Origin of the sequence: Microbacterium sp. NPDC087665 (assembly GCF_044743285.1) — a bacterium.
Taxonomy (GTDB): domain Bacteria; phylum Actinomycetota; class Actinomycetes; order Actinomycetales; family Microbacteriaceae; genus Microbacterium.
In genome coordinates, this window is the sequence record NZ_JBIUWD010000011.1 from 1 (window position 1) to 57671 (window position 57671).

The 57671-nt window shown below is 69.2% G+C and carries 39 protein-coding genes, 1 rRNA gene and 1 pseudogene (1 of these 41 running past the window's edge); 30 read left to right on the top strand and 11 right to left on the bottom strand.

The genetic code is table 11. The features are described 5' to 3' along the window. Nucleotides 1–92, top strand: a 5S ribosomal RNA gene (rrf, locus tag ACIOSY_RS17480); the annotation flags it as partial. Nucleotides 93–204: 112 nt separating this feature from the next. On the opposite strand, the gene ACIOSY_RS17485 is transcribed toward rrf, so the two are convergent. From ACIOSY_RS17485 to ACIOSY_RS17515, 7 genes are all read right to left on the bottom strand, one after another. Continuing rightward, on the bottom strand, nucleotides 205–603 hold the full coding sequence (locus ACIOSY_RS17485; RefSeq protein ID WP_400855520.1) for a sensor histidine kinase: 399 nt from the start codon (nucleotides 601–603) through the stop codon (nucleotides 205–207). 146 nt (nucleotides 604–749) lie between these two features. Next, nucleotides 750–1331 carry an ECF transporter S component gene (locus ACIOSY_RS17490; RefSeq protein WP_400855464.1) on the bottom strand — a complete coding sequence of 194 codons (582 nt, stop codon included), beginning with the start codon at nucleotides 1329–1331 and terminating at the stop codon, nucleotides 750–752. After that, a complete protein-coding gene (locus ACIOSY_RS17495) occupies nucleotides 1328–2203 on the bottom strand; it encodes a siderophore-interacting protein (protein WP_400855466.1) in 876 nt (291 codons plus the stop codon). Before ACIOSY_RS17495 ends, ACIOSY_RS17490 begins: the two co-directional genes overlap by 4 nt. Nucleotides 2204–2237: 34 nt before the next feature. After that, nucleotides 2238–3053 (bottom strand): energy-coupling factor transporter transmembrane component T family protein, encoded by an 816-nt coding sequence (locus ACIOSY_RS17500; protein WP_400855467.1) that lies wholly within the window; start codon nucleotides 3051–3053, stop codon nucleotides 2238–2240. Next, nucleotides 3050–4720, bottom strand: coding sequence for an ABC transporter ATP-binding protein (locus ACIOSY_RS17505; RefSeq protein ID WP_400855469.1), 1671 nt, complete (start codon nucleotides 4718–4720; stop codon nucleotides 3050–3052). The genes ACIOSY_RS17500 and ACIOSY_RS17505 overlap by 4 nt, the downstream gene beginning before the upstream one ends. 80 nt (nucleotides 4721–4800) lie before the next feature. Further along, on the bottom strand, nucleotides 4801–5154 hold the full coding sequence (locus ACIOSY_RS17510) for a hypothetical protein (RefSeq protein ID WP_400855471.1): 354 nt from the start codon (nucleotides 5152–5154) through the stop codon (nucleotides 4801–4803). A gap of 39 nt (nucleotides 5155–5193) precedes the next feature. After that, nucleotides 5194–5739, bottom strand: a complete 546-nt coding sequence (locus ACIOSY_RS17515; protein ID WP_400855472.1) for an ECF transporter S component — start codon at nucleotides 5737–5739, stop codon at nucleotides 5194–5196. 187 nt (nucleotides 5740–5926) lie between these two features. On the opposite strand from ACIOSY_RS17515, the gene ACIOSY_RS17520 reads away from it, so the two are divergent. The 6 genes and pseudogenes from ACIOSY_RS17520 (at nucleotide 5927) to ACIOSY_RS17545 (ending at nucleotide 12256) form a co-directional block, all read left to right on the top strand. Then, nucleotides 5927–8212: a carbon starvation CstA family protein gene (locus tag ACIOSY_RS17520; protein WP_400855473.1), complete on the top strand. Its 2286-nt coding sequence runs from the start codon at nucleotides 5927–5929 to the stop codon at nucleotides 8210–8212. Between the two features lies 1 nt (nucleotide 8213). Beyond that, nucleotides 8214–8453, top strand: a pseudogene (locus ACIOSY_RS17525) (YbdD/YjiX family protein). Nucleotides 8454–8521: 68 nt separating this feature from the next. Beyond that, nucleotides 8522–9715 (top strand): sensor histidine kinase, encoded by a 1194-nt coding sequence (locus tag ACIOSY_RS17530; RefSeq protein WP_400855474.1) that lies wholly within the window; start codon nucleotides 8522–8524, stop codon nucleotides 9713–9715. Next, entirely contained in the window at nucleotides 9712–10431 is a 720-nt protein-coding gene (locus ACIOSY_RS17535) for a LytR/AlgR family response regulator transcription factor (protein WP_400855476.1), read from the top strand. The genes ACIOSY_RS17530 and ACIOSY_RS17535 overlap by 4 nt, the downstream gene beginning before the upstream one ends. Next, nucleotides 10428–10802: a heavy metal transporter gene (locus ACIOSY_RS17540; RefSeq protein WP_400855477.1), complete on the top strand. Its 375-nt coding sequence runs from the start codon at nucleotides 10428–10430 to the stop codon at nucleotides 10800–10802. The genes ACIOSY_RS17535 and ACIOSY_RS17540 overlap by 4 nt, the downstream gene beginning before the upstream one ends. Then, nucleotides 10799–12256: a cation acetate symporter gene (locus ACIOSY_RS17545; protein WP_400855478.1), complete on the top strand. Its 1458-nt coding sequence runs from the start codon at nucleotides 10799–10801 to the stop codon at nucleotides 12254–12256. Before ACIOSY_RS17540 ends, ACIOSY_RS17545 begins: the two co-directional genes overlap by 4 nt. A 137-nt stretch (nucleotides 12257–12393) precedes the next feature. Here the strand turns inward: ACIOSY_RS17545 and ACIOSY_RS17550 are convergent, their stop codons facing one another. Genes ACIOSY_RS17550 through ACIOSY_RS17560 form a run of 3 tightly spaced genes read right to left on the bottom strand, consistent with a single transcriptional unit; the run spans nucleotide 12394 to nucleotide 13916 of the window. Beyond that, a complete protein-coding gene (locus ACIOSY_RS17550; protein ID WP_400855522.1) occupies nucleotides 12394–13311 on the bottom strand; it encodes a pirin family protein in 918 nt (305 codons plus the stop codon). Further along, nucleotides 13308–13604 carry a GNAT family N-acetyltransferase gene (locus ACIOSY_RS17555; protein ID WP_400855480.1) on the bottom strand — a complete coding sequence of 99 codons (297 nt, stop codon included), beginning with the start codon at nucleotides 13602–13604 and terminating at the stop codon, nucleotides 13308–13310. The genes ACIOSY_RS17550 and ACIOSY_RS17555 overlap by 4 nt, the downstream gene beginning before the upstream one ends. Before the next feature lie 60 nt (nucleotides 13605–13664). Next, nucleotides 13665–13916: a hypothetical protein gene (locus ACIOSY_RS17560; RefSeq protein ID WP_400855481.1), complete on the bottom strand. Its 252-nt coding sequence runs from the start codon at nucleotides 13914–13916 to the stop codon at nucleotides 13665–13667. A 32-nt stretch (nucleotides 13917–13948) separates the two neighbouring features. Between ACIOSY_RS17560 and ACIOSY_RS17565 the strand changes: the two genes are divergently transcribed. From ACIOSY_RS17565 to ACIOSY_RS17590, 6 genes are all read left to right on the top strand, one after another. After that, nucleotides 13949–14986: a YhcG family protein gene (locus ACIOSY_RS17565; protein ID WP_400855524.1), complete on the top strand. Its 1038-nt coding sequence runs from the start codon at nucleotides 13949–13951 to the stop codon at nucleotides 14984–14986. A gap of 54 nt (nucleotides 14987–15040) precedes the next feature. Continuing rightward, a complete protein-coding gene (gene recQ, locus ACIOSY_RS17570; RefSeq protein ID WP_400855483.1) occupies nucleotides 15041–17086 on the top strand; it encodes a DNA helicase RecQ in 2046 nt (681 codons plus the stop codon). Nucleotides 17087–17407: 321 nt separating this feature from the next. After that, nucleotides 17408–21619: a choice-of-anchor G family protein gene (locus ACIOSY_RS17575; RefSeq protein WP_400855485.1), complete on the top strand. Its 4212-nt coding sequence runs from the start codon at nucleotides 17408–17410 to the stop codon at nucleotides 21617–21619. Between the two features lie 81 nt (nucleotides 21620–21700). Continuing rightward, nucleotides 21701–22513, top strand: a complete 813-nt coding sequence (locus tag ACIOSY_RS17580) for a DUF5819 family protein (RefSeq protein WP_400855486.1) — start codon at nucleotides 21701–21703, stop codon at nucleotides 22511–22513. After that, entirely contained in the window at nucleotides 22510–23580 is a 1071-nt protein-coding gene (locus ACIOSY_RS17585; RefSeq protein ID WP_400855487.1) for an HTTM domain-containing protein, read from the top strand. The genes ACIOSY_RS17580 and ACIOSY_RS17585 overlap by 4 nt, the downstream gene beginning before the upstream one ends. Nucleotides 23581–23614: 34 nt before the next feature. Beyond that, a complete protein-coding gene (locus tag ACIOSY_RS17590) occupies nucleotides 23615–25672 on the top strand; it encodes an acyl-CoA dehydrogenase (protein ID WP_400855488.1) in 2058 nt (685 codons plus the stop codon). Between the two features lie 88 nt (nucleotides 25673–25760). Here the strand turns inward: ACIOSY_RS17590 and ACIOSY_RS17595 are convergent, their stop codons facing one another. Then, on the bottom strand, nucleotides 25761–26783 hold the full coding sequence (locus ACIOSY_RS17595) for a hypothetical protein (RefSeq protein ID WP_400855489.1): 1023 nt from the start codon (nucleotides 26781–26783) through the stop codon (nucleotides 25761–25763). A gap of 183 nt (nucleotides 26784–26966) precedes the next feature. Between ACIOSY_RS17595 and ACIOSY_RS17600 the strand changes: the two genes are divergently transcribed. The 17 genes from ACIOSY_RS17600 to ACIOSY_RS17680 form a co-directional block, all read left to right on the top strand. After that, a complete protein-coding gene (locus ACIOSY_RS17600; protein ID WP_400855490.1) occupies nucleotides 26967–27188 on the top strand; it encodes a hypothetical protein in 222 nt (73 codons plus the stop codon). Nucleotides 27189–27224: 36 nt separating this feature from the next. Next, nucleotides 27225–28271 carry an NAD(P)-dependent alcohol dehydrogenase gene (locus ACIOSY_RS17605; protein WP_400855492.1) on the top strand — a complete coding sequence of 349 codons (1047 nt, stop codon included), beginning with the start codon at nucleotides 27225–27227 and terminating at the stop codon, nucleotides 28269–28271. Nucleotides 28272–28375: 104 nt separating this feature from the next. Next, complete coding sequence (locus ACIOSY_RS17610; protein ID WP_400855494.1) at nucleotides 28376–28945, top strand: DNA-3-methyladenine glycosylase I; 570 nt, start codon at nucleotides 28376–28378, stop codon at nucleotides 28943–28945. A 108-nt stretch (nucleotides 28946–29053) separates the two neighbouring features. Continuing rightward, nucleotides 29054–30181, top strand: coding sequence for a serine/threonine-protein kinase (locus tag ACIOSY_RS17615; protein ID WP_400855495.1), 1128 nt, complete (start codon nucleotides 29054–29056; stop codon nucleotides 30179–30181). Next, complete coding sequence (locus tag ACIOSY_RS17620; RefSeq protein ID WP_400855496.1) at nucleotides 30181–36123, top strand: Ig-like domain-containing protein; 5943 nt, start codon at nucleotides 30181–30183, stop codon at nucleotides 36121–36123. The genes ACIOSY_RS17615 and ACIOSY_RS17620 overlap by 1 nt, the downstream gene beginning before the upstream one ends. A gap of 24 nt (nucleotides 36124–36147) precedes the next feature. Continuing rightward, a complete protein-coding gene (locus tag ACIOSY_RS17625; protein ID WP_400855497.1) occupies nucleotides 36148–37134 on the top strand; it encodes an AAA family ATPase in 987 nt (328 codons plus the stop codon). Beyond that, on the top strand, nucleotides 37131–38501 hold the full coding sequence (locus ACIOSY_RS17630; RefSeq protein WP_400855499.1) for a DUF58 domain-containing protein: 1371 nt from the start codon (nucleotides 37131–37133) through the stop codon (nucleotides 38499–38501). Before ACIOSY_RS17625 ends, ACIOSY_RS17630 begins: the two co-directional genes overlap by 4 nt. Then, nucleotides 38498–41050 (top strand): transglutaminase-like domain-containing protein, encoded by a 2553-nt coding sequence (locus ACIOSY_RS17635; RefSeq protein WP_400855501.1) that lies wholly within the window; start codon nucleotides 38498–38500, stop codon nucleotides 41048–41050. The genes ACIOSY_RS17630 and ACIOSY_RS17635 overlap by 4 nt, the downstream gene beginning before the upstream one ends. Beyond that, nucleotides 41047–42603: a DUF5684 domain-containing protein gene (locus ACIOSY_RS17640; protein ID WP_400855502.1), complete on the top strand. Its 1557-nt coding sequence runs from the start codon at nucleotides 41047–41049 to the stop codon at nucleotides 42601–42603. Before ACIOSY_RS17635 ends, ACIOSY_RS17640 begins: the two co-directional genes overlap by 4 nt. Next, entirely contained in the window at nucleotides 42600–43427 is an 828-nt protein-coding gene (locus ACIOSY_RS17645) for a PP2C family protein-serine/threonine phosphatase (RefSeq protein ID WP_400855503.1), read from the top strand. The genes ACIOSY_RS17640 and ACIOSY_RS17645 overlap by 4 nt, the downstream gene beginning before the upstream one ends. Beyond that, the gene (locus ACIOSY_RS17650; RefSeq protein ID WP_400855504.1) at nucleotides 43424–44200 is read left to right on the top strand and encodes a hypothetical protein; all 777 of its coding nucleotides are present in this window, start codon (nucleotides 43424–43426) and stop codon (nucleotides 44198–44200) included. The genes ACIOSY_RS17645 and ACIOSY_RS17650 overlap by 4 nt, the downstream gene beginning before the upstream one ends. A 32-nt stretch (nucleotides 44201–44232) precedes the next feature. Further along, nucleotides 44233–45492 carry a hypothetical protein gene (locus tag ACIOSY_RS17655; RefSeq protein ID WP_400855505.1) on the top strand — a complete coding sequence of 420 codons (1260 nt, stop codon included), beginning with the start codon at nucleotides 44233–44235 and terminating at the stop codon, nucleotides 45490–45492. Between the two features lie 181 nt (nucleotides 45493–45673). After that, the gene (locus tag ACIOSY_RS17660; RefSeq protein ID WP_400855507.1) at nucleotides 45674–51763 is read left to right on the top strand and encodes an Ig-like domain-containing protein; all 6090 of its coding nucleotides are present in this window, start codon (nucleotides 45674–45676) and stop codon (nucleotides 51761–51763) included. A 47-nt stretch (nucleotides 51764–51810) separates the two neighbouring features. Next, entirely contained in the window at nucleotides 51811–52782 is a 972-nt protein-coding gene (locus ACIOSY_RS17665) for an AAA family ATPase (protein WP_400855508.1), read from the top strand. Next, nucleotides 52782–54044, top strand: coding sequence for a DUF58 domain-containing protein (locus ACIOSY_RS17670; RefSeq protein WP_400855509.1), 1263 nt, complete (start codon nucleotides 52782–52784; stop codon nucleotides 54042–54044). Before ACIOSY_RS17665 ends, ACIOSY_RS17670 begins: the two co-directional genes overlap by 1 nt. Next, nucleotides 54041–56443 (top strand): transglutaminaseTgpA domain-containing protein, encoded by a 2403-nt coding sequence (locus ACIOSY_RS17675; protein WP_400855511.1) that lies wholly within the window; start codon nucleotides 54041–54043, stop codon nucleotides 56441–56443. Before ACIOSY_RS17670 ends, ACIOSY_RS17675 begins: the two co-directional genes overlap by 4 nt. Continuing rightward, nucleotides 56440–57671, top strand: the 5' portion of a protein-coding gene (locus ACIOSY_RS17680; RefSeq protein WP_400855512.1) for an RDD family protein. 355 nt of this gene lie beyond the right edge of the window; only the first 1232 of its 1587 coding nucleotides appear in the window; the start codon lies at nucleotides 56440–56442; its stop codon lies off the right edge, out of view. Before ACIOSY_RS17675 ends, ACIOSY_RS17680 begins: the two co-directional genes overlap by 4 nt.

Below are 57671 nucleotides of genomic sequence, written 5' to 3' on the forward strand. Positions count from 1 at the left end.
CGCCCGGTTACATTCCGAACCCGGAAGCTAAGCCTCACAGCGCCGATGGTACTGCAGGGGGGACCCTGTGGGAGAGTAGGACACCGCCGGACTTCCTTTAAGATTAAGAGCCACCCAATGTTGGGTGGCTCTTTTTCGTTAACGCGCAATGCGTGCACCACGCGCGCGTGCCCCGAGCAACGAGCATGCGCTATCTTCCCGCGGTCAACGCAGTCGGATGGTCACCATCGTGCCGGCGCCTTCGACTGAGCGGATCGAGACGTCACCGCCATGGCGGCGCACGACAGTCGCGACCAAGGTCAGACCGATCCCGGAACCGCTGATGTCCCGTGCGTTCTGCGCTCTGGCCAACTCGTCGAATACCGTCGGCAGTTCGGCCGCGGGCACTCCGCGCCCGGAGTCGGCGACCTCGAGCACGGCGCCGCCGTTGTCCTCCCGAAGTCTGACTTCGATAGGACCCGCATCCGAGTACTTCGCGCGAACGGTACGCCAAGTGTCTTCGCCGAGAGGCTGCGCCGGCGCCGATGCGTTGGCTTTGCCGACTTGCGCCGCGCCCGCCGTCGCGCGGATCGCTGTGAGCGGGTTCTTCAGTTCATGGTCGATACGGGCGAGGAACCGCTGGTGATTCTCGCGTTCATGGTGTGCTGTGCTGTGCGGTGTGCGCGGAAGTCATGAGCTGAGCGTATCGAGCGGGTGTCGCAGTGGTGTGGCAACGATGTCGCAACCTTGCGACACGGATGCTTCGGCCGTCAGCCTCGCATGCCGACGCCCGCGCGACGCAGGCGATCGGCGATGAGGATGCCGAGAGCCGTGGCGCCGACGCAGCTGGCGAGCGTCAGAGCGAAGAATCCGATCTGGACCCAGAGCACCTGAGCGCCGAGCTGGAAGAACGCCCACGCGAACAGGGGGTAGACCAAGCCGAGCACGATCGCTCCGGCGTAGTGCTGCCAGGTGTGCCAGTACCGCCACAGCACGACCAGGAAGGGCAGCTCGGCGAACGCCGCCCACGACACGTTCGAGACGACGCTCATGTATCCAAAACCCGAGATCGGCATGAGCACCAGGCCGGAGAACAGTCCGACGAGGATGCCGACCAACGGCTTCTTCAACAGGCGCAGCGCGACGACCGAGGGCAGCAACCAGAGTCCCGCGATCGCGACGGAGAACAGCGGCTCCGCCGCCAGGATGCCGGTGGAGAGCCAGTTAGCCGGTGCGAGCAGCACGGCGCCGGCGACACCGAGCGCCGCGCAGGTCAGCAGCAGCGCCGTCGGGAAACGGGACCGCTTCTTCGTCGTCGGCTGCGGGGAGGCGACGGCATCCGTTCCGCTCATCGCAGCGGCTCCGCAGCCACGTCGCGCGCAGCTTTCGAGGCGGGTGATGCCGCGCCGATCTTCCAGTATCCGCAGAAGCTGACGGCGTTCTTGTCGACACCGCGCTCTCCGACGAGGTGCTTGCGCACGCCCGAGGCGAGTGACTGCTCACCGGCGGCGTAGGCGTGGAAGGGCGCGGCGGGCAGCTCGAGCTCGGCGAGACGCCGCAGGGCGAGGGCGCCCGGCTGCTCGTCGTGCGGGCGCACGATCCATTCGACCGTGAGCCCTTCCGGATGCGGGAAGGCGAGAGCATCCTCTTCGGACGGCACCTCGATGATCGCCGTTCCGGTCGCCGTCGAGGGAATGGATGCCGCGATCGACGAGATCGCCGGCAGCGCCGTCTCATCGCCGACGAGAAGAACCCGGTCGGTGCCGCGCTCGGGGTTGAAGGTCAGCCCTTCGTCGATGATGAGCACGTGTTCGCCCGGCGCGCACGTCTCGGCCCAGCGCGATGCCGGACCGGCGGTCCCGTCGGCGGCCGATCCGTGCAGCACGAAGTCGACGTCGATCTCCGCACCGCGCTCGCCCTCGGCCGACCGGTATGCCCGCACGCTGTAGTTGCGCATGACCGGCCGCTCGCCGTCGGGGATGCGCAGGAACTTGAGGTATCCGAACATCCTGTTCGCCTTCGCGGGCACCCGGTCGAGGCCGGCGTCACCGCCGATCGGCAGGAACAGGCGGAACCACTGATCGAACCCCATCGGGCGGAACTTCTCGACCTCGCCGCCGCCGAGAGTCACCCGGATCCAGTGGGCCGAGAGCTTCTCGGTGCGCAGCACCGTGAGGTGCAGGAGCTCTGCGGATTCGGGCTTGACGAGCTTGCTGAACGCCATGCGATCGCCTTTCGGAAACGGTTCGGGGAGAGGATCAGGGCAACTGCCAGGGGAAGAACGCCACGAGGATCGCTGCGGACGCCGCGAGGCTCAGAGCGATGAAGATCGTGTCGCGCGTGCGGAACGGCACGAGGTGCCGCTCGGTGCGGGTGGGGTGGGCGCCGAAGGCCCGGGAATCCATCGCGAGCGCCACGCGCTCGGCGTGGCGGATCGCGCCGGCGAGCAGCGGAACGATGTACCCCCAGCCGCGCGCGATGCGGGCGAACGGGCCGCGCCCACCGTGGTGCCCGCGCACGCGATGGGCGGCGCGGATGACCGAGAGCTCATGGCCGAACCGCGGCACGAATCGGAATGCCGCCAGGGCGGTGTAGCCGATGCGGTACGGCACGCGGAGTTGCTGGATGCTCGCACGCACCAGGTCGGGTCCGGTCGTGGTGAGGCCGCCGGTCAGCGCCAGCGCGATGATCGCTCCCAGACGCAGAGCGGTGGCGAAACCGAGCTGGAGGGCCCCGCTGTACAGGGTCCAGTCGCCGATCTGCACGACCGGCGCCGTGCCGTTCACGAGCGCGGTGTCGACCCAGAGCGAGAAGCTCACACCGATCACCGCCATCCCCAGCGGAAGCACGGCGAGCAGCACGAGCAGACGCCACGTGATGCGCGCGCCGATGAGCAGCAGCAGATAGGCGATCACCAGGAAGGCGGCGGGCGTCGCGAGATCGCGCACGAAAACGAGGAAGACCATCGCCGGCGCGAAACCGGCGATCTTCGCGAGCGGGTTCAGGGCGTAGAGGAACTGATGCCGTGAGGTCACCGTCATCGTGGCGTACGGATCGAAGGCGGTGGTGCTCATGCCTCGGCCCTCCGCTCGCGGGCGGAACCGTTCCCCGCGAGGATGCGCTGCAGAGCAGGCAGCCGCAGGCCGGCGTCGGTGAAGATGCGCTCCTCGCGGAACAGCTCGGCCGTCGGGCCGAACGCCCGCACGCGTCCGTCGGCGAGCACGACCGTGTGCGTCGTGTGCTCGGCGACGAGCTGCAGGTCGTGGGTGACGATGACGATCGTGGTGCCCTCTGCACGGAGTCCCTGCAGCAGCGCGAGCAGCTCGGTCGCCCGCGCGCGGTCCTGGCCGAAGGTGGGCTCGTCGAGCGCGAGCACGCGGGGCCGGGTGATCAGCGCCGTCCCCACCGAGAGGCGGCGCTTCTCGCCACCCGACAGCAGGAACGGATGCACGTCGGCCTTGTGCTCCAGCCCGAAGCGCTCGAGCATCTCGGTCACGCGCTCGGTGATCTCGGCATCCGCCACGTGTCGCAGGCGCAGGCCGTGCGCGAGCTCTTCGAAGACCGAGTGCGCGATGAACTGGTGCTCGGGATTCTGGAAGACGAACCCGATGCGCGCGGCGATGTCACGCGGAGACGCGCTGCCCGGATCGATGCCGTCGACGTCGACCCGGCGCTTGGGCGGCGCGACCACGCCCGCCAGCGCCTGGATCAGGGTCGTCTTGCCGGCACCGTTCGCGCCGACGATCGCGGTGAGGCTGCCCGGTTCGAGATCGAGGTCGATGCCGTGCAGGATCTCGGTGCGACCGCGTCGCACGGTCAGGCCGCGGGCGCGGATGATCGGGTCGACGGTCGTGGACGCCGCGGCGGGCGCATCGACCGAGGCGGATGCCGGTGGCAGCTGCGCGGCGAGCTCGTCAGGAGTCAGGGGGAGGGGATCGAAGCGGATGCCCTCGTCGCGCAGTCGCAATGCCGCCAGCGTCGCCGCGGGCAACCAGACGCCCATCGCGACGAGTTCGTCGGTGTGGGTGCGGATGATCTCGGCGACCGGTCCGTCGAAGGCGACGCGGCCCTCGCGGTCGAGCACGATGGTGCGCGTGACGAAACCCATCGCGGCATCGAGGTTGTGCTCGACGAGCAGGATCGCGCGGTCCCCCGCCGCGATCACATTGGTGAGTGCCGCGTAGACGTCGTCGATTCCCTGCGGGTCGAGGTTGGCGGTCGGTTCGTCGAGCACGATCAGCGGAGAGCCCATCGCGAGCGCGCACGCGATCGCGAGGCGCTGCCGTCCGCCGCCCGAGAGTCGGTCGGGGTTCTCGACTCGGCGCTCCCACAACCCCACGCGGCGCAGGGAGTCCTCGGTGCGGGCCCGCACCTCGTCGACCGGCAACCGCAGGTTCTCCGGACCGAAGGCGACCTCGTCGTACACGGTGCCGGTGACGATCTGCGCATCCGGATCCTGGAAGACCATGGCGACGCGCGTGCTGAGCTCGGCGGTCTGCGCGGATGCCGTATCGACGCCGCCCGCCTCGACCGTTCCCGTCATCGTGGCGGGCAGAGCGTGGGGGATGAGGCCGTTCAGCGCGAGCGTGAGCGTCGACTTGCCCGACCCCGAAGGCCCCAGCAGCAGCACGACCTCGCCCGGGTGGATGTCGAACGTGACATCGCGCGGCGAGGGGTGCGCGGCATCCGCGTGTGTGAGAGAGACATCACGCACGCGGAGAAGAGGCGTGGATGAGCGCACAGCGGAACCCCGGGTCGGTGGATCGTACTGTTCTAACTTAGCCGAGCCTTACCTTCGTCGGTAACGTGCGCCGGTAGTCGCTACCGGATGAGGCTGTTCAGGGCCTGTTCAAGGTCTTCGCCGACCTGGTGGCTGAGCTTTCCTTCTTCCAACGTCGTGCCTCCCTGGAAGTAGAACTTGTAGTTCTTCTCTGACGTGCGCAGCGAGAAGTACGCAACAGGCGCCCACTTATTCTCATATCCGGTGATCGATGAGAGCGGCAACGCGAACAGGGTCTCGCTGGTCTTGTGGATGACGAACCGAATACTTTTGGGGGTGAGGATGAGAGTGCCAGGCTTCGCTCCGACCGGCGTGAATGCGAGCTTGAGTAGTAGCGCCGGCACTTCGTAGATGGCATCGCCCGAGAGCGCAGCAGAATCCGGAATATTAGTCACATCCTCCAGCTTACGAGGGAGCCCGGCGATGACGGGGACTCAGCGGCGGGCGACGCCGGCGCGGGTGAGCGCGGTGCCGATCGCGAGACCGACGGCCGTCCAGGCGATGGGCCCGAGCACCGAGATCGCCAGGTACGTGATCTGCGCCCACAGCGGCATGGTGCCCAGGTGCGCGGCGAAGAACACGGCGACGGCCACGACGACGCCGATCAGCGCGGCCGAGATGAAGAACCGCCAGGCGCCCCAGGCGCGGTAGCGGGTCAATGCCGCGACGCCCTCCTGGATCGCTCCGAACAGCAGCGCCGTGCCGATGAATCGCAGCGCCCACGCCGGGTTGAACGCGCTCGCGACGAGCGCGGCGATCAGGTGCGTGATGAGCGCGACGAACGGCCGGCGCAGCACCTCCTGCGCGACGATCCCCGGCAGCACGTGCGACCCGAGTACAAGCCCGTAGAGGAACAGCAGCGGACTCGCGAGAAGCAGAGGAGTGACCCAGCCGGCGATGCCGCCGATCAGCCCCGTGGCGACACCGATCGCCGCGCAGATCAGCAGGACGCGCGTCGGCAGGACAGGGGTTCGGGCCACGGCTCCAGCCTACTTGCGCGGATGGGGCGGATGCCCCGCCCGGCGGCCGTGCAAAACCCTCGGCGCAGCATCCGTTCGTCGCATCGTCTGCGCCGCTCGTCGCACGGCATCCGCTCCCACCCTTCGACCCCCGCGCGTGCTTCCTAGCGTGGGAGGACGCAACGATGCGCACCCCGAGGAGAACCCCATGACCGCACCTTCGTCGCGCCGCCGCGACGGCGCTGGACTCGTCGACGACGAGCCCGTCATCGTCACCGACCCGGATCTTCCCCCGGTCGCCCTCGCCGAGGAGCACCACCGGAAATCGAGCCGCTGGACACTGCCGAAGATCCTCCTCTGGGTCGCGATCGCCCTGCTGGGCGGCGTCGCCTGGGTGATGCTCGCCGTCGTGCGGGGCGAGACCGTCAACGCGATCTGGTTCGTGTTCGCCGCGGTCTGCACCTACCTGATCGGCTATCGCTTCTACTCGAAGGTGATCGAGAAGTACATCACGCGACCCGACGACCGTCGGGCGACACCCGCCGAGGTGAAGCAGGACGGCAAGGACTACGTCCCCACCGATCGCCGGGTGCTCTACGGCCACCACTTCGCCGCCATCGCCGGCGCCGGTCCGCTCGTCGGCCCCGTGCTCGCCGCGCAGATGGGCTACCTGCCCGGAACGATCTGGATCATCGTGGGCGTCGTGCTCGCGGGTGCTGTGCAGGACTACACAGTGCTGTTCTTCTCGATGCGCCGCGGCGGCCGCACGATCGGTCAGATGGCGCGTCAGGAACTCGGCAAGATCGGCGGCACCGCGGCGATCATCGCCTCGCTGCTCATCATGCTGATCATCGTCGCGATCCTCGCGCTCGTCGTCGTCAACGCGCTGGGCGAAAGCCCCTGGGGCGTCTTCTCGGTCGCGATGACGATCCCGATCGCCATCTTCATGGGCATCTACCTGCGCTTCCTGCGCCCGGGCAAGGTCACCGAGGTCTCGATCATCGGGTTCGTGCTGCTGATGGCCGCGATCATCGGCGGCGGCTGGGTCGCCGGCACCGACTGGGGCCAGGCGATCTTCCACCTCGACCGCACCACGATCGCCTGGGGCATCATCATCTACGGCTTCATCGCCGCAGTTCTTCCCGTGTGGCTGCTGCTCGCCCCGCGCGACTACCTGTCGACGTTCATGAAGATCGGCGTGATCGTGATGCTCGCGGGCGCGATCATCCTCGTGCGCCCCGAGATCACCGTTCCCGCTGTCAGCGTGTTCGGCGAGAACGGGATGGGTCCCGTGTTCGCCGGACCCCTCTTCCCCTTCCTGTTCGTGACGATCGCCTGCGGAGCGCTCTCGGGCTTCCACGCCCTCATCGCCTCCGGCACGACGCCGAAGCTCGTCGAGAAGGAGCGCCAGACGCGCTTCATCGGCTACGGCGGGATGCTCATGGAATCGTTCGTCGCGATCATGGCGCTCGTCGCCGCGATCTCGATCGACCAGGGCATCTACTTCGCGATGAACGCGCCGTCGGCGGTGACGCAGGGCACCGTCGAAGGGGCGGTCGCCTTCGTGAACTCGCTGGGCCTGACCGGGGTGAACCTCACACCCGAGATGCTCACGAGCACGGCCGCCGCTGTCGGCGAGGAATCGATCGTGTCGCGCACCGGTGGCGCCCCGACGCTCGCCCTCGGACTGGCGCACATCATGCAGCAGGCCCTCGGCGGGCAGGCGCTCATGGCCTTCTGGTACCACTTCGCGATCATGTTCGAGGCGCTGTTCATCCTCACCGCGGTCGATGCCGGCACCCGCGTGGCCCGCTTCATGCTGCAGGACTCGATCGGCGCCTGGTTCCCGAAGTTCCGCGATGTCTCGTGGCGTCCCGGTGTGTGGATCTGCACCGCGATCATGGTGGCCGGGTGGGGAGCGATCCTCATCCTCGGCGTCACCGACCCGCTCGGCGGCATCAACACCTTCTTCCCGCTGTTCGGCATCGCGAACCAGCTGCTCGCCGCGATCGCGCTCGCCGTGATCATGGCGATCGTCGCCAAGCGCGGTCGCAGCTACATCAAGTGGCTGTGGATCATCGCTCTGCCCCTCGCGTTCACCGCCGTGGTCACCGTCACCGCGTCGCTGTACAAGATCTTCTCGCCGGTCCCGGCGATCGGATACTGGGCGAACCACTTCCGCTACCTCGAAGCGCTGAACACCGGCGACACCTCGCTCGGCGAACGTGACGTGCTCGAGGCGGTCATCCGCAACACGGCCGTGCAGGGAACGCTCTCGATCATCTTCGTGACCCTCGCGCTCGTCGTCATGATCGCGGCGGTCGTCGTCACGATCAAGGCGATCCGCAACGGCGGCGGCGAGAACACCGAAGAGCCGGTGGTCGCCTCGCGCCGCTTCGCCCCGGCCGGCTTCCTGCCGAACGCCGCGGAACGCGAGCTCGAGAAGGAGTGGGAGCCGATCCTGGCCGACGAGCGCAAGGCATCGAGCCACTGACATGGTGATCGATCGGACGGATGCCGCGCCCACGCCGCTGCGTGCACTGCTCAGTGCCGTGGCGCGGGTGGGACGCGGCATCCGCTGGTACATGACGACGCTGATGGGCGACACCGCCTAAGCGACCTACGTCGCCCATCACCGTCGCCACCACCCCGACGAGGAGCCCATGACGGAACGCCAGTTCTGGCGGCAGCGGATGGACGACCAGGATCGCAATCCCGGTGCCCGGTGCTGTTGACCCTTCGTCTCGCTTCGCTCGCTCAGGAACCACGCAGCGACGAGACGAAGGGTGCCTAGGCTGATCCCATGACCGACGTGGTTCTGGCGGCTGTGCTGGGAGTGGTGGGCGGCATCGTGCTGACGGTGCTGCTGCTGCTCGCGCGCCGTCTCGCCCGCGGCACGACCGATCTCGGCAGCGAGGCCGAGCAGGCGGCGCTACGGGCGCTGCACCATGCGAGCCTCGCCGCGCCGCATCTGCGAGCGGGTCTCTCGGCGCCGGAGGTCGTGAAGGCGGCCCGGCACCTGCGGGTGCTGCTGGGGAGCGCTGCCGTCGCGATCGTCAGTGACGACGACACCGTGTCGGACGACGGAGCGACCGACGGGCTCGAGGCGGCGGCGGTGCGCATCGCGGCGCAGGTCCGGGAGTCGGGGCGACGTCAGGTCTTCCCCTCGCCGGCACGCGACGACCATCTCGAAGGCGTCGGGGCTCCGATCCTCGTCGACGGTCGCGTGATCGGAGTGGTCGTGGCGTTCGCCGCCCCCGTGCGGGCGGGGCTCGTGCGGGCCGCCGAAGAGGTCGCCGACTGGTGCGCGGCACAGGTCGAGCTGGGCGGACTCGACGCCTCGAAGACCCAGCTCGCCGAGGCGGAGCTGCGGTCGCTGCGCGCGCAGATCTCTCCGCACTTCATCTACAACGCCCTCACGGCGATCGCCTCGTTCATCACGACCGACCCGGCCAGGGCGCGCGATCTCGTGCTCGAGTTCGCGGACTTCACGCGGTACTCGTTCCGGCGACAGGGCGAGTTCACGACCGTGGCGGAGGAGCTCGGCAGCATCCACTCCTACCTCGAACTCGAACGCGCACGGTTCGGTGAGCGACTGCGGGTGACTCTGCAGATCGCCCCGGAGACGCTGGCCACCGTGATCCCGTTCCTGTCGGTGCAGCCACTGGTCGAGAACGCGGTACGGCACGGTCTGGAACCGGGTGAGGGCGGCGGTGAGATCAGGATCGCCTCGCGCGACGACGGCACGCACACCGAGATCACCGTCGAAGACGACGGCATCGGAATGGATCCGGATGCTCTGCGCGCCACGCTCACCGCCGGCGACGACGGCGTGCACGTGGGCCTGCGCAACGTCGATACCCGGCTGCGCCAGCTGTACGGTGCCGACGGCGGTCTGGTCGTCGAGACGAACACGGGCGCGGGTACCCTGGTGCGCATGCGGGTGCCGAAGTCGCAGCCGCTCAACGATCCCGATACTGCTGAGGTGCGGTCATGATCGACGTGCTCGTCGCCGACGATGAGAGGCCAGCGCTCGACGAGCTCGTGCACCTGCTGCGCACCGACGACCGCATCGGCGACATCCTCACCGCGACGACCGGCGCCGATGCGCTGCGTCAGCTCTCCCAGCGCGCGGTGCGCATCGCCTTCCTCGACATCCACATGCCCGGCCTTCTGGGCACCGAGCTCGCGCGGGCGTTCCTCTCGCTCGCCGAACCGCCCGCCGTCGTCTTCGTCACGGCCGATGAGGCGCGCGCCGTCGAGGCGTTCGAGCTGCGCGCGGCCGACTACCTGCTCAAACCGGTGCGCACCGAACGCCTGCGGCGCGCCGTCGACCGGGTGCTCGAACTGGGCGACACGGGGACGGATGCCGACGACGAGGTGCTGCCGGTGTCGGTCGGATCGACCGTGCGGTTCGTGCATCGTCGCGACATCCGTTGGGTGCGGGCGCAGGGGGACTACTCGCGACTGCACGTCGACGACGGCACCGGCTACCTCGTGCGCATCCCGATCTCCGAACTCGAAGCGCGCTGGTCGGATGCCGGGTTCCTGCGCATCCACCGCTCCTCGCTCGTACGCACGGCAGCCGTCACCGAAGCTCGGCTGTCGGGTGGCGACCCGTCGGTGTCGGTCGGCGCGGTCGTGCTGCCGGTGAGTAGACGGCTCGTCGCCGCAGTACGAGAGGCACTCGTGCGCAGCGAGGGGGCGGGATGACCGAGGCGCCGAAGCGGGTGCGCGTGACGGCGGATGCTCCGCCGCGCCGACCGTCGACGTACACCCGCGGGATCGCCCTGCCGGGTTCGCCGGTCGACGAGGCCGATGCGGTCTACGCGCGCGCCCTCATGCGCAGCCAGTTCCGACTGGCGCTGGGCACGGTCGCGGGCTTCGTTCTGGTGGTCGTGGCCATGGCGCTGACGATCGCGCTGATCCCCGAGATCGATCGCATCGTGGTGTGGGGTCTGCCGCTGTCGTGGCTGCTGCAGGCATTCGCGTTCTATCCGGTGATCCTGGTGTTCGCCGTGCTGTACGTGCGCACCGCCGCACGCAACGAGCGCCGCTACCGCGCTCTGCGGGATCGCGAATGAACGCGGTGCTCGACCTGATCGGCGTCGCGCTGGTCATCATCGCCACGCTGCTCATCGGCGTGTACGGTCTGCGCATCTCCCGCACCACGAGCGACTTCTTCGTCGCCTCCCGCACCGTGCGCCCGGTCTGGAACGCCTCGGCGATCAGTGGGGAGTACCTGTCGGCGGGCACCTTCCTCGGGCTCTCCGGTCTCGTGCTGCTCGACGGGGCGCGCGGCTTCTGGTTCCCGATCGGATACGCCGCCGGCTACCTTCTGGTGCTCGCCTTCGTCGCCGCGCCCCTGCGGCGCAGCGGCGCGTACACGATCCCCGACTTCGTCGAGGCGCGTCTCGAATCCATCGGCGCTCGCCGCGTGACCAGCCTCGCCGTGCTCATCATCGGATGGCTGTACATCGTGCCGCAGCTGCATGGCGCGGGCATCACGCTGGTCGTCGTCGCGGGTCTGCCGGAGTGGGTGGGGGCGGTGACGATCGCGGTGCTGGTCGCGGCGGCCGTCGCGGCCGGTGGGATGCGCGCGATCACGTACGTGCAGGCGTTCCAGTACTGGCTGAAGCTGACCGCGCTGCTCGTTCCGGTGGTGTTCATCGCCTTCGCGCTGAGCGGCGGACCGCACGACTTCGACCCGGCGCTGGTCTTCCCCGCCGAAGCAGGACCCTCGGGTTTCGACGCCTACGAGACGGCATCGCTGCTGCTGGCGCTGCTGCTCGGAACGATGGGCCTTCCCCACGTTCTCGTGCGGTTCTACACGAGCCCGACCGGAGTCTCGGCGCGACGCACGACCGTGATCGTCATCGCGATGGTGAGCGCGTTCTACGCGGTCTCGAGCACCATGGGCCTGCTGGCGCGCATCGCCGCCCCCGACCTGGCGGTGCCCGGCCTCGCCGACACCGTGGTGCTGCAACTGCCGTCGCGTGTCTTCCCCGGACCGGTCGGCGAGCTGTTGACCGCGCTCATCGTCGCCGGCGCGTTCGCCGCGTTCCTCGCGACGTCGGCCGGGCTCGTGGTCTCGCTCGCGGGTGTGATCAGCCAGGACGTCTTCTCGGGGTCGGTGCGCTCGTTCCGTCTCTCGGCCGTGCTGTGCACGGTGGTGCCGCTGGCGATCGCGCTGCTGACGGTGCCGGCCGGCCTCGTGTCGAGCGTCGGCATCGTGTTCGTCGTGGCGGCGTCGACGCTGTCACCCGTCGTGCTGCTCGGCGTCTGGTGGCGCGGACTGACCGCGCGCGGTGCGGTCGCGGGGATGGTCTGCGGCGGAGTCGCGTGCGGCCTCGCGCTGCTCGTGCACGCCGCGGTCGACGGCGTGGGAGTGGCGGCGCCGTATCTCGCTCAGCCCGCCGCCTGGACGATCCCGCTGGCCACCGGAGTCACGGTGGTGGTGTCGCTGCTCGACCCGCGGGGGCCGTCGCCCCGCACCGATCGGTTCCTCGCGCGGGTGCACACGCCCGAGCGGGCGTGAGAGGTCGACCTCCCTGGTCGTGACCACTCGCATTCGGGAGGAGATCGGCACTCGGGAGGGAGCATCCGTCTCTTTCATCCTCCCGACGGCAGATCTCCTCCCGAACGACGGACGCCGCGCCGCGGTGAGCCGGCGGGTCAGAGTTTGCGGCTGCGCGGCATGAGGCGCACAGGCGGCAGCGGCGGGGCGGGGATGCGCACGTCGTGGCCGTCAACGGAACCGAAGCGGACGGATGCCGCCTCCCAGTCTTCGCGCGCCTCGGCGATCTCGTCGTGGCTGCGGCCGGCGAAGTTCCACCACATCACGATGTCGTCGTCGAACGGTTCGCCGCCGAGCAGGAAGAGCAGGGCACCCTCGGTGCTCTGCACCTCGACCTCGTCGCGCGAGTCGCCGAGGTAGAGGGTGTCGTTGCGGGCGAGCGGATGCCCCGCCACCTCGGCGTCGCCCTCGACGAGCATGAGCGCGTGCTCCCACTTCGCCCGCAGCGGCAGGCGCACGCGGGTGCCGGCCGGGATTACGATCTCGGCTCCGACGATCGGGGTGTGCACGGTGGCGGGCGATGCGACTCCGGCGAATTCGCCGAGCACGACGGTGGCCGAAGCATCCGCTCCCGTGTCGGCCGTGACCGTGAGCGCGGGGAGTGCGGTGTGCTGTTCGAAGCCGGCGGCGCCGTGGCGGGCGGACTCGGGCAGCACGACCCAGAACTGCAGGGCGTCGAGGGGGATCGGCTCGTCGCCAATCGAGTATTCGGAGTGCGAGATGCCGTTGCCGGCGGTCATGAGGTTGAGCTGACCGCGACGCAGGTCGGCGTCGCTGCCGAGCGAGTCGCGGTGACGGATCTCGCCGACGAGCGGCCAGGTCACCGTCTGCAGCCCGATGTGCGGGTGGGGTTCGACGCGCATGCGGGTGTCGGCCGGACCGAAGCGGTCGAGGAAGCACCAGGCGCCGATGGTCGGCAGATTGCGGTGCGGGAGGGCGCGCAGCACGTTCATGCCGCGAACCCCGCCGAGGGGTACCTCGCGCGGCTCAAGGACGAGGCGTCGCTGGCCGATCATCGGACTCCCGGCCACCGGATCTCCGCGCCTTCGATCTCGTGAGTCTCGAGGTACCGGGCGATGTACGGGCACAGCGGCACGATCGCCTCGCCGCTCTTGGCGACATCGGCCAGGGCGTAGGCGGCGAGCTTTCCGGCCAGGCCCTGCCCCTGGAACGACGGGTCGACCTCGGTGTGCGTGAAGCGCACAGCGCCGTGCCGCTCCTCGTACTCCGCGAAGCCCGCGAGCGCGCCGTCGGAGTGAATCTCGTAGCGCGAGGCGTCGGCGTTGCGGGTGACGGAGATGTCGGTCATCGGATGCTCCTTCGGGCGTGTGGTTCAAACCTACGCCCGGTCGGGGACACCGGCGTCGGCTCAGAGCACTGGCAGGGCGATGCGGATCACGACGTAGGCGATGAGGGCACTGACCAGCAGCGCGGCGATGCCCGCCGCGGGGAGCCACCAGGCGCGCTCCCACCGGCTCGTCCGCAGCACGAATGGCACCATGACCGTCACGAAGAGGATGCCGTCGAAGACGAGGAAAGCGAGGCCGGCGGTCCAGCTCGTGGTGGTGTCGCACGCGTCGCCGCATGCCGCGGCTCCGAGGTGAACTGTGGATAACTGCAAAGGGTGTCGGTCGTCCGTGTGACGATCTCCAAATGGAACAGGAGCTGATACCCGACGACTACGCCGCCACGCTGGAGGCCCTGAAGCATCGTGTTCAAGGGGCCCGGCTGCGCGTGCAGCGGAAGGCGAACAACGAACTGCTGCATCTCTGGTGGCAGATCGGGCACACGATCCGAGCCCGGAAGTCGGCGGAAGCGTGGGGCACCAAAGTGCTCGATCGACTGGCTGGAGACCTTCGCGCCGAGTTCCCCACTATGCGGGGCTTCTCCGCTGCGAATCTCCGATACATGCGCCGCTTCGCCGAAGCCTGGCCCGACGCCGAAGCAATTCGCCAACAAGCCGTTGGAGAATTGCCCTGGGGGCACGTGATCGAGCTTCTCGACAAGCTCGACGATCAAGATCTGCGCGAGTGGTACGCCGCCAAAGACGTGCATCACGGGTGGAGCCGTGCGATCCTCGCCCATCAGATCACCACCGGCCTGCACGAGCGCGAGGCTGCAGCACCTACCAACTTCGATGCGGCGCTCGCCCGCGCGGACTCGGATCAGGCGCAGGAAATCATGAAAGACCCCTACGCTCTGCAGTTCCTCGCGATCGGCGGCGATGCGTCCGAGCGCGAACTCGAGCAGCGACTGGTGGATCGGATCCTCGAGACGATGCGAGAGCTCGGCCCCGGTTTCGCGTTCGTGGGGCGCCAGGTCCACTTCGACATCGACGGCGACGACTTCTACGTCGACCTCTTGTTCTTCCACGTCGAGCAGTTGCGCTACGTGGTGATCGAGCTGAAGACCACGAAGTTTACCCCCGCCGATGCCGGTCAACTCGGCTTCTACGTGGCGATCGTCGACGACAGGCTCCGCGTTCCCGCCAAGCATCAGCCCACGATCGGGATCCTTCTCGTCGCGGGCAAGAGCGACACGGTCGTCCGCTACGCGCTGGCCTCCACGACGCAGCCCGTCGCGGTGAGCAGGTATGAACTCACCGAGGAAGCGCAGAAAGCTCTACCTGAGGAAGCGGCGATCACTCGAGCATTTGAAGCGGAGCTTGCCCGGCACCCCGAAGAGCGGTGACCAGTTCTGTGGAGAAGAACCTCCGAGGTCGGTGGGGATGGTTACGCTGGAGGGATGCCCCAGACTCCCCGTGACCCGTACGCGGATCTGCCGTACGCAGACGAGCCGTGGGGCGACGGCTGGGAGCCGACCGAGGCGCCCGAGCCGATGGACTGGGAGCCGCAGGGTGCCGGTTTCGAGCCGCCCCTCGACTGGGGTCCCGGGCCGACGACGCCGGTGTCGCCGCCGGTGATGACGGCATCCGCTCCGGCGACTCGCCAGGCGACGCCGAGCCGCTACCCGACGGCGCGCGAGGCCCTGCACACCGTCTTCGGGTACGACGCTTTCCGGGGAGACCAGGCCGACATCGTCGACCAGGTGATCGCCGGGGGCGACGCCGTGGTGCTGATGCCGACCGGTGGCGGAAAGAGCATCACCTACCAGGTGCCGGCCCTCGTGCGCGAGGGCACGGGCCTGGTGATCAGCCCTCTCATCGCGCTCATGCACGACCAGGTCGACGCATTGCGGGCGAACGGCGTCAACGCCGCCTACCTGAACTCGACCCAGGCCTCGCACGAGCGCGCCGAGGTCGAACGCGCGTATCTCGCCGGTGAGATCGACCTCCTCTACGTCGCCCCCGAGCGGCTGTCCAATCGTCAGACCACGGCGCTCCTGCAGCGCGGCACGCTCAGCGTGATCGCGATCGACGAAGCCCACTGCGTGTCGCAGTGGGGCCACGATTTCCGTCCGGACTACCTGGGGCTGGGCGATCTGGGCGAGCGCTTCCCCGGTGTTCCGCGCATGGCGCTCACCGCCACCGCCACGGCGGCGACGCACAAAGAGATCACCGAGCGTCTGCAACTCGGCACCGCGAAGCACTTCGTGGCCAGTTTCGACCGCCCGAACATCCAGTACCGGATCGTTCCCAAGGTCGACCCGCGCAAGCAACTCGTGTCGTTCATCAAGTCGCAAGATCTGTCGGCCGTGGCCGGCGGTCAGCCGGCGGGAATCGTCTACGCGCTGAGCCGCAAGTCGGTCGAGCAGACGGCCACATACCTCGCCGCTCAGGGCCTCGATGCGCTGCCCTACCACGCGGGTCTGCCGGCCGAGGTGCGCGCGGCGAACCAGTCGCGCTTCCTCCGTGAAGACGGGGTCGTCATGGTCGCCACGATCGCCTTCGGCATGGGCATCGACAAGCCCGACGTGCGGTTCGTCGCCCACATCGATCTGCCGAAGTCCGTCGAGGGCTACTACCAGGAGACGGGTCGCGCCGGTCGCGACGGCGAACCGGCGGTGGCGTGGATGGCCTACGGACTCGGCGACGTCGTGCAGCAGCGACGTCTCATCGACCAGAGCCCCGGCGATCGCACGTTCAAGATGCGCATGGGGCAGCACCTCGACGCCATGCTGGCCCTCTGCGAGACCGTCGAGTGCCGTCGGCAGAACCTGCTCGGGTACTTCGGGCAGGACTCCCAGCCGTGCGGCAACTGCGACACGTGCCTCGAAGAGACCGAGACGTTCGACGGTCTCGTGCCCGCGCAGAAGCTCCTCTCGACGATCGTGCGCCTCAAGCGCGAACGCAATCAGTCGTTCGGTGCGGGGCACCTCATCGACATCCTGCGTGGCGCATCGACCGAGCGCATGCGTCAGCAGGGGCACGACAAGATCGCGACCTACGGCATCGGCGCCGATCTCTCCGATCAGGATTGGCGCAGTGTCGTGAGGCAGTTGCTCGCCCGCGGCATCCTCATGGCCCAGGGGGAATACGGCACCCTGGCTCCCGGGGAACAGGCCGCAGCCGTGCTGCGCGGCGAGATGCAGGTGCCGCTGCGCAAAGACACGATCGGTCGCGCCACGACGACCCGAGCGCGCAAGTCCACCTCGGCCGATGCCGTCGATCCGGCCGACCGGGCGCTCTTCGAAGCGCTGCGCGTCTGGCGAGCGGAAACCGCCCGTGACCTGGGCCGCGCCGCATACATGGTGTTCGGAGATGCCACGCTGCGAGCACTCGCGGAGCATCGCCCGAAAGCCCTGGCAGACCTCGAGGGCATCACCGGTATCGGAGAGAAGAAGCGGGAAGCCTTCGGCGATTCCGTGCTCGCCATCATCGCCGCGAACTGACCGATCACTCTCGCTGACGCGGCGCTGAATCCGAGCGCCGACGCGCCTCCATGCCGATGACAGACGGCGAACGGTGTGTTCGTTCTGCGCCATATTCCGGTTTCGACATATCCGGAAGGCCTAGACATTCCTGTGAGTCTGCCGTAGAACATCTTCTACTTGCGCTCGGTCGGCAACGTTGCCGATTCCTGGGGGGGCCTAGTGATGACGGACCTAGTCCAGATCACGGGAGGGCAAATGTTCAGTACGGAGAGGACGACTCTGCGGAAAAGCAGGGTCGTAGCGATCGCCGCGGTCACCGCAGTGGTCGTCGGAAGCGTGATGGTGCCGGCCGTTGCCACGGCCGCACCGGGCGATGAATCCGCGTCCAGTTCACGGTTCCTGAGCGGCAGTCTGCTGCTGGGAGGCGTCTCGCTCGACAGCGTCGTGGCGCTTCGGGGGGTGCAGACCACCCACGACGGCGTCGATCCGTCACCGCACACGTCGACGGGCTCGCTGAACCTCACCGCGTTGAACGCGCTGAGTCTCGGCATCCCGAGCGGTCTCAGCGTTCCGCTCTCGAACTTCCTCTCGCTCGGGGCGGTGAACCAGTACTCGCAGTCGACCAACGCGGGCACCTCGCGTGCGGCGGCCGGAGCCGTGAGCGACAACGGCATCATCGACACCACAGGAACCGGCACCTACCCCTCGAACGCGTCGTTGAACCTTCAGGGGCTGCTCGGCTCGACCGTGACCGGCGTCGTCGCAGACCTCGACGTGACCCTCAGCGCGATCAGCGCCGAGGTCGCCCTCGCGGCCGACGGATCGGTGGCGCGCGACTACAACGTCGCCGGAGGAAACCTCAGCCTGCAGCTTCCCGCCGTCGCAGGGTTGACGAACACCTTGACCGGCGCCGGGGGAGTCGCCGCTACCGTCGATGCGGCGGTCGGGACCCTCACCGGGCCGAACGGCCTTCTCGCCGGCGCACTCGCCAGCCTCAACACGCTTCTCGCCCCGATCGTCGGCAACCCCAATCTCGACATCACGATCCAGACGCAGGTGAACCAGGCACTCAACACGCTCCTGGACACTCCCCTCGGCGACGGAATCGTCACCGTCAACCTGCGCACGGGTGTGGTGTCGGCGAACCTCGACGCGCTGCTGACGAACACCACCAACCGCGGACTCAACAGCCTCAACGTGAACGAGGAGGTGCTGTCGGCGCCGGTGCTCACGAACCTGATCACGCGCGTCGGCACGCTGCTGAACACGGTGCCGAACCTCGTCAGGACGACCCTCACGACCACGCTCAATGCGGCGACCCTGAACATCTCGGGCACGGTCTGCCTGGTCGGCACGGGGGCCACCTGCTCCACCGGATTCCCGGATGTGGGAACCGGAATCATCATCTCGGTGCCGAACCAGACGCTCGGCAGCATCGTCGCGGTCCCGCCGACCGCGTCGGCGACCATCACGGTCAAGGCCGCCGGGTTGAATGTCCCGATCTCGCTCGGAACGCTTTTCGGCGCGTTGGCCACACCGATCAATAACGCGCTGTTCGGCACGAACGGTGTCGTGAACGCCGTGGTGCCCACGGTCACGAACGCCGTCACCGGCATCATCACTGCGATCGCCCCGGCGGTCACGCTGCTCAACGGTGTCGTCTCGCTTCGCGGAAACGTGCGACCGAGTAACGGGCCGATCTACAGTCAGGAGGCGTTCGTGCTCACGGTCGGCGCGATCGCCGGCGGTGGAGGTGTGGGCACGATCGTGCTCGCCCATGCCCAGGCCGGACCCAACGCGCTGGCACCGACGATCTCGGCGACGAGCCCGGTGAAACCCGGGCAACCCAGCACCGTCACCTCTGCCGGCTGGCCGGCGACGACCGGTGTCACGCTGCAGCTCGAGAACGAGTCCGGCGAGGCGGTCGGTGCCCCGGTGGCGGTCACGACCGACGCGAGCGGCAACTTCCCGGCAGGGACCACGATCACGGTTCCACCCACCGCGCCCGCCGGCAACTACACCGTTACGGCGACCGGCAGCGGCGACACGGTCGCGGCGCCCCTGGTCGTCGAGCCCTACGCGCCGACGGTGTCGGCCACCGGCCCGATCCAGGTCGGGCAGAGCACGACGCTCACCTCGGGCGGGTGGCCCGCGAACGCCGAGGTCACGTTCCAACTGGAGGCTCCGTCCGGAGCATCCGTCGGTTCACCGGCCATGGTGACGACGAACGGTTCGGGCGCGATCCCGGCAGGAACCACACTCACGGTGCCCGCCGGCTCTCCGGTGGGCGAGTACAGCGTGCTCGGTGAGGACGAATTCGGCAACACCGCGACCGGAACGTTAACGGTCCTGGCCGTGCCCGGTACTCCGGTCGTGACGGCCTCGGGGCCGGTGAAGCCCGGTCAGACGACGACGATCGCCTCGGGCGGATGGCCTGCCGAGACCATCGTCACCTTCCAGCTCACCGAAGAAGACGGCACTCCTTTCGGAACGCCGGTGTCGGTGACGACGGATACCGAGGGCAACATCCCGACCGGCACGACCCTCGCCGTTCCGTCGACGACCGTCCCGGGCGACTATGTCGTCGTCGGCGAGACCGATGACGGGCTGACCGCCGAGGGATCGCTCGTGGTAGTGCCGTGGACGCCGACGGTGGCCGCATCCGGTCCGGTGAAGCCGGGGCAGACGACCACCGTGACGTCGGGCGGATGGCCGCCTCTGACCGAGGTGACGTTCCAGCTCGAGAACGCCGACGGCGACCCGATCGGCGCACCCGTGACGGTGCCGACGGATGCTGACGGCGCGATTCCGGCCGGTACGACGCTGACCGTTCCGGCCGATGCTCCGGCTGGCGATTACACCGTCATCGGCACCGACCCCGACGGCAACAGTGGCGACGACGAACTCCTCGTCGCGCCCTGGGCTCCGACGCTCTCGGTGACGAGTCCGGTGGCGCAGGGGGCCACCACCACCATCACCTCCGGTGCATGGCCGCCCCTCACCGAGGTCACGTTCCAGCTGGAGAACGCCGGCGGAACGGCGGTCGGCACGCCCGTGACCGTCACCACCGACGAAGACGGGAACGTCCCCGCGGGGACGACCCTCACCGTGCCGGCAACGGCAGCGCCGGGCGACTACACGGTCGTCGGTACCGACGAGACCGACAACACGGCGGATGCTCCGCTCGTCGTCGAAGCGGCCGGCACCGACACCGATCCGGTGACGGATCCCGGTACGGATACGGACCCCGGTACTGACCCGGGAACGGACACCGACCCGGGAACGGACACGGATCCCGGAACGGATCCCGGAACGGATCCCGGTACTGACACGGACACCGACCCCGGTACGGATACGGACCCGGGAACGGATCCTGGTACGGACACGGATACCGACCCTGGCACGGATACGGACCCCGGTACGGATACGGATCCCGGTACGGACACGGATACTGACCCGGGAACGGATCCCGGTACGGACACCGACACGGATACTGACCCGGGAACGGATCCCGGTACGGACACCGACACGGATCCAGGAACCGACCCCGGCACCGATACCGACACGGACCCCGGTACGGATACGGACCCCGGTACCGACCCGGGAACGGACCCCGGCACCGACACCGACACGGACCCCGGTACGGACACTGATCCCGGAACGGATCCCGGTACGGACACCGACACCGACCCCGGCACGGATACTGATCCTGGTGCGGACCCCGGTACGGACACGGACCCCGGCACGGACACGGACCCCGGTACGGACACGGACCCCGGAACGGATCCTGGTACGGACACGGATACCGACCCCGGTACGGATACGGACCCCGGTACCGACCCGGGAACGGATACTGATCCGGGAACGGACCCCGGCACGGACACGGATACTGACCCGGGTACGGATACGGACCCCGGTACCGACCCGGGAACGGACCCCGGCACGGACACGGACCCCGGTACGGACACCGACACGGATCCTGGAACCGACCCCGGCACCGACACCGACACGGACCCCGGAACGGATCCTGGTACGGACACCGATCCCGGAACCGACCCAGGTACGGATACCGACCCGGGAACCGACCCAGGTACTGACACCGACCCCGGCACCGACACCGACACGAACACCGACACCGGTACCGACACGGGCTCCGAGCTCGGCATCACGATCCGCTATCCGGTTCGTGAGCCCGGCCAGATGCAGTCGGCGACGGGCACCGGGTTCCAGCCGGGCGAGGTGGTGACAGGTGTCATGACGTCGGACCCGGTCGCACTCGGAACGCAGATCGCGAATGCGGCGGGCACGGTGACGTTCACCTGGACGATCCCGGCGAACGTCGATCTCGGCATCCACACAGTGACGCTCACCGGGGCAGAGTCCGGGTCGATCGCGATCCAGTTCCGCGTGGTTCCGGTTCCGGCCGGCCTGGCGACGACGGGTGGTGATCCGGGACCGTACCTCGCCTGGGGCGCGATGCTGCTCCTGATCGGGGCCGCGCTCGCCGCAGGGTCGCAACGGAGGCGGGCGACGGTGACGTCGAAGACGTAGACCGTCGACACGGTGGTACCCGGGGCCCCCGCCCCGGGTGCCACCGCACGTCTCCGCCACCGGCTCGAGCAGAGGACGCAGATGACCACGACGTCGATGAAGGCCAAGCCGATTCCGACGGCGGCGAAGGCCGCCAGTGCCATGGCGCTGCTCCTCGCCGCAACGCATATCGCTCTCACCGCCGTCTACAACGTGCCGTCGTCCGACGTGAAGTACGGGGCCTTGCCTGGGCACACGGCGGATGCGTACATCCGCCCGTACTTCGTGCAGGACTACCGGATCTTCGCCCCGGATCCGGCCAGCTCCGATCGCAATCTCTGGGTGCGTGCCTGGGTGCAGACGCCGGAGGGCGACCGGGTGGAGACGAAGTGGGTCGATGTCACGGCCATCGAACTGGCCGAGCCGTATCGGCGGGTGCTGCGCAAGCAGCTCACGGTGATCGGTGCCGAGCAGTTGATGACCGCGTACGGAAAGCTCACGTCCGAGCAGAAGCAGATCGCGGAGAAGAACTTCCACGACTCGGGTGACCTCGCCGCCCTGAACGAATCGCTCCTCGCCGCCGAGGGCGCGAACCCCGTCGACGTTCGTGCGTTCATCCGCGCCACGAACTACACCGTCTCGTATGCGACTCAGGCGGCGCAGGCGCTGTGGTCGGACGACGGCGAGATCCTCGCCGTGCAGACCCGGTCGGTCTACAGTCCGGTGATCCGGTGGGAGGACCGGTTCGATCCGGATGCCGTGCGGCCGGACTCCTCTTATACGCAGCTCGGCTGGCGGCCGACGCTCGAATGGTCGCAGCAGAGCAACGAGGCGTTCGCGCGCACGTTCCTGCACTGGGCCGACGCGGCGGGCGTGAGCGGTTCGTTGACGGGTGAAGAGGAGGATGCCGGATGAGCGCCGTCACCCGAATCTGGGACTCTCTTCTGCAGTGGCTGCTCGATCGACGCCACGCCACCTACGGTCTCGCCGTGATGCGCATCGGGTTCGCCGCTCTCACGATCGTCAGCATCCTGCTCTATCTGCCGGACTACTCCTATACGTTCGGCGAGGGATCGCGCTGGGGGGAGGCGCAGTATCGGCCGAGTGGGGTGAACGACTACATCTGGCCGATCTCGCTGCTCTTCTCCCGCAGCGATCCCGATTGGCTCACCTACCTGAAGCTCGCGGTGCTCCTCGCGGTGGCCGTCGCCTATCTGCTGGGTTGGCGGATGCGGATCATCTCGCCGTTGTTCGTGATCCTGTGGCTCGGCTACGCCTCGACGAACCCGCTGGTGTTGAACACCGGGCACTACCAGACCTTCCGCGTGATGCTCCTCTTCCTGCTGCTCGCCGACACCTCGCGGCGCTGGTCGCTCGACGCCCGCCGTCGGCGGATCACCGGGACGGAGCATCCGCTCGCCCTGCGCGGGCGCACCCTGCCCCGGTGGGTTCCGGTGCTCGCCAACAACACGGCGGTCATCCTGATCGGTGCGCAGCTCTGCATCATCTACATCACCAGTGCGCTCTGGAAGCTGCAGGGGACGATGTGGACCGAGGGCATCGCCGCCTATTACCCGCTGCGTCTGGAACAGTTCATCCTCATCCCCTGGCTGAACGACATCGCCTGGCAGGTGACGCCGGCGATCCTGATCGCCTCGTGGATGAGCGTCTACATGCAGTTGCTGTTCCCGCTGACTCTCCTTAATAGGTGGACGCGGATCGTCGGGCTGATCGCGATCACCGGCATGCACGCCAGCATCGGCATCCTGATGTCGCTGCCGTTCTTCTCGCTGGTGATGATCTTCAGCGACATGATCTTCGTGCGCGACGTCACCTGGCGGCGGGCGCAGACATGGGTGCTCGCGCGGTGGCGAAGGCGGGGGACTGTGAGCAACCGACAACGACGAGAGGGCACCACCCGCGCTGAGGTTGGAGATGATGAACAGACGGCTTCGCCCGAAGTTGTCGGAGTCCTACCATGAGAGCAACCCCACTTCTTCTCTGAGAGGAACGCTCATGGTCGACGCAGCCGTCCGCCCCACGAAGAGCCCGATCGCCGAGGCCACGAGCCCGACGTTCGACGTCTCGCGAGTCAACGACCTCCTGATGGGAACGTGGGGTGACACCCGGCGGCAGGCGCGCGAGATGATCAAGGACTCCGCGTTCTGGCGCGACGACAGCCTCGGCAAAGACGCGCACCGCGAGCGCGTGCTCGAGCAGCTGCACCTGCTCGTCGAGAAGAAGGCCGTGCACCGCGCCTTCCCGAAGTCGCTCGGCGGCGAGGAGAACAACGGCGCCAACATCGCCGGATTCGAAGAGCTGGTTGTCGCCGACCCCAGCCTGCAGATCAAGTCGGGTGTGCAGTGGGGTCTGTTCGGCTCGGCGATCCTGCAGCTGGGCACGGCCGAGCACCACGAGAAGTGGCTGCCCGGCGTGATGGACCTCTCGATCCCCGGCGCGTTCGCGATGACCGAGATCGGCCACGGCTCCGACGTCGCGGCCGTCGGCACCACGGCGACCTATGACCCCGACACCGAGGAGTTCGTCATCCACACCCCGTTCCGCGGGGCGACGAAGGAGTACCTCGGCAACGCCGCACTGCACGGCGTCGCGGCGACGGTGTTCGCGCAGCTCATCACCAACGGCGTCAACCACGGCGTGCACTGCTTCTATGTGCCGCTGCGTGGTGAAGACGGCAACGACCTGCCCGGCATCGGTCGCGAAGACGACGGACTCAAGGGTGGGCTCAACGGCATCGACAACGGTCGCCTCAGCTTCGACCACGTGCGCGTGCCCCGCACCAACCTGCTCAACAAGTACGGCGACGTCGCTGCCGACGGCACCTACTCGAGCGCCATCGACAGCCCCGGCCGCAGGTTCTTCACGATGCTCGGCACCCTCGTGCAGGGCCGCGTGTCTCTCGACGGCGCGGCGTGCTGGGCATCCGCTCTCGGACTTCAGATCGCGATCACCTACGCGACCCAGCGTCGCCAGTTCGACGGCGCAGACGGCCAGGAGGTCGTGCTGCTCGACTACGGCAAGCACCAGCGCCGCCTGTTCCCGCGCCTCGCGACGACCTACGCGCAGATCTTCGCCCACGACGAGTTCCTGCAGAAGTTCGATGGGGTGTTCTCGGGTCGCACCGACACCCCGAGCGACCGCGAAGACCTCGAGACCCTCGCGGCGGCGCTCAAGCCGCTGTCGACCTGGCACGCGCTCGACACCCTGCAAGAGGCACGCGAAGCCTGCGGTGGTGCCGGATTCATGTTCGAGAACCGTCTGGTCGGGCTGCGGGCCGACCTCGACATCTACGTCACCTTCGAGGGCGACAACAACGTGCTCCTGCAGCTCGTCGGCAAGCGTCTGCTCACCGACTACGCCAACCAGTTCAAAGGCAAGGATGCCGCGGCCATCGCGAAGTTCGCCGTCGGCATGACCGCGGGCAAGCTCTTCCACGGCGCGGGTCTGCGGCAGTTCGGTCAGGCCGTCGCCGACCTCGGTCAGGTGTCGCGCTCGGTCGAGAACGGCCTGCGCGAAGAGCAGCAGCACGAGCTGCTCGCCGACCGCGTGCAGCAGATGGTCGCCGACATCGCCGGACGCCTGCGTCCGGGTGCCAAGGACAAGGCACTCGGCGCTCGCCTGTTCAACGAGAACCAGGCCGAGCTCATCGAGGCGGCCCGCGCGCACGGCGAGCTGCTGCAGTGGGAGGCATTCACCGACGCGGTGCGCTCGATCGACGACGAAGACACCAAGAAGGTGCTCACCTGGCTGCGCGACCTCTTCGGCCTGCAGCTCATCGAGAAGCACCTCGCCTGGCACCTCATCAACGGCCGCCTGTCGACGCAGCGCGCCGCCGCGGTGTCGCGCTACATCGATCGGCTCTGCGCGCGGCTGCGTCCGTATGCGCTCGACCTCGTGGGCGCCTTCGGTTACGAGCCCGAGCACGTGCGCGCTCCGATCGCCTCGGGTGCCGAGAAGGTGCGCCAGGACGAGGCTCGCGCGTACTACGCCGAGCTCGCCGCATCGGGCGAGGCGCCGATCCAGGAGAAGGCTCTCAAGGCCAAGAAGCGCTGAGTGGCGCGTCGTTCATAACTCCTCAAAGTAGACCCGATTCGTGCTGATCAGGCCTGACCGGGGTCGGATCGCGGGTGGTTCTGAGGAGTTATGAACGCGAGCCCTCGGCGCCCGGCGCCGGCGGGTAGGGCGGCACGGCCGGCGACTGCATGCCCGGGCCGACTCCGGTCCCCGGGAAGTACTGCGCCGGAGACGGCGGGTAGATCGGGTCCTGCTGCGGCGGGTCCCCGTCGGTCGGCCCGACCGCGGGCGTGACCGGCGCGAGTCTGGCCTGCGCGCGCACCCGCAGCAGCACCGCGGTGAAGGCGAGGTAGATCAGGGCGGATGCCGTGCCCGCACCGAGCAGCAGCAACGTCGACAGCAGGGTGCTGAGTTCGCGGGGCAACCCGAAGAACACAGACATCAGGTCGCCGGGCAGCACGATCAGCACGCTCAGCACGAGGAGGGCGACGGCCGGGAGTACGAGCGCGAAGGGCGACCACCGCGTCACGCCCACGCCGGCGACGATCAGCGCGATGCCGACCACGACAGCTGCCGCGGCATCCGGCTGCAGATCGAATTCGAACCGCTGGAACGACATGAGTGTTCCGCGCCCGAGTCCCCAGGCCAGCAGCCATGCGCCTCCGGCGAGCAGGATCGGCGCGAGGACGATGCCGACGGCACCGAGCGCGGCACCCTTCGGCTCGGGTCGTCGTCGCACCAGCGCGATCACGAGTCCCATCGTGCCGAGCACCGCGAAAACCAGCAACGGGACGCCATAGATGAACGTGTCGATCACTTCGAGGGGGAGCTGCACCACCCGGGTCACGCCCATGAGAGCGGCCGGGAAGACGGCGAAGACGAGGGGGATCAGCGCGAGCGCACCGACGGCGAGCAGGCCGGCAGAACTCCAAATGCCGGTGAGCACCACGATGATCAGGAGCAGGATGCCCGAGACCTGCAGCAGGAGTGGCCCGCCGATCTGGCCGAGGTCGATGTCGGTGCGGGCGTATCGGAAGAAGGACAGCACCCAGGCTCGTCCGCCGGCGGTCAGCAGCCCGACCCCGATCGGAGTGAGGACGAGTGCGATGGCGATCGTGATGAGTCGTGCGGGTACGGATGAGCGGCGCATGGGACTTCCCTCCAGAGTCTCGTGCCCACCGTATCGACTCGGCGCAGGTCGCGGAAGACGCGATAGTCGCGGGTATGAGCTTTTCTCTGGCGGCACTTCCGTCGCGAGGTCGACTACTGGTCGCTCGAAGACGGCACGCCCGATGACGACGCGCCGATCGCGCCGCCGTCGCATACGAAGCGGGTGATCGCCTGCGTGGGGGTGATCCTGTTCGGCGCGGTCTTCCTCGTCGCCGTGGTGGTCGTCGGCATCCGCGTCGATTGGGTGCTCACCGACACGATCCCCTGGCGCAACACCGAGATCTGGGCCTGGCCGCCGATGGCCTTCTGCGCGATCGTCGGCGTGGCCGTGACGAGCTTCGGCGCGCGTCTGCTGACGCTGGCGATACGCGCACCGCGACGCTGAGAAGAGGGGACAGGCGGCGCGAGTAACGTCGTCTGCATGACCCGCGTGAACGCCTATGCCGCCCCGTCCGAAGCCGCTCCCCTCGAGAAGACCACGATCGAACGCCGTGATCTCGGCCCTCTCGACATCCTCATCGACATCGCCTTCGCGGGCATCTGCCACTCCGACATCCACACGGTGCGCGGCGAATGGGGCCCCCAGCAGTACCCGCTCGCTCCGGGTCACGAGATCACCGGCACCGTCGCCGCGGTGGGTTCCGACGTCACCCAGCACGCGGTCGGCGACCGCGTGGGAGTCGGATGCCTCGTCAACTCGTGCGGTGAGTGCCGCAACTGCCAGCGCGGCGAAGAGCAGTTCTGCTCGCAGGGTGCGATCCTCACCTACGGCAGCACCGATCGCGACGGCACGGTCACCCAGGGCGGGTACTCCGAGCAGGTCGTGGTGACCGAGGCGTTCGTGGTGCGGATTCCGGATGCCCTGGCCCTCGACGTCGCGGCCCCGCTGCTCTGCGCCGGTATCACCACGTACTCGCCCCTGAGCCGCGCGAAGGTCGGGCAGGGCACGCGCGTGGCGGTCGTCGGGCTCGGTGGCCTCGGTCACATGGGCGTGCAGATCGCGCACGCGCTGGGCGCCGAGGTGACCGTGCTGTCGCAGACGCTGAGCAAGAAAGACGACGGGCTGCGTCTCGGCGCCGACCACTACTACGCGACGAGCGACAAGGAGACCTTCCGGCAGCTGCGCGGTTCGTTCGATGTGATCCTCAACACGGTGAGCGCGACGATCGACCTCCGCGCCTACCTCGGCATGCTCGATGTCGGCGGCGCGATGGTCTGCGTCGGTCTCCCGGCCGAGCCGCTCCCCGTGAACGTGGGCTCGCTCATCGGGGGTCGCAAGTCGCTGTCGGGATCGAACATCGGGGGCATCCGCGAGACGCAGGAGATGCTCGATTTCTGCGCCGAGAAGGGCATCGCCGCCGAGATCGAGGTGATCCCGGCATCCGACATCAACGCCGCCTACGAGCGCGTGCTCGCCTCGGATGTGCGCTACCGCTTTGTGATCGACGCGGCGACCTTCGCCGACTGACGCGGCTTCGTGGCGGGCCCTTCGACAGGCTCAGGGACCCAGACGTCCTGAGCCTGTCGAAGCGTCCCGCCGCGGGTGTCGGTGGGCGCCGATAGCCTGACGGCATGAGCTCGCTGATCACCGGTCCTGACGAACGCGCCCGCTGCGGTTGGGTGGGTGACGACGTCGAGTACCGCCGCTACCACGATGAGGAGTGGGGAACGGCGCTGCACGGCGATCGGGCGCTGTTCGAGAAGATGGCGCTCGAAGGTTTCCAGGCCGGACTCTCGTGGATCACGATCCTGCGCAAGCGGCCGCGCTTCCGCGAGGTGTTCGAGGGGTTCGACCCCGAGGTCGTCGCAGAGTTCGGCGACGACGACGTCGAGCGGCTCATGGGCGATGCGGGAATCATCCGCAACCGCGCGAAGATCCTGGCGACCATCGGCAACGCGCAGATCGTGCGCGGCATGGCCGAGGGAGAGCTCGACGAGCTGATGTGGTCGTTCGCGCCCCCGGCATCCGCTTCCCGTCCGGCGTCGTTCGCCGACGTGCCGGCGGTCACGCCCGAGTCGACCGCGATGAGCAAAGAGCTGCGCAAGCGGGGCTTCCGTTTCGTCGGCGCCACCACCATGTACGCCCTCATGCAGTCGGCCGGAATGGTCGACGACCACATCGAAGGATGCTGGCGCGCCTGAGCACCCTCCGAGTCGCGGTTATACTCATGCGCGGGGGAACAGATTGCGTGCGCGATTCGCGGCGCGGTCGACCCGACCCCCTTCGAATCACACCCCGGAGGAGGCCGAGTGGCGAAGCGCATTGCCTCCACGCCTCCCGTGCTCTCCGGCTACAGCTACGTGCGCCCGCTGGGATCCGGCGGATTCGCCGACGTCTTCCTCTACGAGCAGGACATGCCGCGGCGCGTGGCAGCGGTCAAGGTGCTGCTGGCGGATGCCGTGAACTCCGAAGTACTGCGCTCGTTCAACGTCGAGGCCGACATCTCGGCCCGCCTGAGCGCGCACCCGTCGATCGTCACGATCTACCAGGCGTCGATCTCGTCGGATGGCCGTCCGTACTTCGCGATGGAGTACTGCCCCGACACGATGAGCGCGCGCTACAAGAAGGCCCCGCTGCCCTTCGCCGAGGTGCTTGATGTGGGAGTGCGCATCGCCGGCGCCCTCGAGACGGTGCATCGCGCGGGGCTGCTGCACCGCGACATCAAGCCGTCGAACGTGCTCATCAGCTCGTTGGGAACCCCGGTGCTCGCCGACTTCGGAATCGCCGCGGCGGTGCTCGACGAGGGCGACCCCGAGACCATCGCGATGTCGGTGCCGTGGAGCGCGCCGGAGGTGCTGCAGGAACGCGTGTCGGGGTCGATCCCGAGCGAGATCTGGAGCTTCGGTGCGACGCTGTACACCCTGCTCGCCGGCCGCAGCCCGTTCGAGCGCCCCGACCGGGCATCCAACACGCGTGATCAGCTGACGCAGCGCATCGTCAAGGCCAAGTACACCCCGATCGAGGGTGTGCCCCCGGTGATCGACGGCATCCTCGCGACGGCCATGGAGCGCGATCCCGCCCGGCGATTCCCGAGCATGGCCGCGTTCGCCGATCGTCTGCGCCAGGCCCAGTACGAACTCGGCATCGTGCCGACCGCTTTCGAGGCGGCCTCCGCCGAATGGGCGGCTGCCGCCCCGGTGAGCTTCTCGGATGCTGCGCAGCGCGGTCCGGTCGTCACCACGGTCGCCCCTGACTCACGCCGCGCCGTGCGCGCGTCGAAGCAGCACGGTGCCGCGCGCGACCGTGACGATCTACCGACGCCGAGCCGTCGCCCGACCCGTTCGCCGCTCGCCGCCGGGGTGATCGGTGCCGTGATCGGCGCCGTGGTCATCGCGGGCGCGGGCGCCGGCATCCTCTTCCTCACCGGGATCCTCTGATGGCCATCGGCGACCGCGACCGCGCGTATGCGACCCCCCGCCCGCGCGGCCGCATCATCGCCGCCGTATCCGGCTTCGCCGCGCTCGCCGTGGTGGTCACGCTCGCCGTGACGGCACAGGGATACCAGTCGCAGGAGGTCCCGCGCCTCGAATCCGCGGTGTGGGTCATGCGCGACAGCGGTCAGTACGCCCGCGTGAACACCGACCTGGCCGAGATCGACACCGTGCGCAACGTCGACGATCCCGAAGCGGTGTGGCAGAGCGGCTCGTCCGCCGTGCTCTATGCCCAGGGAAACCGGCAGCGCTGGGACCTGAACCCCGCGAGCCCCGCGAATCTGCTCTCCGACTCGTCAGACGAAGGCGTGCCGCTCGCCTCGGAGCCGACGCCCGCGGGCACCCGCGAGATCATCTCGGCCGGCCCGTATGTGGCGTACCGCACCGACACCGGTCAGGTGTCGGTGACGACGCTCGACGCGGGCGCAGGCACGGCTCTCGTCGATCCGTTCGCCGAGGTCGAGGTCGCCGAGGGCGAAGACCCGCCGTCGTACACGGCCGATGCGATCGGGCTCTCGCCCGCCGGCATCCTGGCGCTGTATTCGTCCGAAGAGGGCGCCGTCCGTCGATTCGACATCGACGAGCACCGTTTCCTCGGCGACGGGTCGACCGTCGCCGAGGCGCCCGAGGGCGGGGAAGGCCTTGCGCTGACCGTCGTCGGCGACCGCTGGGCGATGCTGCAGCCGGCATCCGGCGAGCTGTGGGTCTCGGGGCGTGAAGAACCGGTCGAGCTCGATGTGACCGAGACCGCCACGCTGCAGGAGGGCGCAGCCGACGGTGACACCGTCGTCGTGGCGGACTCCGACGGCCTGGTCTCCGTCGCGCTCGCGTCGGGAGAATCCGAGCGGATCGCCGAGGCATCCGGTGTCCCGGCGACGCCGGTCGTCGTCGGCGACGACACGTACGCCGCCTGGCTCGACACCGGTGCGGGAACGCTCTGGGTCGACGGCGAATCGACGCCGCTGCAGGTTCCCGACGAGTCGCTCGACTCGGCGACGATCGAACCCGTCTTCCGCGAGAACGGCGACCGTGCCGTGCTCAGCGAAGTCAGCACGGGTCTGCTGTGGACGGCACCCGACGGTGTGCTCATCCCGCTCGAGCAGTGGGCGATCGAAGACGACACCGAGAAAGAAGAAGGCACGATCATCGTGGAAGACGTGGCGGAGCAGCTGCCGCCCGTCGCCGTCGACGATGCGTTCGGCGTGCGCGCCGGCGAACAGGTGATCCTGCCCGTGCTTCTCAACGACCACGACCCGAACAAGAAGGACGTGCTCACGATCGACGCCGAGTCGGTGTCGTCGGGGCTGGCGGATCCGGCGTTCGGCGAGCTGTCGCTCGTGGCCAACGGGCAATCGCTCGTGGTCGATGTGGCAGCCACCTCGGGCCAGACGAGCTTCACGTACACCGTCAGCGATGGCGCGGCGGTCTCGCCGCCCGCCACGGTCACCCTCACCGTCGTCGACCCGACCGTGAACTCGGCGCCGGTCTGGTGCGGCGTCGACGCGTGCCAGCAGGAATGGCCGACGCCGCAGCTGCTCCCCGGCGGAAGCACGATCGTGCCGGCCCTTTCGGGATGGGTCGACCCCGAGGGCGACCCCTTCGTGCTCGCCGACGCGTACGAGACCGACTCCGGCGCCCCCGTGCTGGTGGTTCCGATGGCCGACGGGCGGGTGGCGATCCGCCACACCGACCCGAACGCGGCGGACGCCATCATCCCCGTGACCGTCGTGGTCGAAGACGTGCATGGCGCGGTGGCCGAGAAGACCCTCGACGTGCAGGTCACCGGCAGCCCGGCGATGCTGGCCTCGCCGGTGGCGTTGACGGCGCGAGTGGGGGAACCCCAGTCGATCCGCATCTCCGATCACCTCTCGGGCGGCTCCGGCTCGTACCGTCTCGTCGATGCCGTGCAGACCGCCGCGACGGCGCAGGGGCTCGAGGTCGCACCGAACCTGGCATCGGGCGAGGTCGAACTGACCGTCGCCGAGCCGGGGCAGTACGTCGTGACCTACACGGCGCAAGACGTCACCACGCAGGCCGAGCAGTCGGCCGTGATCCGCATCACCGCCGTCGACGGATCGTCGGCGCTCACGATGGCACCGCTCACCGCGTTCGTGCGCGAGGGCGAAGACACGACGGTCGACGTGTTGCGCGCTGTGCAGAACACCAGCGGGCGCGTGCTCATGCTGTCGGATGCCGTCAGCTCGACGCCTCAGCTGAGCGTGCGTGCGGTCAACAACGAGAGCATCCGCGTCAACGGCACGACCGAAGACGGCGAGCCGGGCGTGATCGGCAAGGCCACCGTGACCGTGGCCGACGGTTCCGGCGCTGCGGTGAAGGGCACGGTGACCGTGTTCCTCACTCCGCCCTCGACGGTGACGCGTCCGATCGTCTTCGCCGACGCCATCACGGTGCGTGCGGGATCGCTCACGCGCATCAACGTGACCGCGAACGATGTGGCCCCCCGCGGCGAGCCGCTGGTGGTGCTGCCCGAGGTGACGGGCTCGGGTGAAGACGGCGAGCTGGTCTTCGCCGACGGCAACGCGCTGCGCTATCTGGCGCCGAGCACGCCGGGCACCTACCGACTCACCTACTCGGTGTCTCTCGAACGCAACCCCGCGCTGTCCGACGACGGTGCGGTGACGGTGACGGTCGTTCCGCCGGGAACCAACCGCGCCCCGACGCCGACGACGCTCACGGGTCGTGTGCTCAGCGGACAGACCGTCTCGCTCGCTGTGCCCGCGACCGGTATGGACAGCGACGGCGACCGGGTCGTACTGACCGACATCGAGCAGCCGGGCAAGGGCGCGGGCACGGCGACCGTCTCTGCGCGCGGCGACGCGATCGTCTACCGTGCCCCCGCCGGCGGGGTCGACGGCGGGCAGGCGAGCTTCCGCTACACGGTGAGGGACCCGCAGGGTGAAGAGGGCACCGGTCTCGTGCGCATCGGCGTGCTCGACGCAGATCTCGACGACGCCGCACCCGTCACCTTCAGCGACTACGTGCGGGTGGAGGCGGGGTCGTCGACACCGGTGGTGCTCGATCCGCGCGCGAACGATCTCGATCCGGCCCAGGGCGATCTCGAGATCACCGAGCTCGTGCCCAATGCCCCTCCGGTGCCGGGCAACCCGCTCTACGAGCGCCTGAAGGCGCTCATCGACACCGACACCTCGCTCGCCGACGGCCGCGTGGTGCTGCGTGCGGGCGACGTCGCCGGCACGAACTCCTACTTCTACACGGTCACGTCGAGCCGTACGGCGAGCACCGCCCAGGGTCTCATCGTCGTCTCGGTGACCGATGGCGCCGTCACCGATCAGCCGACCGTCGCCGACACCGTGCTGACGGCCCGCGACCGTGACGACCTCGCCGACCGCGGCATCGATGTGGTCACCGACCGCGTGAGCTGGCCGTCGGGCGACGCGAGCTCGCTGAAGCTCAGCCTCTGGGGCGATCAGCCGGGCTACTCGGTGCAGGGCAACCGCATCATCGGGCAAGCGCCCGAAGAAGGCGCCCTCGTCCCGTTCCAGCTCACCGGTTCTGCCTCGGGTGGTCGTGACGTCGTCGCCTACGGCTTCCTGCACATCCCCGCGTTCGACGACATGCAGGTGCAGATCAAGTCGGGTGCGAAGCCCGTCGTCGTCGATGAGGATGCTTCGGCCACCTTCGACGTGGGCGACTACGTCGATCTGCCCGCCTCCGACACGGTCGAGGTCGGTTCGGGTGACTTCACGGCGCAGCGCGCCGCAGCCACCTGCGTGGCCGAAGGCTCGTCCCGCGCGACTTACAGTGCTGGGCGCGAATCGCCGTGGTCCGACACCTGCCTCGTGCCGGTGCGGCTGCAGGGGCAGGAGCGGTGGTCGTACATCGACGTGCCCATCAGCATCCGCCCCGCCGAGCCGCAGCTGCTGCTCTCGTCGATCGCCCACACGATCGCACCCGGCGGGTCGACCGAGTTCGATCTGTACGCGAACATGGCGAGCTGGGAGGGCGGACGCGAGGGCGACGCCCGTTCGCTCGAATTCAGCACCGAGTATTCGGGATCGGCGTTCGTCGTGACCCAGACCGGCTCGAAGCTCCTGGTCGAGGCGCGTGCCGACGCGCGCGCCGGCACGGCCGAGACGGTCAGCGTGACGGCCGCGCAGTACGGGCAGCCGTCGGCGACCGTTCGTCTCGTCGTCGGTGCCGCGCCGCCGGATGCTCCGCGCGGCGCCACCTTCACGAAGCAGTGCACCGTCACCACGGCGAGCTGCACGATCGATGTCATCGACGTCGCCGGCGAGTACGACCCGTTCGCGGGCAAGCCCGGGTCGGGCCTGCGTCTGGTGTCGCTGGGAACCGGTGCGCGGTGCGACGTCGCGTCGGTCACGGTGTCCGGCGACAAGGCCCTCACGGCGACGTGGCCCGCTGGCGGGCAGGCGCCGGGCGGTCAGTGCGTGATCCCCTACGTCGTCTCCGACGCGCAGGACCGCACCGGAACGGGCACGCTCACGCTCGACCTGCAGGGCTTCCCGCAGGCTCCCGCGAGCGTCACGACCGTGGGCTACACGCAGACGAGCGTCGTGCTCGAAGTGCCGCTCGGTGAGGCCGGCCGCGCCCACCCCGCCGTGAGCAGCGTCACGATCATGCAAGACGGCGCACCGGCGAACGCCACGTGCGTTCCGACCGGAGCCAGTGTCTACCAGTGCACGGTGAACGACCTCGTCAACGGCGAGCCGCACGTCTTCACCGCGTCCGCTGTCAACGCCGTCGGTGCGTCGGTGGCGACATCGCCGCACACCAGCTGGGCCTATGCGGCACCGGTGGTGTCGAACGCCTCGGCGACGCCGATCTACCGTGCGGGCGTCACTGAACGCGGCCGCGGCGTCGTCACGTTGGCGATCAACGCCCCGGCCGACGCGCGGTCGTTCCGCGTGCAGGAGACCGGTGCCGTGATCAACCGCACGGGCGACACGACCTCCACCGAGCTCACCCTCACCCCCGGTGCCCAGACCCTGACGATCGTGCCGATCAGCCAGTTCCAGCCGCCCACGGGCAACACGGGCAATGAGGGCGGTGCGTTCCCGGTCTCGGTGACCGCCGCCGGCACGGTGTACTTCGACCCGGCCGGCACCGACGCGGGCGCTTCCTCCAATACCTCGATCAGTGTGACGTCTCCGGGTGCCGGCGCCGCTCAGGCCAACGGCAGCGCCCTGGGCGTGAACGTCGTCTACGTCGCCTGGCGGTCGGGCACGGCATCGTGCTCCGCCGACGGCAACGGCGGGCTGATCGTGTCGGGCGCCGAGGCGCAGTCGGCGTCACCGTCGCTCACCGGCCTCGTCGAGTATCAGATGTACAACGTCAAGGCGTGCGCCTCGAACGGCTACGGCGTGTCCGAGACATCGCCGAAACAGGTGTTCACCTTCACCTCGGTCGACGCTCCCGCCGGCAACGCCAGCTACCGGGTGAAGAAGGCGCCGGACAACAACGGCGCGCGCTACTCCTACCCGCTCGAGTCGGGTCCGTCGATCACGGTCAAGGACGGATTCTCTCCGCAGTACGAGATGTACGGCGGGTGGAAGCAGAGCTTCTCGTTGGATGAGAACGCGTCGCCGGGCCAGGTGAACGCCAGGGCGTGCCACTCGACGGTGACCGTCTACTGCTCGGCGGCGGTACCGGTCTCGGCCGAGACGGCCCCCACGATCGTCAACGTCGAGTTCCGTGCGTGCCTGCCGGCGAACCCTGCCGACGTCGTGACCGTCTCGAACGCGGCTCGCGGCTCGTACGACCCGCTCACCGTCACCCCCGCCCCCGTTGCAGAGGCCCCCGGCGCGTTCGACGTCACCCTCAAGTGGAACGGCGCCTACTCCCAGCTCAACCCGATCACGCACCGCGTGGCATCTGTCTGTCCCTGATCCCTCGACGAATACGGTTGCCCTATGCCCGCTACCTCAGCACCCCTGACCATCGCTCCCGAACAGGCATCCTGGTTCGCCGAGACGTTCTCGATCCTCACCGGCAACGTCGAACAGGTCGTGCTCGGCAAGCGCCACGTCGTCGACCTCGTGCTCGCGGCGGCGATCAGCGGAGGGCACGTCCTTCTCGAAGACTTCCCGGGCACCGGCAAGACGGCGCTCGCGCGCGCCATCGGCCAGACGATCTCCGGCAAGAGCACGCGCATCCAGTTCACCCCCGATCTGCTTCCGGGTGACGTGACGGGCATCACCGTCTACGACCAGAAGGAAGGCGTCTTCGAGTTCCACGCGGGCCCGGTGTTCGCGAACGTGGTGCTCGCCGACGAGATCAACCGTGCGAGCCCGAAGACGCAGTCCGCACTGCTCGAGGTGATGGAAGAGGGCACCGTCACGGTTGACGGCGTCACCCGCCCGGTCGGCTCGCCGTTCCTCGTGATGGCCACGCAGAACCCGATCGAGCAGGGCGGCACCTACCGCCTGCCCGAAGCGCAGCTCGACCGCTTCATGATCAAGACGTCGATCGGCTACCCCGATGACGCGGCGACCATGCGCATCCTGCAGGGCGCCGCGCAGCCGACGCGGGTGCTCAACGGCATCGTCAGCACCGACACCATCCTCACGATGACCGAGATGGCGCGCGGCGTGTACGTGAACCCGCTCGTCTCCGACTACATCATGCGCATCGTCGACGCCACCCGCCGAGCATCCGAAGTGCGCCTCGGCGCCAGCGTGCGCGGGGCCATCGCCCTGTCGCGACTGGTGATGACCTGGGCCGCGAAGAACGGTCGCACCTTCGCCACCCCCGACGACGTGCGCGAGCTCGCCGTCGTGGCGCTGGCGCACCGGCTCGTGCTGGAACCCGAGGCCGAGTTCGACGGAGTCACCGCCGTCGCCGTCGTGGGGCAGATCCTGCTCGACGTCGAGCCTCCGCGCGAGAACGGCACTGCGTGAGCTTCAGCACCGAATCCCGTCTGACGCGCACCTCGGCGAGCACTTCCACGTCGACCCGCACGTCGACGGTGACGCGTTACTCGACCACGCGCCGCGGTCCCGTCCGCGGAGCGGTGTTCGGCATGCGCCGAGCCGCGCGCATCGCGCGTCGCGCGACGCGTCGCACGGTCGCGTGGCTGCGCGAGACGGTGACGGCGGCGGGGATGCTGGTGGCTGCGGCGCTCGTGCTCGGCGTCGTCGCCGGGCTGATGTTCGGCTGGATCGAGGCGTGGGCGGTCGCCGCGATCGCCCTGGTGCTGCTGATCGTCTGCGTGCCGTTCATCCTCGGTGCGCATGACTACGCGATCCAGCTCACCCTCGATCGCGACCGCGTCGTCGCGGGTGCCGAGATCGGCGCCACGCTCGACGTGCGCAACAACGGCACCCGGCTTTCGCTGCCCGGTGTCGTCGACGTACCGGTCGGGGAGGGGCTCGTCGAAGCGCACGTTCCTCTGCTGCGTCCGGCCGCCCACCACCGCGAGCAGCTCACGATCGCCGCGCACAAGCGCGGTGTGATCGACGTGGGACCGATGACCATCACGCGCGGCGATCCGATCGGCATCCTGCGTCGCGAACTGCGCTGGCCCGAGGTGCAGCGCATCCACGTGCACCCGGTGACCGTGCGGATCCCCAGTACGAGCGCCGGTCTGATCCGCGATCTCGACGGCACGCCGAGCACGACGCTCGTCGATGCCGACCTCTCGTTCCACGCCGTGCGCGAGTACGTGGTGGGCGATTCTCAGCGTCACGTGCACTGGAAGTCGACGGCCAAGACCGGCAAGCTCATGGTGCGCCAGTACGAGGAGTCCCGGCACGCGCGCATCGCGATCATCCTCGACCTCGATGCGGAGTCGTACGAGACCGACGACGAGTTCGAGAACACCGTGAGCGCGGCCGCGTCGCTCGCCGTGCAGGGAGTGCGCGACGGGCGCGACGTGCTCTTCGTGGTGAGCAACGAGATCCCCGAGCACAGCCGCACCGAGGTGCTGTCGATCCGCACCCTGCCGACGGTCACCCCAAAGGCCCTCCTCGACGCGATCTCGACGATCGACGCGGCGGATCGGGTGATGCGCCTCGAGGCGGTCACGACCCTCACCGCCCAGTCGTACCCCGACCTGTCGATCGGATTCCTGCTCACCGGTTCGCGGATGCCGCTCGAGCGTCTCCGGCACGCGGCCGTGAAGCTGCCCGCCGCGGTCGAAGCCGTGGCGGTGCGCAGCGAACTCGGCGAGCAGCCCACGATGCGTTCGGCACGGGAGATCTCGGTGATGACGCTCGGTGCTCTCGGCGATCTGCCGCAGATGCTGGCGCGAGGGGCACTGCGATGAGCGCCCCCGGGCAGGCGAAGCGGTCGGCGATCGGCCGCTCCTCGTTCACGATCTCCGCCCTCACCCTCTGGGCGTTGGGCTACGTCGTCGTCGGCATCGCCCTCGCGACAGCGGCGGCGTGGCCGGTGTACGAGAGCCCCCGAGCGCTCGTGGTCGGCCTCGTGGGCGGGCTGCTCGGGATGGCCGTCGCGGTGCTCGCGCGCGTGCTGCGATGGGGGATGCTCCTGGCTGCCCTCGTGGCAGCGGGCACGTATCTCGTCGTCGCGGTGCCCCTGGCGATCCCGTCGGCGCTCTCCTCGGTGCCGGCGTTCCTCGGCGGTCTGCGTGACGCCGTGCTGGGCGTCGCGCTGGGGTGGAAGCAGATGCTGACGCTCAACCCGCCGTTGGGGGAGTACCAGGCGGTGCTCATCCCGTTCCTCGTGGTGATGCTGTTCGGCGCGTTCGCCGCGACCTCGTTCGCCCTCCACCCGGGTCGTCGTTCCGTCGCCGCGGTGCCCGTCGTCGTGGCGATGAGCGTCTTCGGGATCGCGTTCGGTCTGAGCGGTACGAGTTCGGCGGTCGTCGTGTTCGGAGTCGCACTGCCGGCTCCGCGCGAGTGGCTGATCGGCGTCGGCGTGTTCGCCGCCGGTCTGGTCTGGCTGGTCGGCCGTGCCCGTATCCAGCGCGCGCAGGCGTTGCGCATCGTCGCCGCCGCGAACATCTCCCGCCGTGCGACTCCGGTGTGGCTGGCCGTGCGGCGCCACCTGCTCGCGGCCGCGCTCGTCGTGGTGGCTCTGGTCGCCGGGTTCGCCGCCGCTCCCGTGGCTGCGGGCTGGACCGACCGGTCGGTGCTGCGCGACGAGATCGAGCCGATGGTCGTGGTGCAGCAGCAGACGAGTCCGCTCGGCGCCTACCGTGCCTGGTTCGCCGGCGATCGCCTCGACGAGACCGTGATCCGCGTGCAGGGCGATGCCGGGTCCGTTGACCGCATCCGTCTCGTGACGCTCGACGCGTACGACGGCGACGACTTTCACATCTCCGAAGACGACCGCTTCAGCAGGCTTCCCCGCACGGCGCTGCCCGCGGGCGGTCGCGTCACGCTCGACATCACCGTCGGCGACGCGTACCGCGGCATCTGGGTGCCGGCGCCGGCGGGCCTTGCCGAGGCTCCGGACTTCGCGGGCTCGCGAGCGGATGCTCTCGCCGACGGGTTCCACGTCGATGCCGACGGCGACACGGCGATCACGGTGGCCGAGGCCCCGGGCGGCGGCAACGGGCTGGTTCCCGGCGACCGCTACTCGGTGCTCGTCGATGCCCCCGCGAAGAGCGACGGGATCACGTCGCTGCAGGGCGGCGACTCGACGCTCGACACCGATGACTACCCGATGCTGGTCGAGTGGGCCGAGATGCAGGAGCAGCCGCGCACGGGCGCGGGCTTCGTCGAGCTGATCGATCGGCTGCGAGCGCGCGGCTACCTGAGCCACGCGCTGCTCGATGACACCGCCGCGGCGGGCTGGGTCGCGGCGCTGCAGGAGTCCGAGGGATACAGCTTCGCGCCGAGCTACGCGGGGCATTCGGCGGCCCGCATCGAAGAGGTCTTCACGGCCATGGTCGAGCAGGAGCGGCGTGCCGGATCCGACGCCGCGCCCGAGCTGCTCGTCTCGGCGGTCGGCGACGACGAACAGTTCGCCACTGCGACGGCGCTGCTCGCGCGGCACTGGGGTCTGGAATCGCGTGTGGTCATCGGCGCCCGTCTGGGCGGCGCCGAAGAGGTGCCTGGCATCCCCGCCTGCGCCGAGAGCTGCACCGGAGAGAACATGGGTGCGTGGGTCGAGGTGCGCTCCCCGGGCGGGGAATGGATGCCGATCGACGTGACGCCGCAGTTCGCGATGCTGCCGAGCGCGATCACCGAGGGCGAGCAATTGCCCGAGCATCCGACCGTCCCGGAACAGCCGCGCTCGGAAGCGCTCGACCCGCCGCAGGCGCAGAGCGACTCGAACAACGACGCCCCTCCTCTCGAGGCCGCGCAGTCGGAGTTCTTCGCCGTGCTGCTGCCGATCCTGCGGGGTGTGGGGCTGAGCCTGCTCACCCTCGTGCTTCTGGCGCTGCCGTTCCTGGTGCTGTTGTTCGCCAAGCGTCGTCGGATGCGCACGCGTCGGGCTGCCGAAGATCCCGAGGTTCGCCTCGCGGGGGCCTGGGAAGAGCTCGTCGACCTGTACGCCGACCATGACGTGACGATGGCCGCGCAGGGCACGCGCGTGCAGCGCGCGCAGTCCGCCGATCGTGCGGCCGCCGTGCGGCTGGCGGTGCTGGTCGATCGCGGCGTCTTCGCCGAGCATCCGCCGTCGGATGCGGATGCCGTCGCCGCCTGGGCGCTCGTCGACTCCGAGCGTCAGGCGCTCACCGCAGCCGAGAAGCGTTGGCGGCGGATGCTCGTGCGCGTGCGCCCGGCATCGCTCGTGCACCGCGCGACCCCGACGGGCGGGCTGCCGTTCCTCGGGCGGAGGCTCGCAATCGGTACGCTCGCAGTAGCCGGTTCGCCACGCGACCGGGAGAAGGGGAACTCATGACACCGTCGGCCGAAGCCGGTCTGTTCGCGTCGGTCCTGATCACCGTCGGCATCACCCTCGTCATCGCCATCGGGATCTACGTCTGGTACGCGGTGGCACTGTCGAAACTGTTCCCGCGCATCGGTGGCGAGGCCTGGAAGGGCTGGGTGCCCGTTCTCAACGAGGCCGAGATCCTGGCGCGCGGCGGAGTGCCGGCCTGGTCGGTCGTCTACTACTTCATCCCGCTCGTGAACATCTACGGGGTGTACCTCAAGGTCATCGCGACGAATCGCATCAACCAGCAGTTCGGTCGTGGCGCGGGGATGACGGTGCTCGCGATCCTGCTGCCGCCGCTGTGGGCCACGATCCTCGCCGGTGGTGCCCCGCCGTATCCCGAGGGCGATCGTCTCGCCGCGCTGCAGCCGGGCCCGCGCCGCACCCCGCAGCCCGCGTTCGGCCCCGAGGGCGACGCTGCGGAGTACCCCCTTCCTTCGTTCGCACCGCAGAAGCCGGCATCGGCGCACGCGAACGCGGCACCGACCGGCGGGTTCGTGCCGCCTGCGCGCCCCTCGACCCCGGGCGCGCCCGAGACCCTGGCGCCTCTTGCGACGCCGCAGTCCACTCCCCAGTCCAGTCCGCAGTCCACGATGCCTCCCGAGTGGGCCGCGTTCGCTCCAGCACCCTCGGCCCCGGCGGCCGCACCGCCCGCTCCGGCAGCGGCGCCTCAGCCTTTCGTGCCCGCCCCGCCGTCTCCCGCCGCTCCGACCCAGCCGCCCGCTCCGGCCCCTGCTGCGGCCCAGCCTTCCGCTCCGTCGCCGGCCCCTGCTGCGGCCCAGCCTCCCGCTGCGGCCCTGCCCCCGGCGTTCGCGCCGCTGCCGCCCGCGTTCGCTCCGACGCCGTCGGCCTCGCCGGCCCCCGCGCCGGCGAGCGAGAACGTGCCCTTCGATGCGGTCGAGAACATGGACACGGTGCGTGCGGTGCCGCCGACCTTCCGCCAGCCCGCCCCTCCCGCAGCCGAGCCGGCTGCCGCGCCGGCGCCGCAGATGCCTCTCACGGAGCCGGTCGCGACGCCTCCGGCACCGGCAGCGGCACAGGCTCCGGCCGCGGCTCCCGCTCCTTTCGTGCCCACGCCGGCATCGCCGCTCGGCGGTCTGCCCGACGAAGTCGCCGAGACCGTCATCTCACCGCGACGCGTCGTCATCGAAGACGACCTCGAAGAGACGGTGATCGTCGCACGCAAGCGCGGCATCCGCCGTTCGCTCGTGCTCGACGACGGGCGCACGTTCGCCCTCTCGGGGGCCAGCGTCGTGATCGGCCGCAACCCCACGGGTGAGGCGGGCGAGCAGCGGCTCGCGATCTCCGACGGCACGCGCACCCTGTCGAAGACGCACGCCCGACTCGTCGTGACCGACGACGAATGGCGCCTGACCGATCTGCACGCGACGAACGGTGTCGTCGTGGTCGCCGACGACGGCGCCGAGGTGCTGCTCGATCCGGGCGAGAGCGTGATCGGAACAGGCCGCTTCATCCTGGGCGAGGTCGGCATGCACGTGATCGCGGAGCGCGATTCGTGAGCGCATCGTCGGTCGTCCTCAACGTCGCCTCGCTGACCGACACCGGGCTCAAGCGTGCCGCGAACGAGGACTCGATCCTCGCGGCGTCGCCCGTGTTCCTCGTCGCCGACGGCATGGGCGGTCACGAGGCGGGTGACCGCGCGAGCGCTGCGGTGGTCGCCGCCTTCGAGCCGCTGGGCGGCACCGAGGTCGCCGTCGACGACGTGCGCCGGGCGCTGACCCGTGCGGCCGCCGTGGTCGAAGACATCGCCGCCGCGCACAAGCAGGGCGCGGGCAGCACGGTCTCGGGCGTCGCGCTCGTCGAGCACGAGGGCGTCGCGCACTGGCTCGTCTTCAACGTCGGAGACTCGCGCGTGTACCGGCACCACGGCAACGAGCTCGTGCAGCTCACGATCGACCACTCGCTCGGGCAGGAGCTCGTCGACGCCGGTGAACTCCGTGCCGAAGACCTGCCCACGTTCGCGCAGCGCAACATCATCACGCGGGCCATCGGCGCCGCCGACAGCGCGGCCGACAGCTGGTTGCTCCCGGTGATCGACGGCGAGCGGCTGCTGCTGTGCTCCGACGGTCTCAGCGGAGAGGTGAGCGACGAGGCGATCCGCGCCACGCTGACGATGTGCGGCCGCCCGGAGACCGCGGCATCCGCCCTGGTGCGTCGGGCGTTGCAGGCCGGTGGCCGCGACAACGTCTCGGTCGTCGTGATCGACGTCGTCTCGGGCGGCGTGCGGGCCGGCAGAGAAGACGACACGGCCGGCCGCATGGCGGTGTCGGTCGGCACCGATTCGATGCTCGAGGGCACGACGATCCCGGTGCGGGCCAGATGACCCTCCCCGAGAACGGCGGCCAGGGCGACCTCGACGACGACGTCGACGAGACCGTCATCCTGACGCGTCGCGATCGGCGCCGGGCGGGGGAGCAGGATGCCGCGGCAACGGCGTCTGCCGAGGCATCCGACGAGGTCGATGAGGCGACCGTCGTCGTCGACCGGAGTGCTCGCAGCACCGATGACGACGTCGATGAGGCGACCGTCGTCGTGAATCGGGCAGGCCGCGTTGCGGATGACGCGGTCGACGAATCGACCGTGGTCGTGGATCGTTCCCGTCGTGCGGCACAGGAGCCGGCCGACGAGACCGTCGACGAGTCGACGGTCATGATCGACCGATCCGGTTCTGCAGTGCACGAGCAGGTCGATGAGTCGACCGTCGTCATCGATCGATCCCGCAGTGCCGAGACGCCCGAGGAGAAGACGGTCGTCGTCGCGCGTGCCGGGCGCGGGCTGCTGCGGCGTCGGCTCTCGGAGTCCGATCCGATCGACGACTCCGTGCAGGAAGATACGGTTCCTCGGGGGTCCGTCTCGTTCGAGCGGCCGGCCGTCGCGGCTCCGTCGATCTACAAGCCGCGCCCCGCACCGCTCTCTCCGTCGGCCCCGCCGGTCGTGCACGGTTCCGCGGCGCCCACGCGCGTGGAGAACCCCGATCTGCTGTCGGTGGCGAAGCAGGGTGCTCGCTGGAGCCGGTACACGCTGCTCGCCTTCGGCGGCGCGTGCGTCGTCTCGCTCGTCGGCCTGGTGTCGCTGGGCTTCCTCGTCTTCGGCTGAGCGCGGTTGTCGGTTCCGCGCGGCGCGCCTGGTTGTCACGAATCACCCGTGCGAGAGTCTCTTCAGAGCGCCGGTACATCGACGTGAGTGGCTGTCGACTCGGCTCAGGATCATCTATCGTCGATCCGGAAACATGTTCGGGGGCGTTTCGTTGTCGTGCTCATCCTGGGCGATCTGCCCGGAAGTATGTCCTGACGGACCGGAGGGAGTGCGCGATGCCTGATGTCATCTCGGCTGGTGGGGCGCTGCGTCGCGGAGTCCACGCGGTGCCGGCTGGTGCGATCGTGCGGCGGGCAGGCGCGATTCTGGCGATGGTCGGCGCGCTGGGACTCACCGGATGCGTCTCCTCGAGCCCGGAGGGTGACTCCGAACAACGGCAGGTCGCTGAAGAGTTCTTCGATCTGTTGGCGGAAGGAGACGCCGAAGGCGCGGGCGAGCTCATGCTCGATCCGACTTTCGTCACTCCCGGCGGACTCGACAACGAGTTCTACTCCGAGGCCATACGTCCGGAGAACCCTCGCGTCGTCAGCGTCGGCGGATTCGTCGGGGACTCCGTCGTGACGGTCGAGTACACGGTGCGAGGGCAGGATGTCCCACGGCGGGTGGACCTCGAAGTGTCTTCCGGAGACGAGCCGAAGATCGTTGCCTGGGCCGGCTCACGCGTGAGGGTCGTTGATCCGTCGTCGACGATCCGCATCAATGACGCGCGCGGCATGGAGCCGGGCGAGGACGACGATCTTGTCCTGCTCCCCGGAATCTACGAGTTCGAGTACGACGACGAGCTGGGCATCACGGCGCTCGGCTCGGTCGCGGGAGAGTTCGACACTGCACCGTTCCCCTTCGAGTTCCCCGTGACAGCGAATGAGACCGACGCCGACTTGGCCGATGGCGTCCGGTACGACGGGAGTTCGATCTCTTTCGAGATTCGGATCCGCGAGGGGGTCACCGAGTCGGTCGAGGCCGCCATGGCGCCCGGGCTTCAGCAGCTCCTCGAATCCTGTACGGCCGAACGGCTCGTCGGTCCGTCCTGCCCTGCCGATCTCGTCGAGGCGGTCGAGCAGGGTGCCTCCGACGGTGAGCTCGACACCGCATCGATCTCGTGGACCAATCTGATCGTGTCCCTGACTCAGCTCGATGGAGCATGGGTGGCGGTCCAGCAATCCGCGGTCGAGTTCGAGCGCGACGGGGTGAAGCAGAGATATCCCGTGGATGTCATCGGAACGGTCAGCAAGGACGCGTCCGGACAGTTCGTCGTCACCATCGATCCGACGCTCGACATCAGCGAAGGGTGAGCGCAGCGTTCAGCGCTCTTCTCGACGACCTCAACCCAGCAAGACGCCCTCCCCGCGCGTCGTATGGGTATCTCTCCCCATACGGTGGTATTCCACCGCGCGGTTAGGATGAGGGGGTGCGCCGTACGGCCTGAGGCCGCGCGGCACCCTGTCGAGCACGGACCTGTGGGGGGATCACGGTATGAAGGCGCTGTCCTGGATGCGATCGCGACCGAAGACGCTGGCGTCCGCCGCCGGCGTCACGGTCGGTGTGATCGCCATCACCACGATGGCCTTCACCTACGAAGGCTTTCCCACCACCAAGGTCGACCTGAACGACGGCGGCGTCTGGATCACGAAGACGTCGGGCCTGCTCGTCGGGCACTTCAACCACGAATCGACGGTTCTCGACGGCGGGCTCCGCACGACGGGTGAGAACTACGACATCCTGCAGGATGCCGCGAACATCCTCGTCGTCGACGAGAACGCCTCCACGCTGACGGCCATCGATCCCGCGCGCGTCTCGCTCGGCGACTCGGCCGCCATCCCCACGGCGTCGAAGGTCGCGCTCGGCAACCGCACGACGGCGATCCTCGACAAGAAGACCGGCGAGCTGTGGGTCGTTCCCGTGCAGGGAGTGCCCTCGTTCGAGCCCGAGGGCGAAGATCCGGTCGCCGAGCTCGGCGCTGGCGCCGACGTCGCGGTCGGTACCGACGGCACCGTGTTCGGTCTCTCGTCCGAGCGCGGCGAGGTCGTCACCGTCCCCGTCGACAATGAGGGAGAGCCGCTCGATCCCACGACGGCTTCCGTCGGCGAGCTCGATTCCTCGGGCACGTCGACGATCACGGCCGTCGGTCGCACCCCGGTGGTGCTCGACCCCGTGGCAGGCGTCGTCACGACCCCCGGCGGCTTCCGCACTGAGGTCGCCGATTCGAGCAAGGCGGTGCTGCAGCAGGCATCCGCCGAGACCGATGCCGTGGCGGTCGCCACCCCCGGTGCCCTCGTGTCCGTGCCGCTCGACGGTGGCGAGTCCAGCCAGGTCGATGCCGGCGGCAACGGCTCACCGACCGCCCCGGTCTGGTTGCGCGGCTGCACGTACGGTGCGTGGGCCGGCACGGCGACGTTCATTCGCGAGTGCCCCGGTTCGACGAACGACGTCAACGCCCAGGTCGAGGGCGCCGCGGACTCGAAGGCGCTCGTCTTCCGCGTGAACCGCGACGTCATCATCCTCAACGACGCCGTCGGCGGAGCCGCGTGGCTGGCCGACGAGAGCCTGCAGCAGGTCGACAACTGGAACGACCTCACGCCGCCCGAGGGCGAGACCGAGAACGAAGACGACTCCACCGAGGAGACGGTCGAGACGACGCTCCCCGAGCGTAAAGAGGAGAACACCCCTCCGATCGCCGAAGACGACACGTTCGGCGTGCGCCCGGGCGTCACGACGATGCTGCCCGTGCTCGACAACGACAACGACCCCGACGGCGACGTGCTGGTGGCGACGCTCGCCGAGTCCCAGCCCGCGATCGGCGACATCCAGCAGGTGCAGAACGGCGGATCGTTGCAGATCGCGGTCGCGAAGGATGCCTCGGGCTCGACGAGCTTCACCTATGAGGCCGACGACGGCCGCACGGGTAAAGACACCGCGACGGTCACCCTGACCGTGTACGACGAGAGCATCAACACCGCCCCGGTGCCCAAGCGCAAGACGAGTCTCACGGTCGAGACCGGTGGCACGATCTCGTACAACATCCTTCCCGACTGGATCGACCCCGAGGGCGACGACGTCTACCTGAAAGAGGTCGTGCCCGCGCCGGGCGACGAGGTCGACTTCAGCACCGACGGTCAGATCACCTACAAGGCGACGGCAAGCCTGCAGGGTCGCAAGGAGATCCAGGTGTCGGTCGCCGACGGCTACGGAGAGACGGCCACCGCCACGGTGTCGCTCGACGTGCGTCCTGAGGGCTCGACCCAGCCGAAGACCAACGCCGACCACGTCGTGACGCGGGTCGGCGAGCAGGTGACGGTCGCGCCGCTCACCAACGACACGAGTTCGGGCCGCGAACCGCTGCGACTCGGCCGCGTCAACGAGGTCTCCGGCGCGACGGTGCTCCCGGACTTCCCGAACAAGACCTTCAGCTTCACCGCCGATGCCCCCGGCACCTACTACGTGCTGTATCTCGCGACCGCCGGGCCCGAGAACGGCGAAGGCATCGTGCGCGTCGACGTGCTCGAGGCGACCGAGACCGACCTCCCGCCGGTGGCGGTGCGCGACGTCGCGCTGCTGCCCACGGGCGGCGACGTGCTCATCGGCGTGCTCGCGAACGACGTCGACCCCGCGGGCGGCATCCTCGTCGTGCAGTCGGTGTCGATCGAAGACAACTCGGGCATCTCGGTGTCGGTCATCAACCACGAGACGCTCCGCATCACCGACCAGGGCGCGCTCACCGACCAGGCGCGCATCAAGTACCGCATCTCGAACGGCTCGAAGTCTGCCGAGGGCGAGGTCGTGGTCATCCCGATCCCCGCACCCGACGAGCTGCTCCAGCCCGTCGTGAACGATGACACGGCGATCGTCCGCGCGGGCGACGTCGTCACCATCCCGGTGCTCGACAACGACACGCATCCGAACGACGACGTGCTGCACCTCATGCCCGAACTGGTCGAGCCCCTGGTCGAGCCCGAAGACGGCGAGGCCTTCGTCTCGCAGGACACGATCCGCTTCAAGGCCGGCCCCGAGGCCAAGACGGTCTACCTCACGTACGAGGCCGTCGATTCGCGCCAGCAGAAGGATGCCGGATACGTCACGATCCAGATCCTGCCCGTCGACGTCGACACCAACGCCGCTCCCCGTCCGCAGGACATCGTCTCGCGCGTGCTGGCCGGGTCGACCGCGAACATCGCCGTTCCCCTCGACGGCATCGATGCCGATGGTGACTCCGTCGAGCTGATCGACATCGCGTCCAGCCCCACCAAGGGCCGCATCACCGAGACCGCGCAGAACTACTTCACCTACGAGGCATTCGACGACTCGACGGGTGTCGACGTCTTCAAGTACCGCGTGCGCGACCGTCTCGGCAAGGAGGGCATCGCCACGATCCGCGTCGGCATCGCCCCCAGCGAGAAGACCAACCAGAAGCCGTACGCGGTGAAGGATGCCGTCGTCGTGCGCCCCGGTCGAGAGATCGCGGTGCCGGTGATGGAGAACGACTCCGATCCCGAGGGCGACAAGATCAGCCTCGTCAAGGACGGCCTCGAGGTGCCGACCGAGACGGGTATCACCGCCCGCGTCTCGGGTGATCGCGTGCTGGTGCAGGCGCCGGATCGCGCGCTCGAGACCTCGTTGCAGTACACGATCCGTGATGCGCGGGGCGCTACGGCGACCGCGGCGCTGCAGATCACCGTCGACGAGAACGTGCCGCTGCTGGCTCCGATCGCCCGCGACGACCGCGTGCGTCCGACCGACCTCACCGACGGCACCATGAACGCCGACATCGAGATCCTCAAGAACGACGAAGACCCCGACGGCACGACCGATCGCCTCACGGTGACGCTCGGCGAGGGTGCGACTCAGCTCGAGAACGGCAAGGTGCGGGTCGCGGTCACCGAGGAGCTGCAGCTCATCCGCTACACGCTCACCGATCAGGACGACCTCGAAGCATCCGCCTTCATCTTCGTCCCCGCCGAATCCGACCTGCGTCCGATCCTCGATTCGACCAAGCCGATCGAGGTCATGAGCGGCGAGACGAAGGAGATCCCGCTCTCGAAGTACGTCACCGTCGCCGGCGGCGGGACCGCACGCATCACCGAGCACGCCAAGGTGAACGCGGTGCACGCCAACGGCGACGATCTCGTGCAAGACGAGACGACGCTGGTCTACACCTCTGCCGACGGCTACTTCGGGCAGGATGCGATCACGTTCGAGGTCACCGACGGCACCGGCCCCGACGACCCCGAGGGGCGCAAGGCGACGCTCAGCATTCCGATCAACGTGCTGCCGCCCGAGAACCAGCAGCCCGAGTTCATCGGCACCGAGGTCATCGTGGCGCCGGGCGAAGAGGCGTCGCGCGTCGATCTGGCGGCGCTGACGACCGACCCCGACCCCGAAGACGAGGGCAAGCACGAATACAAGTACGTCAGCGGAGCGGGCAAGGGCATCACCGCCAAGGTCGAGGGCACCGAACTGCTCGTCGAGGCATCGTCCGACGTCGAGAAGGGCACCGTCGCATCGCTCAAGCTCGAGGTCACCGACGGCACGACCAAGCCCGTCGAGGGCACCGTCACCGTGCGCGTGGGCGCGTCGACGCGACCTCTGCCGGTCGCCAACACCGACACCGTCGCCGAGGCGGACCAGGGCAAGAGCGTCACCGTGCCCGTGCTGGCGAACGACGTCAACCCGTTCCCCGACAAGCCGCTCAAGCTGATGAACGCCGCGACCGAGTCGGGCTCCGGCGGTGCGGCCGTCAAGGGCGACGAGGTCGTGGTCACCCCCGCCGCGGACTTCGTCGGAACGATGGTCGTGCGCTACCGCATCCAGGATGCGACGAAGGATCCCGAGCGCGAGGCGAACGGGCAGATCGTCGTCACCGTGCAGGGCATTCCGGATGCTCCCGGCGCCCCGGTGGTGTCGAGCGTGCAGGACCGCACCGTCGTCGTCTCGTACAGCGCGCCCTCGAACAACGGCGCCGAGATCACGAAGTACACGGTCAGGTCGGTCGGCGGCAACCCGTACTCGAAGGAGTGCAGCTCGACGACGTGCACGCTCGACGGTCTCACCAACAACGTCGAGTACACCTTCCAGGTGACCGCGACGAACCGGGTCGGAGAGTCGAAGCCCTCGGGCACGTCGGCCGTCGCGCGACCGGATGCTCGTCCCGACACCCCGAACCCTCCGACCCTCGCCTTCGGTGACAAGTCGCTGAAGGTCGCGTGGGTCACCCCGACCACGCCCGGTTCCCCGGTCGAGAGCTACACGCTCGAGATCTCGCCGGCCCCGCCGTCGGGCATCACGCAGAAGCAGGTGACCGGCAACTCGATGACCTGGGAGGGTCTGGAGAACGGCGGCAACTACCAGGTGCGCGTGCAGGCCCACAACCGTGCACCCGAGCCGTCGAGCTGGAGCAACTGGTCGGCATCCGAAGTGCCCGCAGGACCGCCCATGCCCGCGGCGGCGCCGACGGTGACGCAGCTGCAGGGCGTCGGCAACCAGGCGCAGATGCAGGTGAACTGGGTGCCGGGCAATCCCAACGGCGATGCGATCGACTCGTTCCAGCTCGAGGTCTGGGAAGGCAACACGCTGCGCAACACGATCACGCCCGGGGCATCCGCCAAGTCGCAGGCTGTCACGGTCGCGACGTCGGAGACGCCGTACACCTACCGCATCCGCGCGACCAACAAGGCGGGCTGGGGCGAGTGGAGCCCGATGTCGGCACCGCGCCGCGGTGTGAACAAGCCGGGCACTCCGACGCTCTCGGCGGTCACGCCGGGCGACCGCTCGCTCACGCTCGGCTGGACCGCCGGCGCGAAGAACGGCGCCAAGGACTCTGAGATCCAGTACCAGTACTCCGTCAACGGTGGCGGCAGCTGGGCCGCGATGCCCGGCAACAGCGTCGTCACCGGCCTCGCGAACGGCACGAACTACCAGGTGCGCGTGCGGGCTGTCGCGACGGTCGACGGGTCGACCTATGCGAGCGACGCGTCGAACCAGGTCGTCGGCAATCCGTACGGTCCGCTGAAGCAACCCACGGTCAACGCCTCGCAGAACGCGCGGAGCGTGACGGTCTCGTGGGATGCGAGGCCCGCGGCGAACGGCCGTGACATCTCGAGCGTGCGCATCCGCATCGACGGCGGAGGCTGGGAGAACGTCGGCGTGAGCGGTAACCGCACGGTGGGCGACGGCTACAGCCAGCGCCACACGATCGAGGTGCAGGTGACCGACCAGGCCGGGCAGCAGATCAGTCGCTCGGCGGAGGCGAACTCCGGACCCAAGCCCGATCCCCGGGCGTGGGTGACGTCGACGGGCAACGCGAACGGGCAGGACAACTGCAACGACGGCACCTGCGCGTACTTCTACGTCACCGGGCGCGACTTCCCGGCGAACACGAGCATGTACCTGCAGTGCGCCAGCAACGCGCCCGCCCCCTATGGCGGCACGTTCGGCGGGCGCACCGTGACCACCGACGGCAACGGCAACCTCGACCAGCAGCTGGGGTGCTACCTCGGCATGCGCCGCGGCACGATCGAGGCCTGGGTGGTGCTCGACGGCAAGGCGTACGAGCACCGCACCTGGCAGTAGAGCACTTTCTGTATTCCGCACCACGAGAACAGGGAAACGACACACTCATGACCATGACTCCCGAGCAGGCCACCTGGTTCCAGGGGACCTTCCACCGTCTCGTCGAGAACATCGACAAGGCGGTCCAGGGCAAGCAGGAGATCGTCGGGCTCGTGCTCTCGGCGATGCTCGCCGAGGGGCACGTGCTGCTGGAGGATGCTCCGGGGACGGGAAAGACGAGCCTCGCCAAGGCGCTCGCCGCGACCGTGCAGGGCACGAGCGCGCGCATCCAGTTCACGCCCGACCTGCTGCCGTCCGACGTCACGGGTGTGACGATCTACGACCAGAAGGAGCACCGGTTCGAGTTCCACCGGGGCCCCATCTTCGCGTCGATCGTGCTCGCCGATGAGATCAACCGCGCGTCGCCCAAGACGCAGTCGGCTCTGCTGGAGGTCATGGAGGAGTCGTGCGTGACGGTCGACGGCGTCACGCACGAGACCGGTCGCCCGTTCCTCGTGATCGCGACGCAGAACCCCATCGAGCAGGCGGGAACGTACAAGCTCCCAGAGGCGCAGCTCGACCGCTTCCTGATCAAGACGTCGATCGGCTACCCCGACCTCGATGTCACCGAGAACATCCTCGCCGGAGCATCCGACCGCAACCCGTCGGCCGGTCTTCCCGCGATCATCACCACGAGCGCCGTCGCCGACATGGCCGACCTCGGAGCATCCGTGCACGTCGAGCCCGCTGTGCTGCGGTACGTCGCGCAGCTCGCCGAGGCGACGCGCACCGACGCGGCGACCCGCCTGGGCGTCTCGGTGCGTGGTGCGCTCGCGATGATCCGCATGGCGAAGGTGTGGGCCGCCGCCCACGGTCGCCACTTCGTGCTCCCCGACGACATCAAGACCCTCGCGCGCCCGGTGTGGCAGCACCGTCTGCTGCTCGACGCCGAGGCCGAGTTCGCGGGCACGAGCAGCGAGACCGTGATCGCCCGTGTGCTCGAGGGCGTGGCAGCACCGCAGGCGCGAACGGCGGCGTGATGACCACGGAGGTTCTTCAGACGGCGGATGCGCCGACGACCCGCGACGCCGGATGGCGTGACGTCGCGGCGGTCATCGGTGCCCGTGTTCTGACGCGCCTCCAACTGGTCGCTCGCGCGATCCGGCCCCTCGCCTGGGTGCTGATGGCGCTGTCCGTGGGTTTCTGGATCCTCGGGCAGATCGCAGGCTGGGCGGAGTTCACGATCGCCGCCGTCGTCATCGCGATCACCGTCGCCCTGTGCGCGCTGTTCCTCATCGGCCGCACGGCGTACGACGTGTCGCTCGATCTCGCCCGCACGCGCGTGGTGGTGGGAGAGCGCGCGGTCGGTGCGCTCACGCTCGCCAACCACGGCACCCGTGCGATCCTGCCGTCTCGAGTCGTGCTGCCCGTCGGCTCGGGCCGCGGAGAGTTCGGCATCCAGCGCCTCGCGCCCGGTGCCGAGGCGGAGGAGCTCTTCGCGATCCCCACGCAGCGGCGCGGCGTCGTGAAGGTGGGGCCCGTGAGCGTCGTGCGCGGCGATCCGCTCGGCCTGTTCGAGCGCGCCCACCGCCGCGACGATCCCGTCGATCTCTTCGTGCACCCGCGCACGATCGTCTTCGACGGGCAGTCGCTCGGCTTCCTGCGCGATCTCGAGGGGATGCCGGCGGCTGACCTGTCGCGCGACGACGTGTCGTTCCACGCCCTGATCGAATACCAGCCCGGCGACGACCTGCGTCACGTGCACTGGAAGTCCACCGCGCGCACCGGCACGATGATGCTGCGTCAGTACGAAGAGACCCGGCGTTCGCACTTCGTGATCGGTCTGTCGCGGTCGAGCGGCGACTACTCCACGGCCGAGGACTTCGAGCTCGCGATCTCGGCCGCGGGGTCGATCGGTCTGCGCGCGATCCGCGACTCCCAGCGCGTCGACATGCGCGTGCAGGGGCGCGAACTGCCGGCCGGCACGGGCAAGCAGCTGCTCGATTCGCTCTCGGGCGTTGAGAACAGCAAGCCGCGCGACGGCGGCATCGCCGATCTCGCCGGCATCCTCGCCCGCACCATGCCCCTCGCGAGCGTCGTGGTGCTCGTGTGCGGGGCGAAGGTACGCGCCGACGACCTGCGGCTCGCGTGCTCGCGGGTGCCGTTCGGCGCGCGAGTGCTCGCCGTCGTCACCGACACCACCGTCTCCTCCCCGGCGCTGCGCCGTATCGGCGACGCAGACGTCGTCACCGTCGGTGCCCTGGAACAGATTCCCCTCGCACTGCAGAAGGTGCTCGCATGACCGCCCTCGCCCCCGAACAAACGACCGTGCCCCTGCGACGGTGGGTGCTCGATCTCGTCGCGACGACCGTGCTCGTCGGTGTCGGACTGATCGGTTTCTGGCCGACGTTCGCCGGCCCGTCGTTCCTGCCGGCCGTCGTTGGCGGTGTGCTGCTCGGTCTCGTGATCGCCGCCGTCACGACGTGGCGTCGCTGGGGCATCCTGATCATCGCGGGGCTGACGGTCGCCGCGTACTTCGTCTTCGGAGGCGCGCTCGCGCTGCCGCAGACGACGATCCTCGGCTTCGTTCCGACCCTCGAGACGCTCGAGAAGCTCGCCGTCGGCACCGTGACGGCGTGGAAGCAGATGCTCACGACTGTGGCTCCGGTCGCCGCCGCCGACGGGCACCTGCTCGTGCCCTTCCTGCTGGCCCTCGTCGCCACGACCGTGACCGCCTCGCTCGCTCTGCGCCTGCCGGTCGTCGCGTGGGCTCTCATCCCCGCCGGCCTTCTGCTGGTGATGGTGATCGCGCTCGGCACCCCCGAGCCCGCGTTCCCGCTGGTGCAGGGTCTGCTCTTCGCCGTCGGCGCCATCGCCTGGCTCGCGCTGCGCCAGCTCTGGGCACCGCAGAACTCGGCCATCTCGGTCGGGCAGATCGATCCGTCGCGTGCGGCGCAGATGCGTCTGCGCCGACTGATCGCCGGAGCCGCGGTGCTGGCGATCGCCGGCGGTGTCGGCGTCGCGAGCTCGGCGATCGCCGCCCCCACCCAGACCCGGCACGTCTTCCGCGATGTGATCATCCCGCCGTTCAACATCCGCGACTATCCGAGCCCGCTGCAGGCGTTCCGCAAGAACGTGCGCGACCAGACCGAGAAGACGCTCTTCACGGTGCAGGGGCTGCCCGAGGGCGCGCGCATCCGCATCGCCGTGATGGACCAGTACGACGGCATGGTCTACAACGTGACCGACGGCGGACCCGATTCCTCGAGTGCGTTCACGCCCCTGCGATCCAACATGTCTCCGGATGCCGAGGGCATCCCCGTCGCGCTGCGCGTCGAGATCAACGAGTACAACGGCGTGTGGCTGCCGGATGCCGGTGCCGTGAACAACATCTCGTTCACGGGAGACCGCGCCGAAGAGCTGCGACGGGGAACGTACTACAACCCCGCGACCGGCACCGCGGTAGCGACGCCGAAGCTCACCGACGGCGACACCTACACGGTCGACACCGTGATGCCGAACGAACTCGACGACGACCAGCTCGCCGATGTCGACTTCGGCAAGGTCGCCCAGCCGAAGCAGAGCAACGTGCCCGAAGAGCTGACGTCGTTGGCGGCCGAGACCGTCGCCGACGCCGAGTCGCCGATCGAGCAGGTGCGTGCGCTCGAGACGATGCTCGCCGTCGGCGGGTTCTTCAGCCATGGCCTCGAGGGCGAGGTGCTCTCGCGCGCCGGCCACACCTCGGAGCGCGTGACGACGCTGCTCGGCGGCGACCAGATGATCGGCGACGACGAACAGTACGCCGTGGCGATGACGCTGCTGGCGCGCGAAGTCGGTATTCCGGCTCGCGTCGTCATGGGGTACTACCCCGACGAAGAGGACAAGGGAGAGGCGACGTTCACCGCCACCGGCGACGACGTGCACGCCTGGGTCGAGGTCAACTTCGACGGTCTCGGCTGGTTGCCCTTCAACCCGACGCCGCCCGAAGACCAGGTGCCGAACGACCAGAACACCAAGCCGCGGGTCGACCCGAAGCCGCAGGTGCTGCAGCCGCCGCCCCCGCCGCAGGAGCCGGTCGACCTTCCGCCGACGCTGCCCGACGACCGCAAGTCCGAAGACGAGACGCTCAACCTGTTCGGCATCCTCGGACTGATCCTCGCGATCGGCGGCATCTCGCTCGCCGTGCTGGCGATCCTCGCCTCGCCGTTCATCGTGATCGGCGCCTGGAAGGCCGCTCGTCGTCGTGCACGCCGAACGGCGGCACGCACCGCCGACCGGATCAGCGGCGGCTGGGACGAACTCACCGACCGCGCCGTCGACTACGGCGCGCGACTGACCCCCGGCGGCACGCGCGTCGAAGAGGCCGCGGTCGTCGCGACCAGCCTGGCCGTGCCGCAGGCCACCGCGCTGGCGGAGCGTGCCGACGCGGAGGTCTTCGGACCCACCGAACCGAGTGACGGCGAGGTCGACGCCTTCTGGGGCGAGGTCGACGCGATCGTCGGCGGCCTCGGCAAGGAGGCCGGCTTCTGGAAGCGCTGGAAGGCGCGGGTGAGCCTGCGTTCCCTGCTCAGCGGAACGGCCGTCTCGCACGGATTCCAGAACCTGAAGGATGCCGCAGCCGCGCGCGTCGGCCGCGAACCTGGCACCATCAAGAGCAAGAACACCACGACAGCCCCCACAGTCGAGAGCGAGACCTCATGACCATGCTCCCGTTCGGTCAGATCGCGCCGATAAACCGGCGTGCGGTCGCCTACCTCATCGATGCCCTGATCGCCGGCGGCCTGGCAATCGTGCTCGGTGTCGTTCTCGTCGTCGCGGCCACCCTGTCGGGGGGACTCGAGGCCATGCTGAGCATCCTGCTCATCGGCGGTCCGATCGTCAGCGTCATCCTGCTCGGCTGGTTCGTCGTCTACACGATCATGCAGACGCGCGCCGGTTCGATCGGCATGCGCGCCCAGGGGCTGCGCCTGGCCGACGAGACGAGCGGCGCCGCTCTCGGGTTCGGCCGCGCGTTGCTGCGCAACATCATCTTCGGCCTCGCCGGCAGCATCGTGGTGGGGTACTTCACGCCGCTGTTCGACGGCACCGGCCGCTTCCAGGGGTGGCACGACAAGGTGTCGAAGTCGGTGATGCTCGATGCGCGCACTTCTCCCGCCGCTCCCGCCGCTCCGGCTGCACCGGCCTCCGCGCCGGCCGCTCAGGCCGCGCAGCCGACCGGAGCCCCCGCCTATCCGGCCGCGTCCGGCGTGCCCGCGGCCCCGGCCATCCCCGGCATCCCGCACCCGTCATCGCAGCCCGGACTCGCCACCCCCGCGCAGCAGTACGCGCCCGCTGCTCCCGCGCAGCCCTGGGCGGCCGCACCCACTCCCACTTCTCCCGCGCAGCCGTACGCAGCCCCTGCTCCCGCGCAGCCGTACACGCCCGCGGAACCCGCTGCTCCCGCGCAGCTGTCCGCGCCGACCGCGTACACGCCGCCCGCCGACGACGACGCGCTGATCGCGTTCGTGCCCGGTGTCACGCAGGATGCTCCGCCCCCGCGTGCGACGCCGGCGCCGCAGCCGGCGGCCGATCTCGATGCCACGGTGCGGCCGGACGATGTCTCGTCGTATGCCGCGCCCGCCGCGCCCGAGGCGCCCGCCTCGCCGTATGCGGCTCCGGCAGCTCCGGTCTCTCCGTACGCGGCGCCCGAGGCTCCAGTCTCTCCGTACGCCGCTCCCGCGGCTCCCGCGGCTCCCGCGGCACCCGCCGCGCCGGCCGCTCCGGTCTCGCCCTACGCCGCACCCGCGGCCCCCGCCTCGCCCTACGCCGTGCCCGTCGTACCGCCCTCGATCCAGCCGGCGCCGATCGTCTCACCCGCACCGGTGATCCCGCCGCTGCCGACGGCATCCGCCCCGGTCGCCGCGTCCGAGCAGGTGTTGCAGGACTCCGA

Coding starts and splice junctions, on each gene's coding strand:
- ACIOSY_RS17490 (WP_400855464.1), bottom strand. CDS start 1,331: ATGAGCGGAACGGATGCCGTCGCCTCCCCGCAGCCGACGACGAAGAAG.
- ACIOSY_RS17495 (WP_400855466.1), bottom strand. CDS start 2,203: ATGGCGTTCAGCAAGCTCGTCAAGCCCGAATCCGCAGAGCTCCTGCAC.
- ACIOSY_RS17500 (WP_400855467.1), bottom strand. CDS start 3,053: ATGAGCACCACCGCCTTCGATCCGTACGCCACGATGACGGTGACCTCA.
- ACIOSY_RS17520 (WP_400855473.1), top strand. CDS start 5,927: ATGACCGCACCTTCGTCGCGCCGCCGCGACGGCGCTGGACTCGTCGAC.
- ACIOSY_RS17530 (WP_400855474.1), top strand. CDS start 8,522: ATGACCGACGTGGTTCTGGCGGCTGTGCTGGGAGTGGTGGGCGGCATC.
- ACIOSY_RS17535 (WP_400855476.1), top strand. CDS start 9,712: ATGATCGACGTGCTCGTCGCCGACGATGAGAGGCCAGCGCTCGACGAG.
- ACIOSY_RS17540 (WP_400855477.1), top strand. CDS start 10,428: ATGACCGAGGCGCCGAAGCGGGTGCGCGTGACGGCGGATGCTCCGCCG.
- ACIOSY_RS17545 (WP_400855478.1), top strand. CDS start 10,799: ATGAACGCGGTGCTCGACCTGATCGGCGTCGCGCTGGTCATCATCGCC.
- ACIOSY_RS17550 (WP_400855522.1), bottom strand. CDS start 13,311: ATGATCGGCCAGCGACGCCTCGTCCTTGAGCCGCGCGAGGTACCCCTC.
- ACIOSY_RS17555 (WP_400855480.1), bottom strand. CDS start 13,604: ATGACCGACATCTCCGTCACCCGCAACGCCGACGCCTCGCGCTACGAG.
- ACIOSY_RS17565 (WP_400855524.1), top strand. CDS start 13,949: ATGGAACAGGAGCTGATACCCGACGACTACGCCGCCACGCTGGAGGCC.
- recQ (WP_400855483.1), top strand. CDS start 15,041: ATGCCCCAGACTCCCCGTGACCCGTACGCGGATCTGCCGTACGCAGAC.
- ACIOSY_RS17575 (WP_400855485.1), top strand. CDS start 17,408: ATGGTGCCGGCCGTTGCCACGGCCGCACCGGGCGATGAATCCGCGTCC.
- ACIOSY_RS17580 (WP_400855486.1), top strand. CDS start 21,701: ATGACCACGACGTCGATGAAGGCCAAGCCGATTCCGACGGCGGCGAAG.
- ACIOSY_RS17585 (WP_400855487.1), top strand. CDS start 22,510: ATGAGCGCCGTCACCCGAATCTGGGACTCTCTTCTGCAGTGGCTGCTC.
- ACIOSY_RS17590 (WP_400855488.1), top strand. CDS start 23,615: ATGGTCGACGCAGCCGTCCGCCCCACGAAGAGCCCGATCGCCGAGGCC.
- ACIOSY_RS17595 (WP_400855489.1), bottom strand. CDS start 26,783: ATGCGCCGCTCATCCGTACCCGCACGACTCATCACGATCGCCATCGCA.
- ACIOSY_RS17605 (WP_400855492.1), top strand. CDS start 27,225: ATGACCCGCGTGAACGCCTATGCCGCCCCGTCCGAAGCCGCTCCCCTC.
- ACIOSY_RS17610 (WP_400855494.1), top strand. CDS start 28,376: ATGAGCTCGCTGATCACCGGTCCTGACGAACGCGCCCGCTGCGGTTGG.
- ACIOSY_RS17620 (WP_400855496.1), top strand. CDS start 30,181: ATGGCCATCGGCGACCGCGACCGCGCGTATGCGACCCCCCGCCCGCGC.
- ACIOSY_RS17625 (WP_400855497.1), top strand. CDS start 36,148: ATGCCCGCTACCTCAGCACCCCTGACCATCGCTCCCGAACAGGCATCC.
- ACIOSY_RS17635 (WP_400855501.1), top strand. CDS start 38,498: ATGAGCGCCCCCGGGCAGGCGAAGCGGTCGGCGATCGGCCGCTCCTCG.
- ACIOSY_RS17640 (WP_400855502.1), top strand. CDS start 41,047: ATGACACCGTCGGCCGAAGCCGGTCTGTTCGCGTCGGTCCTGATCACC.
- ACIOSY_RS17650 (WP_400855504.1), top strand. CDS start 43,424: ATGACCCTCCCCGAGAACGGCGGCCAGGGCGACCTCGACGACGACGTC.
- ACIOSY_RS17660 (WP_400855507.1), top strand. CDS start 45,674: ATGAAGGCGCTGTCCTGGATGCGATCGCGACCGAAGACGCTGGCGTCC.
- ACIOSY_RS17665 (WP_400855508.1), top strand. CDS start 51,811: ATGACCATGACTCCCGAGCAGGCCACCTGGTTCCAGGGGACCTTCCAC.
- ACIOSY_RS17670 (WP_400855509.1), top strand. CDS start 52,782: ATGACCACGGAGGTTCTTCAGACGGCGGATGCGCCGACGACCCGCGAC.
- ACIOSY_RS17675 (WP_400855511.1), top strand. CDS start 54,041: ATGACCGCCCTCGCCCCCGAACAAACGACCGTGCCCCTGCGACGGTGG.